Annotated in this window: 56 protein-coding genes (1 of these 56 running past the window's edge); 26 read left to right on the forward strand and 30 right to left on the reverse strand. The window is 38.4% G+C overall.

Annotation, left to right across the window (positions count from 1 at the left end; genetic code table 11):
• The first annotated feature begins 393 nt into the window (after positions 1 to 393).
• The gene (locus tag IMO47_RS15040; RefSeq protein ID WP_196075499.1) at positions 394 to 705 is read left to right on the forward strand and encodes an ankyrin repeat domain-containing protein; all 312 of its coding nucleotides are present in this window, start codon (positions 394 to 396) and stop codon (positions 703 to 705) included.
• Between the two features lie 249 nt (positions 706 to 954).
• On the opposite strand, the gene IMO47_RS15045 is transcribed toward IMO47_RS15040, so the two are convergent.
• Genes IMO47_RS15045 through tssH form a run of 6 tightly spaced genes read right to left on the reverse strand, consistent with a single transcriptional unit; the run spans position 955 to position 8,513 of the window.
• Positions 955 to 1,938 carry a M15 family metallopeptidase gene (locus tag IMO47_RS15045; RefSeq protein WP_196075498.1) on the reverse strand — a complete coding sequence of 328 codons (984 nt, stop codon included), beginning with the start codon at positions 1,936 to 1,938 and terminating at the stop codon, positions 955 to 957.
• Positions 1,935 to 2,510, reverse strand: coding sequence for a hypothetical protein (locus tag IMO47_RS15050; RefSeq protein WP_196075497.1), 576 nt, complete (start codon positions 2,508 to 2,510; stop codon positions 1,935 to 1,937). Before IMO47_RS15050 ends, IMO47_RS15045 begins: the two co-directional genes overlap by 4 nt.
• A gap of 10 nt (positions 2,511 to 2,520) precedes the next feature.
• Positions 2,521 to 3,324 carry a type IVB secretion system protein IcmH/DotU gene (gene icmH / locus IMO47_RS15055; RefSeq protein WP_196075496.1) on the reverse strand — a complete coding sequence of 268 codons (804 nt, stop codon included), beginning with the start codon at positions 3,322 to 3,324 and terminating at the stop codon, positions 2,521 to 2,523.
• A gap of 12 nt (positions 3,325 to 3,336) precedes the next feature.
• The gene (tssK, locus tag IMO47_RS15060; RefSeq protein WP_196075495.1) at positions 3,337 to 4,701 is read right to left on the reverse strand and encodes a type VI secretion system baseplate subunit TssK; all 1,365 of its coding nucleotides are present in this window, start codon (positions 4,699 to 4,701) and stop codon (positions 3,337 to 3,339) included.
• 6 nt (positions 4,702 to 4,707) lie between these two features.
• A complete protein-coding gene (tssA, locus tag IMO47_RS15065; protein ID WP_196075494.1) occupies positions 4,708 to 5,817 on the reverse strand; it encodes a type VI secretion system protein TssA in 1,110 nt (369 codons plus the stop codon).
• Positions 5,818 to 5,834: 17 nt separating this feature from the next.
• On the reverse strand, positions 5,835 to 8,513 hold the full coding sequence (tssH, locus tag IMO47_RS15070; protein ID WP_196075493.1) for a type VI secretion system ATPase TssH: 2,679 nt from the start codon (positions 8,511 to 8,513) through the stop codon (positions 5,835 to 5,837).
• A gap of 364 nt (positions 8,514 to 8,877) precedes the next feature.
• Here tssH and IMO47_RS15075 point away from each other — a divergent pair, with 364 nt between their 5' ends.
• From IMO47_RS15075 to IMO47_RS15145, 15 genes are all read left to right on the forward strand, one after another.
• The gene (locus tag IMO47_RS15075) at positions 8,878 to 9,528 is read left to right on the forward strand and encodes a hypothetical protein (protein WP_196074651.1); all 651 of its coding nucleotides are present in this window, start codon (positions 8,878 to 8,880) and stop codon (positions 9,526 to 9,528) included.
• A 30-nt stretch (positions 9,529 to 9,558) separates the two neighbouring features.
• Positions 9,559 to 10,068: a type VI secretion system contractile sheath small subunit gene (gene tssB / locus IMO47_RS15080; RefSeq protein WP_196074652.1), complete on the forward strand. Its 510-nt coding sequence runs from the start codon at positions 9,559 to 9,561 to the stop codon at positions 10,066 to 10,068.
• A complete protein-coding gene (tssC, locus tag IMO47_RS15085; protein WP_196074653.1) occupies positions 10,061 to 11,542 on the forward strand; it encodes a type VI secretion system contractile sheath large subunit in 1,482 nt (493 codons plus the stop codon). The genes tssB and tssC overlap by 8 nt, the downstream gene beginning before the upstream one ends.
• A 47-nt stretch (positions 11,543 to 11,589) precedes the next feature.
• Positions 11,590 to 12,093 carry a type VI secretion system tube protein Hcp gene (locus tag IMO47_RS15090; RefSeq protein ID WP_004723558.1) on the forward strand — a complete coding sequence of 168 codons (504 nt, stop codon included), beginning with the start codon at positions 11,590 to 11,592 and terminating at the stop codon, positions 12,091 to 12,093.
• Positions 12,094 to 12,158: 65 nt separating this feature from the next.
• Positions 12,159 to 12,632: a type VI secretion system baseplate subunit TssE gene (tssE, locus tag IMO47_RS15095; RefSeq protein ID WP_196074654.1), complete on the forward strand. Its 474-nt coding sequence runs from the start codon at positions 12,159 to 12,161 to the stop codon at positions 12,630 to 12,632.
• A gap of 15 nt (positions 12,633 to 12,647) precedes the next feature.
• Positions 12,648 to 14,456, forward strand: a complete 1,809-nt coding sequence (gene tssF, locus IMO47_RS15100) for a type VI secretion system baseplate subunit TssF (protein WP_196074655.1) — start codon at positions 12,648 to 12,650, stop codon at positions 14,454 to 14,456.
• Positions 14,420 to 15,412 (forward strand): type VI secretion system baseplate subunit TssG, encoded by a 993-nt coding sequence (gene tssG, locus IMO47_RS15105; RefSeq protein ID WP_196074656.1) that lies wholly within the window; start codon positions 14,420 to 14,422, stop codon positions 15,410 to 15,412. The genes tssF and tssG overlap by 37 nt, the downstream gene beginning before the upstream one ends.
• Complete coding sequence (locus IMO47_RS15110) at positions 15,413 to 16,798, forward strand: hypothetical protein (RefSeq protein ID WP_196074657.1); 1,386 nt, start codon at positions 15,413 to 15,415, stop codon at positions 16,796 to 16,798.
• Between the two features lie 37 nt (positions 16,799 to 16,835).
• Positions 16,836 to 20,717, forward strand: coding sequence for a type VI secretion system membrane subunit TssM (gene tssM / locus IMO47_RS15115; protein ID WP_242052685.1), 3,882 nt, complete (start codon positions 16,836 to 16,838; stop codon positions 20,715 to 20,717).
• Between the two features lie 34 nt (positions 20,718 to 20,751).
• The gene (gene tagF / locus IMO47_RS15120; protein WP_196074665.1) at positions 20,752 to 21,711 is read left to right on the forward strand and encodes a type VI secretion system-associated protein TagF; all 960 of its coding nucleotides are present in this window, start codon (positions 20,752 to 20,754) and stop codon (positions 21,709 to 21,711) included.
• Positions 21,704 to 22,480: an OmpA family protein gene (locus tag IMO47_RS15125; RefSeq protein ID WP_196074659.1), complete on the forward strand. Its 777-nt coding sequence runs from the start codon at positions 21,704 to 21,706 to the stop codon at positions 22,478 to 22,480. Before tagF ends, IMO47_RS15125 begins: the two co-directional genes overlap by 8 nt.
• A gap of 39 nt (positions 22,481 to 22,519) precedes the next feature.
• The gene (locus IMO47_RS15130) at positions 22,520 to 22,786 is read left to right on the forward strand and encodes a PAAR domain-containing protein (RefSeq protein ID WP_196074660.1); all 267 of its coding nucleotides are present in this window, start codon (positions 22,520 to 22,522) and stop codon (positions 22,784 to 22,786) included.
• 304 nt (positions 22,787 to 23,090) lie between these two features.
• Positions 23,091 to 23,627 (forward strand): PAAR domain-containing protein, encoded by a 537-nt coding sequence (locus tag IMO47_RS15135; RefSeq protein ID WP_196074661.1) that lies wholly within the window; start codon positions 23,091 to 23,093, stop codon positions 23,625 to 23,627.
• Positions 23,620 to 24,348 carry a hypothetical protein gene (locus tag IMO47_RS15140; protein ID WP_227552346.1) on the forward strand — a complete coding sequence of 243 codons (729 nt, stop codon included), beginning with the start codon at positions 23,620 to 23,622 and terminating at the stop codon, positions 24,346 to 24,348. The genes IMO47_RS15135 and IMO47_RS15140 overlap by 8 nt, the downstream gene beginning before the upstream one ends.
• A gap of 2 nt (positions 24,349 to 24,350) precedes the next feature.
• Positions 24,351 to 24,815 (forward strand): NF045616 family extracytoplasmic (lipo)protein, encoded by a 465-nt coding sequence (locus tag IMO47_RS15145; RefSeq protein WP_196074662.1) that lies wholly within the window; start codon positions 24,351 to 24,353, stop codon positions 24,813 to 24,815.
• A gap of 279 nt (positions 24,816 to 25,094) precedes the next feature.
• On the opposite strand, the gene IMO47_RS15150 is transcribed toward IMO47_RS15145, so the two are convergent.
• Complete coding sequence (locus IMO47_RS15150; protein ID WP_196074663.1) at positions 25,095 to 25,637, reverse strand: NAD(P)H-dependent oxidoreductase; 543 nt, start codon at positions 25,635 to 25,637, stop codon at positions 25,095 to 25,097.
• Positions 25,638 to 25,813: 176 nt separating this feature from the next.
• Between IMO47_RS15150 and IMO47_RS15155 the strand changes: the two genes are divergently transcribed.
• Complete coding sequence (locus IMO47_RS15155; protein WP_196074664.1) at positions 25,814 to 26,380, forward strand: 5'-nucleosidase; 567 nt, start codon at positions 25,814 to 25,816, stop codon at positions 26,378 to 26,380.
• Between the two features lie 103 nt (positions 26,381 to 26,483).
• Here IMO47_RS15155 and IMO47_RS15160 read toward each other — a convergent pair whose 3' ends face one another.
• The 14 genes from IMO47_RS15160 to ubiG form a co-directional block, all read right to left on the reverse strand.
• Positions 26,484 to 27,098 carry a TetR/AcrR family transcriptional regulator gene (locus IMO47_RS15160; RefSeq protein ID WP_004832227.1) on the reverse strand — a complete coding sequence of 205 codons (615 nt, stop codon included), beginning with the start codon at positions 27,096 to 27,098 and terminating at the stop codon, positions 26,484 to 26,486.
• A 502-nt stretch (positions 27,099 to 27,600) separates the two neighbouring features.
• A complete protein-coding gene (locus IMO47_RS15165; RefSeq protein ID WP_196076217.1) occupies positions 27,601 to 28,398 on the reverse strand; it encodes an ATP-binding cassette domain-containing protein in 798 nt (265 codons plus the stop codon).
• A 9-nt stretch (positions 28,399 to 28,407) separates the two neighbouring features.
• A complete protein-coding gene (ssuC, locus tag IMO47_RS15170; protein ID WP_196076218.1) occupies positions 28,408 to 29,229 on the reverse strand; it encodes an aliphatic sulfonate ABC transporter permease SsuC in 822 nt (273 codons plus the stop codon).
• Positions 29,226 to 30,395 carry an FMNH2-dependent alkanesulfonate monooxygenase gene (gene ssuD, locus IMO47_RS15175; protein WP_196076219.1) on the reverse strand — a complete coding sequence of 390 codons (1,170 nt, stop codon included), beginning with the start codon at positions 30,393 to 30,395 and terminating at the stop codon, positions 29,226 to 29,228. The genes ssuC and ssuD overlap by 4 nt, the downstream gene beginning before the upstream one ends.
• 28 nt (positions 30,396 to 30,423) lie before the next feature.
• On the reverse strand, positions 30,424 to 31,356 hold the full coding sequence (locus tag IMO47_RS15180) for a sulfonate ABC transporter substrate-binding protein (RefSeq protein WP_227552347.1): 933 nt from the start codon (positions 31,354 to 31,356) through the stop codon (positions 30,424 to 30,426).
• 93 nt (positions 31,357 to 31,449) lie between these two features.
• Positions 31,450 to 32,409, reverse strand: a complete 960-nt coding sequence (locus IMO47_RS15185) for a sulfonate ABC transporter substrate-binding protein (RefSeq protein ID WP_196076221.1) — start codon at positions 32,407 to 32,409, stop codon at positions 31,450 to 31,452.
• Between the two features lie 329 nt (positions 32,410 to 32,738).
• Positions 32,739 to 34,094, reverse strand: coding sequence for an amino-acid N-acetyltransferase (gene argA, locus IMO47_RS15190; RefSeq protein ID WP_196076222.1), 1,356 nt, complete (start codon positions 34,092 to 34,094; stop codon positions 32,739 to 32,741).
• 374 nt (positions 34,095 to 34,468) lie between these two features.
• The gene (locus IMO47_RS15195) at positions 34,469 to 34,831 is read right to left on the reverse strand and encodes an RcnB family protein (RefSeq protein ID WP_196076223.1); all 363 of its coding nucleotides are present in this window, start codon (positions 34,829 to 34,831) and stop codon (positions 34,469 to 34,471) included.
• Between the two features lie 366 nt (positions 34,832 to 35,197).
• On the reverse strand, positions 35,198 to 35,494 hold the full coding sequence (locus IMO47_RS15200) for an RcnB family protein (protein ID WP_196076224.1): 297 nt from the start codon (positions 35,492 to 35,494) through the stop codon (positions 35,198 to 35,200).
• A 218-nt stretch (positions 35,495 to 35,712) separates the two neighbouring features.
• Positions 35,713 to 36,108 (reverse strand): RcnB family protein, encoded by a 396-nt coding sequence (locus IMO47_RS15205; protein ID WP_196076225.1) that lies wholly within the window; start codon positions 36,106 to 36,108, stop codon positions 35,713 to 35,715.
• Between the two features lie 280 nt (positions 36,109 to 36,388).
• Complete coding sequence (locus tag IMO47_RS15210; RefSeq protein ID WP_196076226.1) at positions 36,389 to 36,544, reverse strand: hypothetical protein; 156 nt, start codon at positions 36,542 to 36,544, stop codon at positions 36,389 to 36,391.
• A 202-nt stretch (positions 36,545 to 36,746) separates the two neighbouring features.
• Positions 36,747 to 37,493: a YciK family oxidoreductase gene (locus IMO47_RS15215; protein ID WP_196076227.1), complete on the reverse strand. Its 747-nt coding sequence runs from the start codon at positions 37,491 to 37,493 to the stop codon at positions 36,747 to 36,749.
• 127 nt (positions 37,494 to 37,620) lie between these two features.
• Positions 37,621 to 38,292: an HAD-IA family hydrolase gene (locus IMO47_RS15220; protein ID WP_196076228.1), complete on the reverse strand. Its 672-nt coding sequence runs from the start codon at positions 38,290 to 38,292 to the stop codon at positions 37,621 to 37,623.
• Complete coding sequence (ubiG, locus tag IMO47_RS15225) at positions 38,292 to 39,005, reverse strand: bifunctional 2-polyprenyl-6-hydroxyphenol methylase/3-demethylubiquinol 3-O-methyltransferase UbiG (protein WP_196076229.1); 714 nt, start codon at positions 39,003 to 39,005, stop codon at positions 38,292 to 38,294. Before ubiG ends, IMO47_RS15220 begins: the two co-directional genes overlap by 1 nt.
• Before the next feature lie 183 nt (positions 39,006 to 39,188).
• On the opposite strand from ubiG, the gene IMO47_RS15230 reads away from it, so the two are divergent.
• Positions 39,189 to 39,806: a thiol:disulfide interchange protein DsbA/DsbL gene (locus IMO47_RS15230; protein WP_196076230.1), complete on the forward strand. Its 618-nt coding sequence runs from the start codon at positions 39,189 to 39,191 to the stop codon at positions 39,804 to 39,806.
• Positions 39,807 to 39,873: 67 nt separating this feature from the next.
• Here the strand turns inward: IMO47_RS15230 and IMO47_RS15235 are convergent, their stop codons facing one another.
• The 3 genes from IMO47_RS15235 to IMO47_RS15245 form a co-directional block, all read right to left on the reverse strand.
• On the reverse strand, positions 39,874 to 41,085 hold the full coding sequence (locus IMO47_RS15235; protein WP_196076231.1) for an MFS transporter: 1,212 nt from the start codon (positions 41,083 to 41,085) through the stop codon (positions 39,874 to 39,876).
• A gap of 256 nt (positions 41,086 to 41,341) precedes the next feature.
• A complete protein-coding gene (locus IMO47_RS15240; RefSeq protein WP_196076234.1) occupies positions 41,342 to 41,923 on the reverse strand; it encodes a TetR/AcrR family transcriptional regulator in 582 nt (193 codons plus the stop codon).
• A 91-nt stretch (positions 41,924 to 42,014) separates the two neighbouring features.
• A complete protein-coding gene (locus IMO47_RS15245; RefSeq protein ID WP_196076232.1) occupies positions 42,015 to 42,659 on the reverse strand; it encodes a TetR family transcriptional regulator in 645 nt (214 codons plus the stop codon).
• 174 nt (positions 42,660 to 42,833) lie between these two features.
• Between IMO47_RS15245 and IMO47_RS15250 the strand changes: the two genes are divergently transcribed.
• Both IMO47_RS15250 and IMO47_RS15255 read left to right on the forward strand, forming a co-directional pair.
• A complete protein-coding gene (locus IMO47_RS15250; RefSeq protein WP_196076233.1) occupies positions 42,834 to 43,859 on the forward strand; it encodes an iron-sulfur cluster-binding domain-containing protein in 1,026 nt (341 codons plus the stop codon).
• Between the two features lie 125 nt (positions 43,860 to 43,984).
• Positions 43,985 to 45,118 (forward strand): acyl-CoA desaturase, encoded by a 1,134-nt coding sequence (locus IMO47_RS15255; protein WP_196076235.1) that lies wholly within the window; start codon positions 43,985 to 43,987, stop codon positions 45,116 to 45,118.
• 266 nt (positions 45,119 to 45,384) lie between these two features.
• Here the strand turns inward: IMO47_RS15255 and IMO47_RS15260 are convergent, their stop codons facing one another.
• From IMO47_RS15260 to IMO47_RS15270, 3 genes are all read right to left on the reverse strand, one after another.
• On the reverse strand, positions 45,385 to 46,080 hold the full coding sequence (locus IMO47_RS15260) for a hypothetical protein (protein WP_196077771.1): 696 nt from the start codon (positions 46,078 to 46,080) through the stop codon (positions 45,385 to 45,387).
• Positions 46,080 to 46,520, reverse strand: a complete 441-nt coding sequence (locus tag IMO47_RS15265) for a hypothetical protein (protein WP_196077772.1) — start codon at positions 46,518 to 46,520, stop codon at positions 46,080 to 46,082. The genes IMO47_RS15260 and IMO47_RS15265 overlap by 1 nt, the downstream gene beginning before the upstream one ends.
• Positions 46,521 to 47,099: 579 nt before the next feature.
• Positions 47,100 to 47,867, reverse strand: a complete 768-nt coding sequence (locus tag IMO47_RS15270) for a helix-turn-helix transcriptional regulator (RefSeq protein WP_196076743.1) — start codon at positions 47,865 to 47,867, stop codon at positions 47,100 to 47,102.
• A 103-nt stretch (positions 47,868 to 47,970) separates the two neighbouring features.
• Here IMO47_RS15270 and IMO47_RS15275 point away from each other — a divergent pair, with 103 nt between their 5' ends.
• The 5 genes from IMO47_RS15275 to IMO47_RS15295 all read left to right on the forward strand — a co-directional run bounded on the left by IMO47_RS15275 (position 47,971) and on the right by IMO47_RS15295 (position 52,913).
• Positions 47,971 to 49,107, forward strand: a complete 1,137-nt coding sequence (locus tag IMO47_RS15275) for a Bcr/CflA family efflux MFS transporter (protein WP_196076742.1) — start codon at positions 47,971 to 47,973, stop codon at positions 49,105 to 49,107.
• A 183-nt stretch (positions 49,108 to 49,290) separates the two neighbouring features.
• Positions 49,291 to 50,007 (forward strand): ribonuclease PH, encoded by a 717-nt coding sequence (gene rph, locus IMO47_RS15280; RefSeq protein WP_196076741.1) that lies wholly within the window; start codon positions 49,291 to 49,293, stop codon positions 50,005 to 50,007.
• Positions 50,008 to 50,066: 59 nt separating this feature from the next.
• Positions 50,067 to 50,306: a hypothetical protein gene (locus tag IMO47_RS15285; protein ID WP_196076740.1), complete on the forward strand. Its 240-nt coding sequence runs from the start codon at positions 50,067 to 50,069 to the stop codon at positions 50,304 to 50,306.
• 21 nt (positions 50,307 to 50,327) lie between these two features.
• Positions 50,328 to 52,508, forward strand: a complete 2,181-nt coding sequence (locus IMO47_RS15290) for a phospholipase C, phosphocholine-specific (protein ID WP_196076739.1) — start codon at positions 50,328 to 50,330, stop codon at positions 52,506 to 52,508.
• A 240-nt stretch (positions 52,509 to 52,748) separates the two neighbouring features.
• Positions 52,749 to 52,913 carry a hypothetical protein gene (locus IMO47_RS15295; RefSeq protein WP_196076738.1) on the forward strand — a complete coding sequence of 55 codons (165 nt, stop codon included), beginning with the start codon at positions 52,749 to 52,751 and terminating at the stop codon, positions 52,911 to 52,913.
• Positions 52,914 to 52,921: 8 nt separating this feature from the next.
• On the opposite strand, the gene IMO47_RS15300 is transcribed toward IMO47_RS15295, so the two are convergent.
• The 3 genes from IMO47_RS15300 to nadC form a co-directional block, all read right to left on the reverse strand.
• Positions 52,922 to 54,796: an alkaline phosphatase family protein gene (locus IMO47_RS15300; protein WP_196076737.1), complete on the reverse strand. Its 1,875-nt coding sequence runs from the start codon at positions 54,794 to 54,796 to the stop codon at positions 52,922 to 52,924.
• Positions 54,797 to 54,968: 172 nt separating this feature from the next.
• A complete protein-coding gene (locus tag IMO47_RS15305) occupies positions 54,969 to 56,132 on the reverse strand; it encodes a tetratricopeptide repeat protein (RefSeq protein ID WP_196076736.1) in 1,164 nt (387 codons plus the stop codon).
• A 147-nt stretch (positions 56,133 to 56,279) separates the two neighbouring features.
• Complete coding sequence (nadC, locus tag IMO47_RS15310; protein ID WP_196076735.1) at positions 56,280 to 57,125, reverse strand: carboxylating nicotinate-nucleotide diphosphorylase; 846 nt, start codon at positions 57,123 to 57,125, stop codon at positions 56,280 to 56,282.
• A gap of 153 nt (positions 57,126 to 57,278) precedes the next feature.
• Between nadC and ampD the strand changes: the two genes are divergently transcribed.
• Positions 57,279 to 57,671, forward strand: partial view of a 1,6-anhydro-N-acetylmuramyl-L-alanine amidase AmpD gene (ampD, locus tag IMO47_RS15315; RefSeq protein ID WP_196076734.1) — the 5' portion only. 189 nt of this gene lie beyond the right edge of the window; only the first 393 of its 582 coding nucleotides appear in the window; its start codon is at positions 57,279 to 57,281; the stop codon falls past the right edge of the window.

Raw genomic sequence — 57,671 nt, forward strand, 5'->3', positions numbered from 1 at the left:
GTGATAAAATGTATCTATCATATTTATCAGCTTTCTCTTAAAATGATTGAGAATGACACCAGATATGATAAATCAGTAGAGATCGTATTGAACATATTCAGGCAGAGTCTGAAAACAAAATTACATTAAATCAATGGTTAGAATATATAGAGAATGATCCTGACATGGAACGTAATGAGCATGTTCAGTTTATTACTCCTGAAAATACGGTTTTAAGTATTAAAACTGAAAGATTAACTGCCTGGAAAGGCTGTTTTAGGTATCCTGAGGGGATAAATTTTAATTTAAATAGCTATAAAGGGTAGAAATTTTGGTGATTCTCTAACATTCTTTGAATTCAATATTGTTTTTTAAAGTTTTGAGTTAGATAACTCATTCAACTAGGACTTTTTAATGAAACTTAACTCATTTTCTCCGATTCCAAACAATGATGAAGAACTTCATCTTCCTGAACTGATTTATGCTGCTTCTTTGGGAGAGATTGAGCTTGTCGAGCAGCTTTTGTCACAGGGCATTGATCCCAATCAAACAGATGAAGAAGGCTATAGTGCATTACACGCTGCTGCTGAAAATGATCATTTAGAAATTGTGAAATTGTTAGTCAATCAGGGGGCTGATGCCCACTATAAGTCAAAATATACAGCCTTGGAACTGGCGGAAATGGCAAATAATAAAGAAATAGTCGAATATCTAAAGAAATTATAAATTTAAAAATAATGATATAGCGATAAAAAGAAAACCCCATCATCCTGATGGGGTTTTCTTCGTATTGGTTGCTTAGATCTGACTCCTGTCTAATCTCACGTTCCTGATGCTCAGACAATTTATTATTGTTGTTTTGTCTGGGAAACTTCCTGTTCCCTATGACTATAGAATATAAAATAAAGTGCTGATGGTATAGATGACAATAGCGGTGATTGTTGTAAGCATTTTCCTACAAAAATTGCTTTACTACTAATTCACCTCAATATTATTGGCCATAAGCCCTTTACCTTGTGCTTCTGCAATTAAGCGTTCAGCCGATTCACGGTTTTTACGAAGCCCCGGCATACGGAATTCAGTATGCCCATAGTCATGAATCCTTGTCCAGCGACCGCCCCACGTTAACCCAACAGATTCAGCGACAACACCATACAATTGATATCCTTTCCAAGCCCACGGATCACGTTCTGAAATTACAACCTTACCATCTCGTTTAAAGGCAACATCGGCAGCTAAACCAAATTGATGGTAACTCTGATAAGCTTTGGCCAAAGTGGTTGCTGTATTCCCAGATAGGCGCGTTTGACGTTCAGGACTCCGATAACCTTCTAAAAGAACCATTTCATAACCATGACGCTCTTTCATGATTTTAAAGACCATCAGTAGACGTTGCTTATAACTTGGGTGCATTTTGTCCCATTTACGGTCGACCATTGCCGTATCAAAACTACTTCTTTGGTCTCCGACCCCTTCATTGTCAATTGCTGATGGATTCACACTCGGAAATTGATGATTGGGAAGTGGATTTTCTCTTTCTAGGATTTGAGCTTGTACAATTGCCGCATCAATTAAACTTTCATCAACGGCAGGGGGAGGGCTGAGAACCTCTCCATTAAGCAATGCATAGATTTGTGGATCTGTTTGTCTTAAGTATTCTGCTTCTACTTTTGTAGGATCAATTGGTCGAGTGAATGCAAACACTAAAATACTGGACAGCAGAAAAAAACCCGCAATCAAAATCCACCATTGCTGTAAATGCCAATGGGTCTGAGTTTGATTTGCAGAAGCTGCTTGATTCATTTGCTCTGCAAAATGTTTTGCGGAAGCTAATTTTTTCTTTCCTTGGGGAAGTAATGCTCTTAAATAGTCTAAAGTTTTATTTCTAAGCTCATAAGACATTAAAAAAGTGAGGCCAAGGACCAAAAAGATAAAACAAATAACGACAAACAAAATCATGGTTTGTTTTCAGTCTCTTTTCGTTCAATGGTCATTTTAACCGTTGCTTCAGGCGAAATCTCTGGTGCTTCTTCCTTTTTCGCTGGATGTTCTTTTTCAGCTGCTTTTGGCTCTACTTTTGGTTTGACTGCAGGTACTACAGGTTTTGCAGGTACGGCGGGTGGTTTAGATGCGATTGCAGAGGCAGGCTTGGCTTCTGGTTTCAGCATTTGTTCAAAAGGGGAGCTGCCCTTAGGGCTAGGTTGAGGTGCTGGTTTATTTTCATGTTTAAAAATCTGGTTAAAGTCTTTGTCATTAATATGTTGTTTATAAACACCCGCACTTTCATCATGTGGATTGGTTGCTGCTTCTTCTGTATGGGTTTGTATATCTGCTTCTTGAGCGGTAGCAGCAGCTTCAGTTGTGTCTGTGACAGTTTCAGACTGATTAAGATTGATAAAAATAAAGAAAAAGATCGCCGAAACAATGATCCCTGTTAATAAGCCAAGCAAAAAAACTGATGATTTCCCCAAAGTTTTTTTAACCGGCTTACTTTGTAATATACGAATAGAGGTTTGCTTTTCTTGTGTCATAATTTTACCGTCAAGGCAATAGAATCGTGATATGCGCTTGTTCTGTTGGCGCTGCAATTACATTGTTAAATTTGGCAAGTGACGCATTTTCATTTTTATTCAACATAATTTTTAGTCCTGCAAATGCAAGTACTGCAAACAACAACAGGAAAATTAAAATCCAAACAAACGGTAATTCTCGATGAATAATATTTTTAATTTGATCTGGTAAAGCAGCAAAAGGTGAAAAAGCAGCTTTTTTACCTTTTAAATAATCAATTTCATCACCTACTCGTGCAACCAGATGATTTAAACTTTCAATAGATTCAATGCGATATTTACCTTGAAAACCCAGCAGTAAGCAATAATGATAAACTTCGAGTGATGCTAATCTTTCTTTACCACGTGCACGAATCTGTTCTAAAAATTCAAAAAAGCGATAACCTGCCAATTGTGAACCGAAAAGGGTTAATTGTAATGGACTAATCAACCAGTGGTTTTGTAGATTAAAGAATGAGGGATCTTGTTGCGTGACAATGGTTTCATCAAGCAATGCACAATAAGCATATTTTGCATCTTGAATATCTTCTCCAGAAAATTGGAGCTTTTTTGCTTGATGTTCAAAACGATTGAGCAGATCTAATATTTTCTCTTTAAAACGATCTGCATTCTCAGGAACATACTGATTTCTGATTAAAAATACAATATAAAAACCATCATGCAGAAGATCAACCAAATTGGTTGCCTGTGTATTTTTTGAAGGTTGAGGTACAGCACCTGCACCAATTTGTCCATCATCGAACAGTGAAGGGGCGATATTATTATTCTGACTCATTGGATCATCCTCTTAACCGTTCATCACTGCGATGAGTTCAATACTGATATCTTGGAAACCTGCTGGTACATAAATACAGATGGTTTCTGAATCAAGCATGCGCTGGTACATTTCATGGTGCGGCTCAATTTCAAAATAGCTCACGCCTGAACGTACTGGAATCGCTGTTGGGATTTGTACCAAATGATGGATTGGAATTGCTGGAAGTGCTGCAACGACACGTTGCTCTACATCCACTGTATTACCAACTTTGAAACGTAAAGGTACGATTTGAATCAATTCATGAGTTTGCATCATGCTGCTTGAAACTGCAATATAAAGCCTTGATTCTTTAGTGATTTTATCTGTTTCTAAGCTGCCTACCCAATACGATGGACGAATTTCTTTCAACGCAATACTGATATAACGGCTTGAAATAATCGTATCTAATAATTCGCGTAAGATTTTATCCAGCTGGCTAAAGCTATCTTGCAAGTTATGGTGTTGATATTGTGGCAAATGCTCAACTTCATATGCTGTAGAGAACGTGAGTAATGAACCAGTTAAACGGAGCAGTTCAAAGAATAATTTCTCAGGATGAATTTGAGGATTTTGTAGAAGATGGTTTAATGTTGCATGAGCTGTATTGAGCGCATTCACTAACCAAAAAGACACAATATCACCCGATCTAAATTCGATCAGTTTTTGTTCATTTTCCCGATTATTGGTTTGAATCATTTTGATTTTTGCACGAACGACATTTAAGGTTCGTTTTAAATTCGCCAATAAAGTTTCATTTGACTGGATGTGCAGAATTGGCGGAATATATTTGGAATCAATTTCAAAATTGCCTGAACTATGACGTTTGATCTTGCCAATTGCCAAATATAAGAAGCCATCTAAATCCTGATTTGGATCTGCTTGAATATCAAAAAGTTTGAATTCAGTACGACGTCTTAAGAAAGTAATTTCAGCAGGCGTTGCATCTGTAAAAAGATCATGTGTTTCATTCAAATAAGAATGGTATCGTGCAGGTTGTTTGTCCTGATCATCGGAAATGTTTTTCTTATTCGGTTGTAGAATCGGCAATGCTAAATAAATCAGCATTTCACCACGCAAGTTCAATTCATCTAATAAAATCGGTTGTGGTAAAAGATCTTTGGCTGGTGCTTGATAGATTTCACCATCTTGCCAAATCATATCAATATGCTCTAGAGCCAGAACATGAGTACCCAATTGAGTTTCATCAAAGCGAAGATTTTTGATGCCATAAGGATAGGGAACTGTAGAACGAATTGTATGATTTAAACGTTGTTCTTGATATGTATCTTGGAGTTGGAAATGCTGTGGTCTTAAAAATAAACCTTCACCCCAAAGAACTTTTTCGGCTTTAAACATATTTGATTACCACTCAGAAGATTCATTATTTTGGTTGACGCCCAATAATTCTTGAATAGAATCAAGGGGATTGTCATTTTTAATGACTTGAGTTAACCATTCATGTAAAGGCATTTGACTCCATTTAATGGTTTTTTGCAGCATATAACTGACTGGGCTATGAGGCTCATTGGTTTGAAAATAATCAGCAATATCTTGTAAAACACGCATTGCCTGTTCACGATTTTGTAAATGGCTCTGAGGCTGTGGCTGGAAGGTTTGTGCTTGAGCCACGGGCGCTACGTAGGATTCTGTAACGCTTGCTGCAGCTGTCTGAGCTTGGTGATCTGTATTTTCCATAGGCGCTGTATTGGTGCTAGTACCAAATGATTCTGCTTTATAGATTTTTTTTAGATTCATTTGAATATTTTCAAGTTGTGAATCTACATGAGCAAAACTTGGTGCTTCCAACTCCATTAGTGAATCAAGCACTTGTTTAATGACATTCCAATGCTGCAAAATTTCCTGAAATTGCTGATAATTTTGATATTGGAAGGTACGGGAAGTATTGAATAAAGCCTGATTGAATTGGTCTAACTCTAATGATGCTTCAACACTGTCAGAATCTTCGGCTTGCTTACGACGCACATTTTGTAAATGCAAGAATTTTTCGTATTGGGCAAGGGAGTAAAAGGGTTGAATGTTGATTAGAGGCACATTTTTGATCAAGCCAGGCAACTGTGTGGTAAAGCCTTGGAGTAATCCTAGACGTTGGTCTAGATCATCATCTTCAATTTCAGGATGAAGCTTTAACCAGAATTGTTCTAAGATTCGATGGCTTAATTCTAAGCCTTTAATTAAGCCCTCAAAACCATATAGATTTGTCCAAGCCTCGGTCAGCCAAGTCAGTAAACGGATATCCTTAGTTTTATCTGTTAATAATTGAACAGATTTTTCAGCAACGAATGACCAATCCGCTTGCTTAGGTTCAGAGATCCAATCCCCTTGATCTAAGAGCGGATCATCATGTATTCGTGCTTTTTTTATTTCATGAAACTCATTGGAAAAAGATAGATCTTCTCCACATGGATGATCCTCTGAAATAGGTTTTAGTAAGGTATCTAAATTAATATCCATTCTCTATACTCGTGAGTTTAAGCTTCCACAACCTTTGGCTTCTTACTCGATTTCTTCTTTGCAGATTTGGCTTGTGGATCTAAAAGGTAAATAATTTCATCATCTTTGGTGTCGATATGAATCAATTTAGGAATTTTTTGTTCTGCTAGCGCAACCAGCATTTCAGTCGCTAATGCAGGTAAGACGGAAGCATTTAAAATATTGTCAACATTACGCGCACCACTATCCACCTCTGTGCAGCGACTGAGAATTAACTCGATCAAATCATCGCTATAGGTCACTTTGGTTTCATATTGTTTTTCAAGTCTTGCTGTGATTTTACCGATTTTATGTTCAATGATTCGGACTAGGAGATCATCATGCAATGGGAAATAAGGCACGATTCGCATACGACCCAAGAATGCCGGTTTAAATTGCTTATATAAACTTGGCTTAAGCTGTTCTGTCAGTTCTTCTGCGCTTGGCCATTCTTCAACAGGTTGATTTAAACAAGCCTGCATAATTGCATTTGAACCTGTATTCGAGGTCAACAAGATCGTCGTATTTTTAAAATCGATGACCCGACCTTCACCATCCTCAAGTGTTCCTTTGTCGAAAACTTGATAGAACAATTCTTGAACATCGCTATGGGCTTTTTCAATCTCGTCCAGTAAAACAACGCTGTAAGGATTACGTCTAACCGCTTCGGTTAATACACCACCCTGACCATAGCCCACATAACCTGGAGGAGCACCTTTGAGTGAGGAAACAGTATGTGCTTCTTGGTATTCAGACATATTGATGGTGATTAAGTGCGATTCCCCACCATAAAGTTCATTGGCAAGAGCTAAAGCTGTTTCAGTTTTACCTACACCACTTGGTCCGACCAGCATGAAGACACCTTGTGGTTTATTCGGGTCTTCTAAACGTGCTTTGGATGTTTTAATCCCTTGAACCAGTTGATGTAATGCATAATCTTGTCCCATTACACGTTGTTCAAGTTTTTCTTCCAGGCTGAGAATTTGTTTAATTTCATCATTGACCATTTTCCCAACAGGAATACCTGTCCAATCTGAAATAATTTCATTGATGATTTGTGCATTGACACGCTCAAAAACCAGAGGTTCTTGACCTTGTAGTTCAGCTAACTGATTGCGAAGTTTTAGGATTTCATCTTTATGGCTCGCCAGATCCGCATCTGTATTACTTTCTAATGCCTTGATTTGATGAATCAATGCCAATTCCGCTTGCCATTGCTGTTCAGTTTTTTGAATTTCTTGATCAAGTGTGTCTAAAGCGTGTTTAAGTTGCGTTAAGCGTTCTTCATGGATTGACTGATGTTTATGCTCATTTTCAATGATATTGAATTCTAAGCTTAAATTATGTTGTTGAGCTTTAAGTTGATCCAATTTTACAGGTTGGGCATTTTGCGTGAGTGCAACACGGGCTGCGGCCGTATCCAATACGCTAATGGCTTTATCTGGAAGTTGGCGTCCACTGATATAGCGATGCGATGAATGTACGGCAGTCACGATCGCTTCATCATCAATACGCAAGTTAAAGTGATTTGCCATTACTGGAATCATGGCGCGTAGCATATCAATGGCGACTTCTTCTGTCGGCTCTTCAACTTTCACCACTTGGAAACGACGGCTTAAAGCTGCATCTTTTTCGAAATATTGTTTGTATTCTGCCCAGGTTGTGGCAGCAATGGTTCTTAATTCACCACGTGCCAAAGCTGGTTTTAATAAGTTTGCTGCATCATTTTGCCCCGCTTGACCACCTGCACCAATCATGGTGTGGGCTTCATCTATAAACAAAATAATAGGGTGTGCAGATTGCTGTACTTCTTGAATCACTTGTTTTAGACGATTTTCAAACTCACCTTTGACGCTTGCACCTGCTTGTAACAAGCCCATATCTAAAGAATGCACTTGAACATTTTTGAGTGCGTCCGGAACTTGGTTTTGTGAAATCTTAAGTGCCAAGCCTTCGACTACAGCAGTTTTACCTACACCAGGCTCACCCGTTAAAATCGGATTATTTTGACGACGACGCATCAGAATATCCAGCATCAAACGAATTTCGTACTCACGTCCAATGACAGGGTCAATTCCACCTTTTTGAGCTTTTTCAGTAAGGTTGATAGTGAACTGATCAAGAGCAGGGGTTTTTTTAAGAGAGGCTGAATGATCACCTGAAACAGCTTCTGATTTGGCTTCTTTTTCCGTGGTATTTACAGGAACATTTTCGTTACTGTTCACGCAAATTTCCAAGAATTTATGCTTCATCGTATCAATCGGAAAAAGATCAAATAAGCTAGAAGCTCGAACTGCAATTTGATACAGGTCTGATGCAGTAAGTAACGCAATGAGTAAGTGTCCGCTGCGGATCACTGAATCCTGTTCAGCTGAAGCGAGCAACCATGCTTGTTCTAAAAGTCGAACAATTGATTTTGAAAAGATTGGGGTTCGGGTATTGCCTTTCGGAAGTTGAGAAATGCATTCTAATAAATCACTTAACAATGCATCTTTTGAAATTTTGCATTTGTTGAGTAATATTTCAAGATCATTGCCATGCTGTTCAAGTAGTTTGACAAAAAAGTGTTCAATTTCAATTTCAAAATTTTGATGATTTACACATAGATTGGCGGATTGTTCTAAAGCTGTACGTGAAGAAGCAGATAACTTTTTAATCAAAACTTTTAAATCGGTCATTTTTGTCTCTCTCAAAAACTTTACTTTGGCTCAAAGTCAGTTTTTAATTTTCTAGCCAATCAAGTTGGCATTTAAATTAGTATATTAAAATCAAATGTTTAATATTTTTTTAAAAATCTCAAGAAATATTTTACAGAAAAAAAAACTTTTGTGAAGATAAGATATTATTGATATTATCCAAACACTTTAAAAAACTTTTTTTATCAATCGTTTGAAATGTCGATACGAAATTTCACTTGACTAAAAGCGTTTTTTTTAGTTTTATTTCTAAGATTTTAAACGAAGTTGCTTTAATTATATATATTTATAAAACATCAAAAGTAAATCTATTGAATAACTGAATCAAGTGAATTGAGGTTAGATTTTGAAGAATTATATCCCGTACATTTTAGTTCTTGGAGCATCATTTGCGAGCACCTTTGTTAGCGCAAACGATGAGATCAAACTAAAAAGATCATGTATCAAAGACTATCCAATGGTTGAAGGCGAGACAAATCCTGAGCTGCTTGGGATTTATGCGCAATTGTGTGATAAGAAGAATAAAGACTATAAAAACAAACTGTTGGTCTCGGCTGCGGAAAAATTCCAACAGCTTGGCAAAAATGAAAAAGCACTTCAGATCGTCAGTTATTTAGACACATTGAATATTCAAAGCAATGAGTTGACTGATGTTAAGTTCCTCGCAAGTCTTGGTTTAGCTTCAGATGCGCTAAACAAGATGCGTACCAGTGAAATGCGCTACTTAACAGAAGCCAAAACTTATCCAGTTGCGAAAAACTTTACTGATGCTGTCCGACAAGCAATGCCAGCTGCTGTTCTGGTTGAAAAAAATCAGGAAAGTGCTCCAGTTGTAGAGCGTGCACGTCCTCAGAAAGTGAGCCGTCCTCAGAAAGTGAACCGTACTTCGCCGACACGTTCTGCCCCGTCTTCATCTAAACCTGCAGCATCTAAACCTGCTGCTACTCCAGCAAAACCGAAGCCGACACCAGCAGCTAGACCGAATTTCCCAACATAATTTATTTGCTCAAATTAATGGATAAAAAAAATGTCAAAACGTGAAAGTGTACAGAAAAAATTACAGCGAATCAGACCACCACGTGTTCAGCTGACTTATGATGTTGAAGTGGGCGATGGTAAGGAAATTAAAGAATTACCATTTGTTGTTGGCGTGCTCGGCGATTTCTCTGCAGCTTCTGAATTAGAAAGAACCAAGTTAAAGGACAAGAAATTTATCAATGTTGATTTAGAAAACATTGATGAAGTGATGGAATCATTGTCTCCACGTGCAGCTTACCAAGTTGAAAATACTTTGACTGAAGAAGGTGGGCGTATGTCGGTTGATTTAACATTTAAGTCGATGGAAGATTTCCGCCCTGAACAGGTTGTGCAGCAAGTTGAACCACTGAAGAAGTTGGTTGAAGCGCGTGAGCGTTTAACAGACTTGAGAAATAAAATTTCTAATAGTGAGCGTTTGGAAGACTTGCTTGATGAGGTTTTACAGAATACGGATCAGATCCGTAAATTAAGTGCTGAGGCGGGTCCAGAAAATGAGTAATTTACAAAGCAATACTGTACAGGATACAGCTGTAGAAGAAGTAAGTTTACTTGATTCTATTGTGGAGCGTAGCCGAATTGCACGTAATGAAGAAGAGCATGATCGTGCGAAAAGCTTAATTAGTGAGTTGGCAAAAGAAGTCATGGCAGGAACAATTACTGTTTCTGAAAACATGTCCCTGTCTATAGATAAGCGTATTGCGGAAATTGATGCACTTATTTCGACTCAACTCAGCAAAATCATGCACAACGAGCAGTTTCAAAAAATTGAATCGACTTGGCGTGGTTTGTACTATTTTTGCCAAGAGTCACCATCTAATCCATTGATCAAAATTCGTATGTTAAACACAACGAAAAAAGAGTTGATCAAAGACTTCCAAGGTGCAACTGATTTCGATCAAAGTACATTGTTCAAAAAAGTGTATGAAGAAGAATATGGTTCATTTGGTGGTGCGCCTTATGCCACCTTGATTGGTGATTTCGAATTCGATCGTACACCATCAGATATGTACCTGTTAGAACAGATTTCTCATGTTGCAGCGGCAGCGCATGCACCATTTATTTCGGCTGCGAGTAGTAACATGCTTGGGCTTGAGTCATTTACTGATATTGATCGTCCGCGCGACGTTTCAAAAGTGTTTGAAACAGCTGAATATGTACAGTGGCGTTCATTCCGTGAAAGTGATGATGCGCGTTATGTTGCATTGACCATGCCACGTGTTTTAGGACGCTTACCTTATGATCCTAAAGAGGGATGGGCAACTGAAGGCTTTAACTTTGTTGAAGAAGTTTCAGGTCAAAATCACGACGAATATTTATGGATGAATGCTGCTTATGCTTTTGGTACGCGTTTGACCAATGCCTTTGACCTGCATGGTTGGTGTGCCGCTATCCGTGGTGTAGAAGGTGGTGGTATGGTAGAAGGTTTACCTGTACATACCTTTAAAACCAATGACGGTGAAGTGGTGTTTAAGTGCCCAACAGAAATTGCCATCACTGATCGTCGTGAAAAAGAATTGAGTGATTTGGGCTTTATCCCACTGGTGCATTGCAAGAATACAGACTATGCCGCATTCTTTGGCGCACAGTCTACGCAGAAGCCGAAAAAATATGACAGCGATACTGCGAATGCAAACTCATCACTTTCTAGCCAGATCCAGTACATCATGGCAGTTTCTCGAATTGCACATTATTTAAAAGCAATGATGCGGGATAAAGTCGGAAGTTTTGCATCGGCTGGAAATGTAGAAGCATTTTTAAATGAATGGCTATCACAATATGTATTGCTTGATGATGGCGCGTCTCAAGAAGCAAAAGCACAGTATCCACTGCGTGAAGCTTCTGTAAAAGTTGTAGAGAATCCTGCAGAGCCAGGGCACTACAAGTCTGTGGTCTTTTTAAGACCGCATTTCCAGCTAGATGAGTTGTCAGTTTCTCTGCGACTTGTCACTGAGTTACCTCAGTCCTCGAATTAAAATAGAGCGTGGCTAAATAATAACTTTAAAAAATAAGGGTAAATCCAATGAAAGACATATACGTTCAATTTCAAGGCAAGTACAAAGTTGATGGTGAGTCACGTGATTCTGAGCACAAGAACTGGCTAGAAGTTAATTCTTGGTCTCACAACATCCGTCAACCGAAATCTGCTACTTCTTCAAGCGTTGGTGGTCACACTGCTGAACGTGTAGAACATTCAGACATGCTTTTCGTTAAAGATTTGGATGCGACTAGTCCGAAACTTTGGGAAGCTTGTTCTGCTGGTTATACTTTTGACGAAGTTCAAATTGATTTTTACCGCGCAAACGGTGACAAACGTATCAAGTACCTCCAAATCAAACTTAAGCATGTTCTTGTTTCAAGCGTAACACCGACTGTAAATGAAGAAGGTGTTCCAACTGAAGCATTTGGTTTGAAATATGCTGCAGTTGAGTGGACTTATAATCAACAAGATATTAACGGTTCTGCTAAAGGTGCCGTTACTAAGAAATGGTCTCTTTCTAACAATACAGCATCTTACGCTGCTTAATTGTTGTTTGAGACGGGTAGGGGCTGAAAAGTCCCTACCTGTTTCATATCATTAGAATATCAGTTATGAACTTAGATCAACTTTATCCCTATGGATTTCGATCTACACTATTTGATCGCTTGATTGTTGAAGATGATTATGTAAAAGGGCTTTCCATACATGAGCTAAGAGAGTCTGTTGCTCATGATTTAGAAGATTTGTTAAATACCCGAATCGCTAAACTAGATTTGGATATTGATGATTATGCTTTAGCCAAAAAATCGATTGTACAGTTTGGGATTATTGATTTTGTTGGACTTTCAACTGCCAACCCCACAGATCGAGATGTTATTTGCCAGTCCATTGAGCAGTCGATCGCTGCGCATGAGCCACGATTAAAACAGATTAAAGTAGAAATGCAGCTAGATGATCAGAATGTTGGTTCTTTATGCTTAAGCATTCAAGCCTATTTAAATATTCATCCGCTTTATGAACCTGTAATTTTTGATGCCTTACTCAAGCCAACAACACAGCAATATGTAATCTCTGCCAGATCTTAAAAATGTAGGTATGTCGTGATAGAAGAACTTTTACCGTATTATGAAAAGCAACTACAAGAATTTGGTCAGCAGTCACGTGCATTTGCAGATAAATATCCTAAAATTGCGCAAAGATTATCTTTAAACCAAGAACAAATTGATGATCCACATATTGAGCGCCTGATCCAGGCTTTTTCTTTAATTGCGGCACGTATTGATAAAAAATTAGCTGATAGCTATGACATATTTACCCGCTCATTATTTGAAGTCATGTTTCCGCAGTATCTGCGACATTTTCCTGCCTGCTCCGTAGTGAGCTTTGAAGATTTAAATAAACAAAAACAATTAACGGATGTTCATGTTATTCCCAAAGGAACAACTTTAAAATCAAGAAGTTTTAAGGGGGTCCAATGTGAATTTAATACCAGTACAGCAGTAAAGTTACTGCCAATTCAACTGGAAAGTTTAAGTTTTCAAACGACACCAAGTGCGCATATTCATTTAAACCAGAATGCAACGTTGAGTTTAAAATTTGATTTATTCAACCCGTGTAAAAATTGGTTGAAAAATGAAAAACTGCCCATTTATTTAGATGCTATCTCCAATTTTCCGCTCCAAGTCTTGGACCATATTTTTCACCAGGATACCAGCTTTAGTCTGCGCATCAATCATAAAGTGACAGCGATTAAAAATCCTTTTGAAGTGATGGGATTTCATGAAGATGAAAGTTTATTGCCGATAGATCAGCATACCCATCATGCCTATCGTTTGTTGATAGAATACTTTTGTTTTCCAGAAAAATTTAGTTATCTGAATTTAAATTTAGATTTTTTAAAATTATTAAAAGATGAAAATTTAACTTTTGAAATTCAGATTCATTTGAAGCTGAATTTAAATGATCAAGCCATTATTCGAAATTATTCAGAATTAAATGTAGCGAACTTTAAATTATTTACCAGTCCAGTGGTAAATTTATTTGAAAAACAGGCTGAACCCCAGAAAATCAATCACAAAAACTTAGAGTATCCACTGATCACAGATGCTCATCACCCTGAATTTTATCAAGTGTATTCAATACTTGAAATGAATTTGATTCGTGAAAAAAGTAATCAAGATCAAGTGGTTTACCCAATTTTACCTTTCTTCGCAATGAGTCATTATCACGGTGAAGATATTCAGTTTTTTTATGCTTTGAATCCGACTGTTTTACAGAATCAATATGTTGAAACAGGATATTCAATTATTTCGAAACAGCTCGAGCCACAGAGTATCAAGTCTGATTTTGTCAGTTGCAGATTACTTTGTTCAAACCGTGAATTGCCGTATGAAGCTTTAGGTCAATCGAATAATGTTTTGAATTTGAATGACAGTACGGTTGCTCGTCGTGCCTTGATATTAAAAAGACCTACAGAGCCTTATCAATTTGAAATGAATAAAAACGAACAATGGCGGATTATTTCACATCTTTCTTTGAATACGCTTGCGTTAATGAAAGGGGATACAGTCAGTCATATCAAAGAGTTACTTGAACTTTATAATTTACCAAAATCGAAAGAAAATCATTTGATTATTGATGCGATCAAACAAATTGAATTTGAGATTACCCATAAACTTGTTGAAGCAAAACCTTTCCCGATGTTTGTGCGAGGGGTGAAGGTGCTGATGGATGTGGATGTTCAAGTTTTCCGTGGACATAGTCTCTATATTTTCAGTGAGTTGATTAGTCACATTTTTAATTTAAAAGTACAGATGAACAGCTTTGTTGATGTTTTTGTGAGAGATTTAAATACAAAACAGGAGTTATACCAATGCGTACAGAACGTTGGTGGCAAGAAGCTTCTGTAGTTGATGAGCTTTTCAAAACTCCTACAGCTTTTGAATTTGTTCAGTCAACCCGATTATTTAGACATGCACCCAGCATCACAACTTTAAAAAGCTGGTCAGATGATTTTCTTTTTGAAAGTTCACTGAATCTAAATTTCCCCAAGCATGAGATCGAGTCTTTAGAACAAGTTGAAGACAGGATTCACATGACCAATTTGGTGGTCGGTTTAACCGGTATGCAGGGTGCGATGCCTTATACCTATACCAATAAAGTCAAGCAGGCACCTCGTAAACAGCGTGTTGAAGTACAGAAGTTCTTAGGATTATTTAATCACAAACTGACAGCCCAATTTGTGGATGCAAGTCTGAGTTATAATCTGCCGGTACGTTATGAAATTGAAAAAGAAAATAATTACTTAGAAATATTACATGCATTAAATGGCTATATTCGAACCCAGCATCAGCAAAGTGATTTAGATGATTATTTTGCTGAGTTTTCGGGATTGATGCAGGGACAAAACAATACCGCACATGCATTGAAAACGATGTTGACCTGTGTTTTTCATCATCCTGTTGAAGTCAAAGAATATATTACTGAGAAGTTTAAACTAGGGGACGAGCAGAAAACCAAGTTAGGAGGAAAGCAACCCTTTCTTTTGGGAGTAAATACTTTTTGTGGGGAAACCATTCGACAAATTGATGGAAAAATAGAAATACAAATTGGTCCATTAACGCATGCCCAATATTTAGAGTTTTTACCGAAGAAAAAGTTAAGTCAAAAATTAAAAAAAATACTTCAGAGTTGGTGTAGTCCAACCTTACTGGTTGATTTGCGGTTGGTGCTTGCCAAAGAAGAAGTTCAGCCCTTACAGTTGAGTTCAACAGCACAAGTCGGTTTGGCACAAGGTGCTTTTGTGATGCCGAAGACGCAAAGTGACAATGATGAAACCTGTTATGCGCTGATTGGAGCTTCATAAATGATCAAAATAATTTTAGCAACATTGATCAGTGTCATTCTACTGGTCTCAGCGATCGTGGTATTTTATTGGCGCGACATTAAATATGATCCAAGCGGACAGGATTTTGTTATTTTCTTTGGATTGATTCCTGCTGCGATCACATTGTTGCTTCTAACCCCGATGTTGCTGAAAAAATTCTATCAAAGTCGCCAAGACAAGAAAGAGCAACAAAAACTTGAAGAAGAACAACGTACTGAACAGCAAAATAGTGTTGAAACGCATGATGCAGAAATTGAGTGGGTAAATTTAAAGGTCTATTCGACAACCAGTTTAAGTGCAATGGGGGAAAACGAAGTTCATATTGAGCAACTTCAAGATCCTATCAGCCCAGAACTAGACCAAGGACTCATCAATAGCTATGGTTTGCCCATCTTGTCATTGCGTATTCAATCACTTGAAGAACCAGAACAAGATTCATCAAGTTTATCGAGTCGTCAGAGACGGATCACCGCCTTAATTCAGCAGCAGCTTGAACAAAATATCGACATGCTTCACCAAATCGCGGAGCACTTAAAGAATTCAGCACTGTTCTATGATGCTAAACTTGCACATGAATATCGTATGCATCCTGCGTGGATTAACCCGCATCAAGAATATGAAGATGAATCTGTAGAACAACAGATTGCAGAAGCTGTCCCCCAATTAAATCGCCTCAATATTCATCTTATTTTACCTGAAAACTTATTTCACACATGGGATGAAAACTCAGGCGTAGAATTGATGGATCAATATTTTACACAGCTTGGCATCATTGATCAGCAGTTTCATACTGAATATCATTACTGGGGTGAAACAACGGCATATCATGATTGGATGAAGTTGTTGAAAAGAACACAGTCATTGGATGCAGAAGTTTCGTTATTTATTGTGGTTGATTCTGAAATTGATCAAGAAACCATTGATGATCGAACATGGATGACGGAAAAATATATTCCTTCTGAATATATCAGTACCTGCTGTATGACCAATGCAAAGGTTGAATTGCAAAATTTACAGCCAACCAAGTATATTCGAATTGCACTAAATTCTGATCAGGCATCTCAACCCTTAAAAGAGTTGAATCTGGCTCAAGCAGAACAATTTGAACAAGAGCAACCTTTTGTTTTGGTTTTAGATGATCCTAAAGAGGTCAAGCTTTTAAAAAGATTAGAACAGAATTTTGCAGAAACACCGATTGAAGCACATCACTATCTTTATTGTAAAAGTAGTTTAGGTCATACCCAGTCTTTAGCCAAAGTTTTTGGTTTTATGTTGAGTCTGCACCTTAAAGATGAGTTGTATGGCTATGTTTATAGTGCTGAACATCAGCAAACCCAAGTAGTTGTTGGGACTGAGTTTGCATAGAGATTACAGACAAATTTAGAAAGAAATCGAGAAAATGATACAAACAATTTTAAGCTATGCATGGCAATACATCACAAATCCAAAGCTTGTGATCGCGCTTTCAATCCTGGTTGCGATAATTTCTTCGTACAGTGTGGTACCGCGTCAGTACTTCTTTATGATGCTCGCTGCGTATATTCTGGGTCTGGTGATTTACGGAATTTACTGGTTGATTCAACGCCGTAAGCATGCAGAGCAAGGTGAAGCTCTGGCTGAAGCAATTGAGCAAGACAACACCGCTGAATACGGAAAACAAAAAGACAAAGAAGAATTAAACCTGATCAACCAGCAGATGAAAGAATCAATCCAACTGATTCGTAAATCTAAATTGGGTGACAAAAGCGGAAATGCTGCGCTTTACGAGTTACCTTGGTATATGGTGATTGGTAATCCTGCTGCGGGAAAAAGTTCTGCAATTTATCATTCGGGCCTAAAATTCCCATTTGAAGAAACCCACCAAAAAGTGGTGTCTTCAGGACTGAGCGGTACTCGAAACTGTGACTGGTTTTTTTCTACAGAAGGGGTTCTGCTCGATACAGCAGGGCGCTATTCTGTATATTCAGAAGACCATTCAGAATGGTTAGGCTTTTTAAGTATTCTAAAAAAGAATCGTTCTAAAGCACCGATCAATGGATTGATTGTGATTGTCAGTGTGGCTGAGCTGGTCAGTCAAAGCCCTGAAAAATCAATTAAATTAGCGAAAAGTTTAAGAGCTCGTATCCAGGACTTGACCGAACGTTTAGAGATCTTTGCACCCGTATATCTGGTTTTTTCTAAAATGGATTTGATTGCAGGGTTTACGGAATTCTTTGAATGCTATGAGGCAGCAGAATTTGATCAAGTCTGGGGTGCGACTTTACCCTATGACCCTGAATCATCACAAAATGCAGCTGAACATTTCGAAAAACATTACAACATTTTATATGATGGCTTAAAAGGGGTAAGTACAACTCATTTAAGTCGCCGTCATGCACAGAATATTTCTCCAAGTGTGATGACTTTCCCGCTTGAATTTAAAACTTTAAAACCGGTATTAAAAACTTTTATCGGGACGTTGTTTGAAGAAAATCCATACCAGTTTAAACCGGTATTCCGTGGCTTCTATTTCACCAGTGCTTTACAGGAGGGTGTAATTGAAAGTCCGATGACAGAACAGATCGTCGATGATTTTCAACTGACCAAGATTCCCAATAGCGAGCATGGTATTCCACAGAATTCAATTTCTCAGAATCATGGTTATTTCTTAAAGGGTTTATTCTCAGAAGTTATTCTGAAAGATAAGAATTTAGTTAAACAGCATATTAATCCCAATACAAAACGTAAGCGCTACTTGGCATTTATTGCATCACTATTAGGTGTTTCGATTATTTTAGGCTTGTGGGTTTGGTCTTATCGCAATAACCAGCAATTGATTGCGGATGTACAAGCCGATCTGAATAAAGTGGTTCAAATGGAACAAACCACAGGTCAAGAACTTTCAACCCAAATTGATGCTTTATTGATTTTGCAACAACGTTTGGAACAGTTGGATGACTTTGACCAGCATCGTCCGTTGAAGTTTTCATTTGGTTTATATCAAGGCAATGAATTAAAGGAAAAATTAAAAGCTGAGTATTTAAAAGGGGTGAGACAGATTGTCTTAGCACCAAGTCAGCAAAACATTGCGCAGTATTTGCAACGTGTTAAAGGTAATGAGCAAACACTCAAACAAAATCATGTCAATGTAGAAATCAAACAAACCTCTTCTACACAGATCGCATCAGAGCCTTCGGATACAAATCCGCAAGATGCTTATAATGCCTTGAAAGCTTATCTCATGATGAGCAATCCACAATATATGGATGCAAGTCATTTAAGCGATCAAGTTACCCGTTTCTGGCGTTCATGGTTAGATGCCAATCGTGGACAAATGCCGCGTGGAGAAATGATTCAAAAAGCTGAAAAAATCTTGAGCTATTCAATGACTTTAGCCAACGATAAAAAATTCCCAGTTTTAGAGTCGGATGCTCAGTTGGTTGATCAAACTCGCCAGGTATTGCTCTCGGTTGTTCGCGGTATGCCGGCACGTGATCGTGTATATAATGAAATTAAAATGCGTGCAGCTGTTCGTTATCCTGCCGTGACTGTGGCGCAAATTGTGGGTGAAACCAATCGTAATGTGATGCTGGGTGGTTATGCTTTACCGGGAATATTTACTCAGAAAGCATGGGATGAATATGTTGATAAAGCCATTGAAGAAGCTGCAAACAAACCAACAGATACCAAAGATTGGGTATTAAATAGCACACAGTCTGATGATTTAACATTCAGTGGTAGTCCAGATCAAATCCGTAAACAGCTGACGCAATTGTATAAGCAAGAATATATTGCTGAATGGAAAAAGTTTATTAACGCAACCCATTATGCAAAAGGTCCCGATTTTGTTCAGCAAGCGAAGATCATGGACGTGTTGGGTGAACCACAAAACTCTCCAATTCGTACCTATATTGATCGTGTAGCGAAAGAAACCAGTTGGGATAATCCTGTGGTTCAAGCAGAACTTGCTGCCCCGCAAACAGGTTTTATTGCTTGGTTTAAGCGTAAAGTACTCGGTCAGGGTAAATCGGATGAAATCCAACGTGCCTCTAATCAGACTCAAGGGCAAATCTCTCAACAGTTCCAAGTGTTCTATCAACTGGTTCGTAAACGTGATGATCTACAAAATAAATCATTGCTCGATGACTATTTACAGAATATGGCTCAAGTGAGAAGCAAGCTGAATGACCTTCGTAGCGCAGGTGATTTTGGTCCAAGTGCTTTGGCTTTAGCAAAACAAACCATTAATGATCAAAGTTCAGTTTTTAATGCAACCCAAAAGGTTGTTGATGAAAAACTTACAGTAGGTTTAGGTGAGCTGGATCAGCAAATGGTTCAAAAGCTTTTGGTCAGCCCATTGACACAATCATTCGATAGCTTGTTGACTCCGGCTCAAGATGAGATTAACAAACTCTGGACATTACAAGCGTATCAACCATTTAATCAAACACTTTCTCAAAAAGTTCCGTTTAATTCATCTGGCACAATTCAAGCAACCAGTAATGAAATTAGTCAGATTTTTGGTGATAACGGAAGCATTTCGAAGTTTGTTAAAGAGACACTAGATCCATTCGTGATTCGTCGTGGTTATACCTTATCTTCAAAAACTTGGAAGAATATGGGTGTAGGCTTGAACCCAGAATTTGTGATGAATTTTGAGCAATATACCACACCGATCAACGGTGCATCAGCGGGTGCTGCAGGTGGCGGCGCCCCAGCTGCGAATCAGTCTAACTTCCAATTCTATCCAATTCCAAATAACAAATTGCTGTCGTATACCATTGATATTGATGGACAGCGTTTAGTCTATGAAAACGGTATTCAACAATGGGTGAACTTTATGTGGCCAAATCCTGGCGCAATTCCGGGAGCCCGAATCACAGCAATTGACTTAGATGGTCAAACTCATACGATCTTTGAGGAACCAGGCGAGTACGGTATCAACAAATTAATTGATAGTGCGCAACGTAAGCCACTCAATGGTAGTTTTGAAATGACATGGACCAGCAAACAAAACAGTGATTTGTTTGTAAAACTTCAGTTCCGTTTGATTAGTGGAAATGCTTCTAACCCAATCGGTTCAAATCGTGGTTATGTGGGGTTAAAGCTGGTGGATCGAGTGACTAGCCCTAAAGCGGCATTGGTAGTTGCAGCACAGCAGGCACCTGCAACAGGATCAAATCCACAAGCGGCATCACCATTTGGAGCAGCAACGCCGTCGGCGGCACAAACAGCGCCTAAACCGCAGACACCAGCAACGCCAAATGCAGCAGCTCAAGCTGCAACAAGTGGGGGAGCTCAATGATCATTGGGAACGATTTAGTGCGAGGGATGAAAGTATGCAAACATTAAAGTCTACACCATTGTATTATGGAAAATGCCCTGCGCGCGGTGACTTTTTAAAAACCAAAGGACAATATGCGTTGATCCAAGTGATTGATCAATGGATTACCGAAGCGCTAGAACTGGCGATGCGAGAAGAAAATTTCAATGAAGCCTATCAATCTTTAGCGCCATTGGATTTCTTTATTGCCAATCCGAAAGAAAAGATGTTTCTTGCCGCCAATATGGTGACCAGTGAAGACAGTTCAGGGCGCCAGTTTCCAATGGTTTTGAGCCAATTGTTGGAAATTGAAAATCCTTTTCAAAACTTATTGTATGCACCGTTTAAATATAAACCTGTACTGATTGATCTTTTTCAAAAGAACCGCATGTTTAGAACCATAACTGATCCTGAGTTATTGGTGAATAAACTGGGTTTGATTGATCGTGAGGTTCAGGTGCTGCCTGAACTGAAAACACAGGATTTCTTTGAACACCATACAATGCATTCATTTGCACAAATGATGAAGATCACGCCTTATGAATTGGCGCAAAGTATGTTGGGTCTAGGTTTATTGCTACAGCCCGTACTGAAACATGGCACCAGTAAATTATCCAAGGTATTAATTTTACCCATCAATAACCAAAGTTATTGCTATGAAATTGCTGCGTTTTGGGTCAATTTAATTGGACGTTTCTTGGAAAAAAACAATACAGAGATTTTGATCGGTATTTTGCACCAAGAATCACCGATTTTACTGTTTGGTTTCCAAGGTGCTGATATTACCGCATTAAGTAATATTTTTACTCAGAATATGCAAAATGATCATTGGGTTTCTTTGGTTCAACCTTTATGGATTGATGCCTATCTTGAACAGAACGCAGGTCTTGCGGCCCTTGAACAATCTCTCTGTCAGCGTCAATTGAGTTTGACACAAGGGATGAAAATTTTTCGGCAAACCTTTATAGATGAATAATGATATGAAGAATCAAAAAGTAAAAATATTGAAAAAATTTGCGATTATTTCAAGCTTATTTTATTCATTTCAGGTATTTGCCGCTCCTATCGTGGTTGAAGGAGCAGTACCCAATGATATGGCCAAACAAGCAATTCTAGCCAAGTTAAAAGCGGTGTATGGCAATGATCAGGTGGTTGATAAAATTCAAATTCGTCCTGTATCTGCACCGAATGGTTGGAGTGACTCAGTGACTCGAGTCATCACCCCAGATTTGAAAAAAATTAGTCAGGGTAAATTGTCCGTGCGGGGTACACAAGTTGAACTGACGGGTAAGATGGGTGTTCAAACAGATATTCAACCCACGACCACATTATTTCAGTCATTGGTTCAACCGCCGTACCGATTTAATGCTCAGATTAGTGTAAATGCAGCGGAGCAATCCGTAATTGATAATGCCTTAAAAAATCGAATCATTGAATTTGAATCTGGTAAAGCAGTTTTAACCCCAGCAGGCACACAAATCTTAGACGAGATGGTGGTTGCATTAAATAAGGTTCAGGGTAAGAATGTTAAAATTGTTGGGCATACAGATAGCCAGGGTGATCCACAAAAGAACCAAGCATTAAGCTTGCAACGTGCTGAAGCTGTAAAACAATATTTAACCACCAAAGGTATTGCACCCACTCGCTTGAGTACGGCGGGATTAGGTTCGACTAAACCTGTAGCAGACAATGCAACGGATGAGGGTCGTAGAAAGAACCGCCGTATTGAGTTTGATGTTTTATAAAATGCTTTCTGAATAACAATACAATAAGAGGTAGGAATTATGGCACTTCCATATATTACATTAGGATCTCCAACCACAGGCGGTGGAAAAATCATTTCTGCCCAAACTTCTTTCCTGATCGATGGAAAGGCAATAGCCTGCGTTGGTGATAAAGCAACTTGTCCTAAGCATAAGTGTGTTGCCACGATTGTTGCCGGTGATAATCATATGCTGGTGATGGGCAAGGCTGCGGCACAGCACAATTCACCTTTATCATGTGGCTGTAAATGCATTGGTGATCAATCATTAACTGTTGGGCAGAATTGATAATTTAATGAATGGTTTAGATGGTTAGGTAATGATGTGGAGGGAATTTTTACAGAACTTACTTTGATAATGCAATTATAGTATTTGTAAATTTATTTACTCTAAAACTATTTTTCAGGTTTAGAGATTTCTTTTTGTCGTAAAGCGAATGATAGAACTTTTTTATGGTCGCTACGTCTCTATGTTCGATTAAATCTGTTGCAAAAAATGCAACAGAATAAGGTCATAGAAAAAAAACGATGTATTGATTTTGATGTTTTTATAATGATTCAACTGAATAACAGAACAATAAAAGGTAAAAATTATGGCAAATCCATATATTAGATTAGGCTCTCCCACGACAGGTGGTGGGAAAATCATTTCGGGTCAGTCCTCTTTCCTGATTGAAGGGAAAGCGATTGCATGTGTTGGTGATAAAGCAAGTTGTCCTAAGCATAAGTGTGTTGCCACGATTGTTGCTGGTGATAATCATATGCTGGTGATGGGCAAGGCAGCTGCACAGCACAATTCTCCATTATCGTGTGGCTGTAAGTGTATTGGCGATCAAAACTTAACCGTTGGTGATAATGGTGGGGGTTTAGGGATATCTTCAAAAATAGAAAGTTCAACAGCAATGACGAATGGATTTGCTCCAACTAATTCAAAACAATATGGTCATCAGTTCCAATTAAAGGATGAGTTAACAGGTGAGCCACTGGCTAATGTTTGTTATGAAATTACTAAAAATGGTGAAGCCATTCATGGGACTACAGATGAAAATGGTTTTACTGAGTTAATAACTGGAAATTCTGCTGAAAAGATTGAAATTCATCTTTTATTTGAGGAGCATACTCATGGGTAGAAATGAATTTGATAGAAAAAATACAATTTTTTCTGATGAATATGATTTAAGCCAGACGAATAAAATATTGTTAGCTAATGCTACATTAAGCCTTATACCTAAAGATAAGCCATCTCCTTTTTCTCAAATTAAAGTTGAGTTTAGACGTAGATTAACAGAAAGAGAAATTATAATGTGTCGAAGTGTTTTTAAAGATTCGATTGATTATACGGATGTTTGGATAATTATGGGTGGTCTGTTACAAAGCATAACTGGTAATGCAATTACACCATTTGGTCACATTACCTTACCAAGAAGTGACTATATTAATTATAAGGATTTTTCAAAAGCACCACCAAATGTAAAGCATTGGTTTATGCATGAAGTTACACATATCTGGCAGCATCAAATGGGCTTTTCAAACCTTAAGGCAGGAAAAAAGCTAGCTTGTAATTTTGGATACTCGAAGACTGTTGACTCACCTGATTCACCTAATGGAGAAGACCTATTAGCTTATAAAACTGATCTCTCTGGACGAAATATTTATAAAAGATTTAGTGAGTTTAATATGGAGCAACAAGGCAGAATTATAGAATTATATTTTGATGGTAAATTTTTAAAATTTAATAATCCTGAAAGAAAGCATCATAAATTAAGTATTAAATTAGAGCGACATGTAATGTTTGCTTTAGAATTTTTCTTGAAAGATCCAAAGGATAAATCCCAGTTGCCAAGGATGTGAAAATGAGAATATACATAGGGCTATTGTTGTTATTTTTTACAATGAACTGTTACGCTACCCCAGAGTCAACTTTGTTTGCTTCAGTAAAGGGTAATAGTATTTGCCTATTTACTAAGGGTAACTATAAAAAAATTACGGATAATCAAATAGTGTTTTACATGGGAGAAATTATTCAAGATCAAGAGTTTAAAAGCTCATTTGCCCAAACATATACAAATATCCATGATATGCCAACTTCCGAAAGTCATTGCATTCTCATGGACTCAGCAAAATTTAAACATAAAGTGCCCTATTATTTATATTTAGAATCTGACAAATCTTATTCTCAACGCATCTGTGTAGATCAGCAAAATAATAAAATTATTCTGACAAAAGTGGAGGATGTCTTTAATTGTGGCTCGAAGGAATATGATTATTCAGGTAGAAGTTGGTGGCAAATCATTTTATCTTGGTTTGGATTAAATTAAAGCTATATCTATTTTTGGATTGTTTTTATCCGTTCGATCACTTTTGATGACAATTGAATTAGATGATAAAAAAAGCCCCATCATCCTGACGGGGCTTTTTCGTATTGGTTCGTTAGGTAAACTCCTGTTCTACCTCACTTCCTGATGCTCAGACCGATTATTGTTGTTTTGTGTCTGGGAAACTTCCTGTTCCCTATGACGATAGAATAGATAAATTCTTTGGATCGACCAAGTCGTAAAATCAAACAAGCGATGTAGGCCAAAACGTACAACAATCACTTAGACATTGGCATATTGAATCAATTTATTGACTACGGATTTTACGGCTTTATTATCAAATTCATTGCCTTCAAATACTTCGGTCTTACCACGTTGACCAATATCGCGAATTTCGATGACTGCATTGGAGTCAATCATGCCAATAAAGGCACACACCTGTTTAATTTGATCAATCGAACGTGAGCCGTTCGTTCCACCATAACTGACAAATGCAGCGGGTTTGCTTTGCCATTCCTTGTATACATAGTCAATTGCATTTTTCAGTACAGGACTGTATCCATGATTATATTCTGGGGTAATAAAAATAAAGGCATCACCTGAAGCGACTTTTTTTGCCCATTCCTGCTGTTTGGTTTGGTCATAAATACCCGAAGCAGGTGAGTTTTTTCCTGCAAAGAAAGGCAGATCCCACTCTTTTAAATCTACGATTTCAACATTTAAGGTACTAAATTCAAGTTGATTAATTGTTTTGAGTAGCCATTCTGCAACTTTGATTGCAACACGACCTTCTCGGATACTGCCCACAATGATTTGAATATTCATTTATTGTCGTCTCTATTTATGTATTTGATCATTATGAACAATCAAACTGTAGAGTATCGTAGTGATTTGTATATGATTTTAAATTGAATGTGAGGGGGAAGAAGGTTTAAAAAGAATTAAATTGATCTGGAATAAAAATTCAATTTTAATAAGTAAAATTTTAATTTTGAACAGTAATGAAAGATAATTTAGCATTAATCATGGCTTTACCCAATGAATCTAAAGGTTTGTTTGAACAAGCAGGGATTGCCATCCATTATAGTGGAATTGGAAAGATCAATGCAGCATTCACGGCTTATGACGTCATTCAAAAGACAGGCTGTAAAACTGTATTGAATCTTGGTAGTGCGGGAAGCTCAACTTTTAATGCCCATGAATTGATTGAAGTAAAAACCTTTGTACAGCGAGATATGGATGTTTCTCCTCTTGGCTTTGAAGTGGGTGTAACGCCGATGGATCAGCATTTTCCTCAAGAAATTCATTTAGACAGTTATTTTCCTGATTTGTTACAAGGCATCTGTGGTACAGGGGATAGTTTTGAAACAGGGCAGCCGAAGGTCAATTGTGATTTAGTTGATATGGAAGGTTATGCATTGGCGAAAGTATGTAAAAAGCTCGGTGTGCGATTGATTTCCGTAAAGTATATTAGCGATGGTGCCAACGATACTGCGCATTTAGATTGGGAAGAAAATTTATTATTAGGCGCGCAGAAATTATTAAAACTTTATCAGTCTCTAGATTAGAAAAACAGCAAATTGAATATCATCAGGATTTCAATTTAAGTTTAGGCGACCATAGGGGGCTATGGTCGTTTGCCAAAATAACCAATATTGTTATATTGGATGATTAATTACGCGGTAATACACCATATAAAGTCATATGGATTGTATGTTCGATTGCACGTTGACACATACTTTTATTACGTAAAGTTTTACCTGTAACCATTTCGATTTGAGTACTGAAATCAGCATAGTTTTGAGTCAATGCCCAAATATTGATAATCAGTAATTCAGCATCAATTTGATCTGAGATTTTACCTTGAGTTTGCCAATTCAAAATGACCTTTGCTTTGCGTTTAAATAACTTTTTAAGCGGACCTTTGAGAATGGATAAAATATGTGGCGCACCTTGAATCACCTCTAAGGCAAAAAGCTTAGACGCTTTGGGCTGAGTTCTTGAGATTTCAATCTTTGTCATAATGTAATGTGACAAAGCTTCAGCTGGTTCCAATTCTGATTCAAGCGATTGTAATGGTGCTAACCATTTCTGCATGACCGTTGTCAGTACTTCAACGTATAAGGCTTCTTTATTTTCATAATAATAGAAAATATTCGACTTATGCATATCTGCTAACTGCGCAATTTCGTCTAGGCTTGCACCGTTGAAACCATAGACAGAAAATACATCAAGTGCAGCACTAAGTAACTGCTGCCGTTTTTGAGCACTCTTTTTTTGTTCCATCGCATCTTTAAATCAAATAAATGATTATTAAATTGTACGGTAAAATGTTTGATTTGTGCACAGAAAGCAAGATTATTTTGGTATATTTCTGATAAATAATTATGAAGTTTTATTATTAAATCAATCGCAATTCACTATTATCTAAATTTGCACTAAACTAGAGCAAAACCAATATAAAAATTATGTCAGTTATGGCTTATTATTTAAATTTTGTGACATTTTTTAGTATAAGACTATTTTTTGAGTAACTTACAAAATAAATGAACCAAGAATGCTGTTATTTAATTTTAATTTAAGAAAGTCATTTTGATTTAAAAGCATCCGATTATATTTGAATGAAGAATCTCTATGGATGATTTTATTTATTTAATAATGAAGTTTTAGTCGATAAAAATGGATGAAACTTCGACATATTGATAAAAGTACAGGATTCAAGCTGGAATAAGGGCAAGAAATTTTATGCCCTTATATTTTATAGATAAATCCTCAGCGTGCTATGTTTTTAAGTCGCCAACACAGCAGCCAGCACTTGCTGTTCAAGTTCAGCAAACACAACTCCTTTTTGACGTGGGCGGGCTAAATCAACTTGAAACTGTTGTGCGATATGACCTTTATCCAAAAGAATAATACGGTCCGCCAATTGCACAGCCTCGCTAACATCATGGGTGACTAAAATGGTGGTAAATCCTTGTTCCAGCCACAGTTTTTCGATCAGGTTTTGCATTTCTAGACGTGTTAATGCATCCAGAGCTCCCAAAGGTTCATCCAGCAGCAATACGCGTGGTGTATGCGACAGCGCACGTGCAAGTGCCGTTCTTTGACGTTGTCCACCTGAAAGCTGTGAAGGCCATAATCCTGACTTTTCCTTTAACCCGACTTTTTCAAGTAGTTGCTCAGCTTTGGGAAATTGATCTTTGGCGAGACCCAATTGCACATTTTTTAAAATGTTTTTCCATGGTAAAAGGCGTGGGTCCTGAAACATCACCCGAATATCATCTGCGATAATACCTTCACGGAAATTCAGCAAAGACTTAAATTTGATTTCACCGTAACTGGGTTGTTCTAAATCGGCGATTAAACGCAATAGAGTACTTTTACCGCAACCACTGCGTCCGACGATTGCAACGAACTCACCCGCTTCAATGTGCAAGTCTAGATCTTCGAGAACTTTAACTTCACCATAGTATTTATGCAGCTGTTCAATCGAAATTTCTGCACCAATTTTTGCCTGGTCTTGTTCAATTGCCTCTGGGCTTGGAAGAAGATCATTGGCGTATTGGCTTATGCTTAAATCGGTCATTTCAAGCTCCTATTTTTGATAACCTGCGTGCCAACGCAATAGATATTTTTCTAAGAATTGTGCGAAGACATCGGCAAGCTTACCCAAAAGGGCATACAGTAAAATACCGACGAGGACGATGTCTGTCTGTAAAAACTCACGGGCATTCATGGTCATATAACCAATTCCAGATTGAGCAGAAATGGTTTCTGCAACAATAAGTAATACCCAAACTAAGCCCAATGAAAAACGTAAACCAACCAGAATAGATGGCATTGCACCAGGTAAAATAATTTCTTTATATAATTGCCATTGGTTTAAACCATAGCTTTTCCCCATCTCAATCAATTGAGGATCAACTGAGCGAATGCCATGATAAGTATTGATATAAATAGGAAAAAATACCCCAACTGCCACCAAAAACAACTTTGCTGATTCATCAATACCGAACCATAAAATCACAAGTGGAATGAGTGCTAAAGCAGGAATATTTCGAATCATTTGCAAGGTCGTATCCAGCAGGTTTGACGCAACTTTTGAAGAGCCGTTGAGCAAGCCTAAAATCAAACCTAAACCGCCCCCTACCAATAGCCCGAGCAAGGCACGACCTGCACTCACTTTGACATGCTGCCAGAGTTCACCGCTGATCAATAATGTCCAAAAAGCCGATACCACTGCTGATGGTGCAGGAAGGACACGACTTTCAAGCCAGCCCGTTTTCGAAGCGATTTGCCAAATGACAATCAATAAAATCGGAACAATCCAAGGCAGCAAACGCTGCCCCAATTGATTTGTTCCACGTGAAACGACATGACTTTCCTTGGTAGGACTTCGCCTGACTATGACACTCATGCGAACTCCTTTAAGGGCTTTTTATTTTCCTCGGGTGTGTAGTTGTTGGCTACAATTTCTCCAAATGGTCCAGTTAAATTTGGTTGGGTGAGTTTTTTACGTGTTTCCAATGGAAGCAAGGGGAATACCAACTCGGCAAAACGAATCGATTCTTCCAAATGTGGGTAGCCAGAAAAGATAAAAGTATTGATCCCCAAGTCAGCATATTCTTGGATACGATCTGCAACCGTTTGTGGGTCACCCACCAATGCTGTACCCGCACCACCACGAACTAAGCCAACGCCCGCCCAAAGGTTTGGAGAAACCTCAAGCTTGCTACGATCACCATTATGTAGTTCTGCCATGCGGCGCTGACCGACAGAATCCATTTGTTTAAATTTCTTTTGAGCAGCAGCGATGGTTGCATCATCCACATATTGAATCAATTCATTGGCTGCTTGCCATGCTTGTTCTGTAGTTTCACGAACAATCACATGTAAGCGAATACCATAATTTAACTGACGTCCTTTGGCTTCTGCCCGTGCTTTAACGACAGCAATTTTTTCTTTCACCGCAGCAGGTGGTTCACCCCAAGTTAAATAGGTATCGACTTGCTCAGCTGCCAATTCGATGGCATCTTCGGAAGAGCCACCAAACCATAGGGGCGGATAGGGTGCTTGAATAGGTGGATAAAGCAGTTTGGCATCATCAACACTCAGGCGTTCGCCATGAAATGTAAAAGATTCCCCTGTGTGTGAGCGCTTTAAAATTTCACGCCAAATCGTGGTGTATTCAGCTGCTGTTTTATAACGCGTGGCATGGTCTTCATATAAACCATCACCTTTTAATTCTTGTTCGTCTCCACCCGTAACGAGGTTGAGTAGAACACGGCCATTGGATAAACGGTCAAACGTAGCTGCCATCCGTGCTGCAAGGGCAGGTGTGGTTACACCCGGACGCAAAGCAACCAAAAATTTTAGATTTTTAGTGGCGTCAATGAGGCTTGCCGCCGTGATCCATGGATCTTCGCATGAACGACCAGTCGGGATGAGTACACCTTCATAACCCAGATTATCGACTGCAACAGCAATTTGTTTCATGTAGGCATGATCGACTTGTCGCGCGCCTTTGCTGGTTCCTAAATAACGACTGTCACCGTGAGTGGGAATAAACCAGAAGATTTTCATATCATGCATCCTTAAAAAAATTCAAATACTATTTAGCCGTCCAAACAGCCTGTTTGATGTCAATGCTGTTTGGAATAATTTTGAGTTCGCTAAAGCGATTTGCGAGCTGTTGTTGGTCTGAAATCACTTTGGCTGAAAGTGGGGCAGCACCTGAAGGGCGAGGACGTCGATCGATAAAGGTCTGACTGACCTGTAGTTTTAACCCCGTGCTTTGACCAATTGATTGTGCGGTGGCAACACGGTTGGCCTGTACCCATTTATCTGCAACATTGATTTGTTGAATAATGCCTTTGACTGCCTGAGGGTATTTTTTAACAAATTCAGGTGATGCCAAGTAAAAAGTATAATTTGGACTTAAACCCTGCCCTGAAGCGAGTACACGGGCTTGATCTTCAATTTGGGCGGAAGCAAAGAATGGGTCCCAAATCGCCCAGGCATCGACAGCTCCTTTTTGAAAAGCGGCACGTGCATCAGCAGGAGTGAGCCAAATGGGTTGGATGTCCGACCATTGCAAGCCAGCTTTACGGACAGCTTGGACCAATAAATAGTGAGCACTTGAACCTTTTTGTAGCGCAATACGCTTACCTTTTAATTCGCTGAGTTTGGTTATCTTGGAACTTTTCGGTACTAGAATGGCGGAGGCGAGCGGTTTGGCAGCTTCGTAGGCAATATAATACAAAGGCTTATTGGCTGCTTGCGCGTAGACGGGTGGCGTATCTCCCGTGACACCTACATCCAGTGAACCAACGGCAAGTGCTTCAAGAATCTGTGGTCCTGCCGGGAATTCATTCCAGGAAATCTTGGCATTGGGAAATTCTTTTTCATAGAGTTTCTGTTGTTTGGCAATCGCAAAGTTAATCGAACTTTTTTGAAAACCAATACGTAACTCTTTTACGGTGGGATCAATTGCCCACACTGAAGTTGACCCAAGCATTGCACTACAGATCAACATTGTTGTCATGGCATGTGTAGGCGCATTGAACCATGATGATGTTTTGTGTTGTACAAAGTGTTGGGTCATTGTGATGTCCTCATTGCATCGCATTATGCGAAATTATTGAGCGAGTACAGCCGCTTGAATATTGATCTTGTTTGGAATAAGTTTTTGTTGATAAAAAGCATCAGCGACATCCTGTTGCTTTTTCACCACATCGTTAGAAATTGAACTTACGCCAAAGCCCATCCGTGAAATGGATGTATTGAGTACATCAAGCGGTAAGCCTGTCGGTTTTTCTAAAAGTTTGGCAGCATCAGTTTGATGTTGAGATACCCATTGTGTGGTGGTATTTAATTCATTCACTACGATTTTTAAAACGTCGGGGTGCTGTTCTGCAAATTTTCGATCAGCCAAGTAGAATTGATGGTTATTCACTAGGTTTTGACCTGTAGCAATGACTTTTGCATTGAGTTGTTTTTCCGCAGCAGCAAAGAACGGATCCCAAATCACCCACGCATCGACAGCACCTTTTTCAAAAGCAGCACGTGCATCAGCAGGCGGTAAGTAGACCACTTGAATGTCATCTAGCTTTAAATGGTTTGCTTCCAAGACTTTAAGTAAAAGGTAATGTACGTTAGAGCCTTTATTCAGGACGACACGTTTGCCCTTGAGGTCTTGCACCGATTGAATCGGCGAGTCTTTAGGGACGATCAGTGCCTCAGCCAAAGGTGCAGCAGGCTGATTGGCAACATAGACCAGATTGGAGTTCGCTGCCTGAGCAAAAATAGGAGGTGCTTCACCTGATTCACCAAAGGACACGCTTCCCACATTTAAGCCTTCTAACAATTGTGGACCAGCAGGAAACTCAACCCATTTGACATTGACCCCTTTTTGTTTAAGCGCTTTATCCAAGTCGCCCCGGGCCTTGATAATTGGCAATACGCCATATTTTTGAAAACCGATATTTAAAGTCGTGGTCTCTTGCGGTTTAGAACATCCAGTCAGCATCATGATGGTGGCAAGACTTGCACTTAGAAAGGAGATTTTTTTCCATGAAGGTTGAAATAAGTGCGCCATGAGTCACGATGCCTGTGTAATGTAAAAAGGATGAGCATCAGCTTAAAAGGCTTTGTATTTTCAAAAAAATAAGTTTTTTATGATTGCTAATGAAAAAAAAAGATAAATTATTAAATGCTAAAGTTATCGTTAAATCAGAAATATAAAATAAATATTCTATAAAAATAAAAAGTTATAAGAATATGAAAAGTATAAATTTATTGCTGTTATTTAGATCAGGAATATAGATTCCATGATCATGCATAAGCAAAATCTCTCAGTCATGGAATCTATTTAGATAAGTTTAGATGTAAATGTGATAATTCATGGAACCCAGTGTGTGTTGAAGATCAGGTCATGCTTTTTTTAAATACCATTGAATTACGTTGATAGTTATATAGAGCTTGGCGTGCTTCGGGTAAGTCGTCAACATTTGCCAATTCAAAACCATGCTCTAAGAACCAGTGTGCCGTTCGTGTAGTGAGAACAAACAGTTGTTGAATACCTTGCTGGCGTGCATGTTCTTCTAGAAAATGTAGAATCTGACTGCCCCGGTTCGATTTACGATAGCCAGGATGGACAGCAACGCAGGCGATTTCAGCGGAACTTACTTCATCGTTTGAAGCAGGAATTGGGTAGAGTGCGGCACAGGCTAAAATCGTACCGTCTCGCTCGATGACAGCAAATTTATCAATTTCAGTTTCAAGTCGTTCACGTGAGCGATAGACCAGAATTCCTTCTTCTTCCAAGGGACGTAATAAGTTGATTAAACCGCCTACATCACCGATATTTGCCATACGCACTTCTTCATAATGCGCATCAGTAATCATGGTGCCATGCCCATCACGGGTAAAGAGTTCTTCTATTAAAGCACCGTCATGCGCATATGAAAGCAGATGTACACGATTGACTCCTTTTAATGATGCCTGTTTGGCATTGTGTAAATGCAAGGCAATTTCAAAATTTGAATCTTGATATTTTTCAATGTGCTTATCAAGCTGATGTGGGGTAATTTCACGTTTTAATTGTCCGTATTCATCCATTAAGCCCTGCTGACTGCCCAAGAAAATCAATTTATCCGCTTGCAGGTGGATGGCAGTTTTTGTTGCCACTTCTTCTGCCAGTAAATTAAAGACTTCCCCAGTGGTTGAATAGCCTGTTGGACCTAATAGCACAATATTCTGATTGTCTAAGTGACGTTGAATCGCCTCGGTATCAATGGTTCGAACTTCACCTGTGAGCTGAAAATCGATGCCATCTCGAATGCCGTACGGTTTCGCAGTCACGAAGTTACCCGATACAACATCAATGCGAGCACCAAACATCGGCGAGTTGGCGAGTCCCATTGACAATAAGGCTTCAATTTGTAGTCGAATTGATCCCACAGCGTTCATGACGCAAGGCAAAGACGCACGCGTTGTAATGCGACGATTGATATGGATGGGGCTCTGGATTTTATTTTGACGTAAATTCGCATTGATTTGAGGGCGTGCGCCGTGGACCAGAATGAGTCGTATACCTAATGAATGTAATAGCGCAATATCATGAATAATATGTTGAAAATTGGCGTGCTCAACAGCTTCACCGCCAAACATCAATACAAAGGTCTTACCACGATGGGCATTGATATAGGGTGCAGAATGACGAAACCAATGCACATATTCTTGCGCTGTGCTTTGTGTTGTTTCTGGGCTGTCAGTTTGCATACCTATCTCAGTATTGTTGATTGCTATGTGATGATTCTAAACAAAAATAACTGATAAATAATAGTCAAAATAAAAAAAGCACCCGAACGTGGGAGGACGAGTGCAAAAGGGTTATACATTTCACGATTGAATCTTGAATATAAGATGAAAGTTCATGGATTAAAAAGGAGTGATGATCATTGCATTTGAAGCTTCAATATCAACACATTTCCTTTCGATCTGTGAATAAACTTAATCCTGAAATATAGAGAAATAATGAAGATATCCATGAAAATATGTAGTTGAAAGCATGATCAAATCAATAGAACTGTCATACGCTGCTCAGAATATTAAAAAACCCAAACACAGTTGGGTTTTGCTTTGTTTCAAAATCATCAACCGATGACACGGATGATGCGATGATTTTTCTGATTGACCAGTACATAGTCTCCATTGATTCTATACCACTGTTGATACTTTCCTGGTTTGGACAAATGGCGGTAGTTTTTATAGTTGACGTGATAACGCGAAGCGCCAAACTGAGAAGGTAAATACTGACCTGAACGCCAATGACGGCTTGGTATGACTGTATTGCCATAATGTTTGTTATCGTTCCAGTGGTGTTCATTTCGATGCTCCCAACGCTGCTGTTCATAACGGTGATGTTGATCTCGGTGATCTACATGAGGTGCCGCCATAGTCGATGTCGTTATCATTGCCGCCATCGAAAGTGTGATTGTGGTTAAAGTGCTTTTCATTTGATTCACCTGAATTTAAATTTTGTCCTTTGATGCTTTCAAATTACGTAAAAATTAGAGATAAATGGTGAGGATGATTTAGTTGAATTGTGAAATGTATGAAGATTTGATGAAGACGGACAACATACTCATTTTCTCAGTGCTTAGAAATCTCAAAGGCGTATCCCTGCTGCGGAAATCAACTAAATGAGAAGCTTGATAGGCAAAATGATCGATTGCTCAACGAGCTTGAAAATAAACCGAACAATCTGAAGTTAATTTTAATAAAAAAACCCTCCTTGGGAAAAGGAGGGTGAGGAAGGCGTTGAGTTTTAATGGATGGGTAAAGCAAACAGAATAGGGACTGTGCTTTTGATCATTTTAATATTAACGGACGACTCGAATAATATGGTGGGTACGTTCGTTAACAAGCACATAACGTCCATCAACTTTATACCAACGCTCAAATTTGGCTGGTTTGTGGAGGTTTTTATAAACACGATAATCATTCACATAGTAATGATTGTCATGGTAGCGTTCAGGTAAAACCACACCTTCTCGCCATTCAAATTTTTCATGACTAGCCATAGGGCGATGATCACGGCCATGATCCCAATCTGCCATTGCTGAGGTTGCGACTAAAGCACTGAGAGAGAGCGTGATTGCGCTGATAACTTTTTTCATTTGAATTGACCTTATAAAACGGATGATCTATCCGATGATTGAAAATTACTCCTGAATTTAAGATAAAAAATGAAGAAATATCATTGAATTGTGAATTTACATACCAGTTCTATACATTATTCTCATCGCTTGTAAAAGCTGAGATGGAGCAAAAAAAAAGCTCAAACGAAAAAGGTGTTTGAGCTTATGAAATTGAAACATTGATCACGAATACCTGGCTACATGCCACGAATACTCACAATATTGTTATTGTCAGAATCAACTAAGATATAGTCATTATTAATTTTGTACCATTGTTGATTACGTGAAGGTTTTGGTAGGTTCTCATCCCTATAATCAACTTTATAGCTGTTTCCTCTGTAATGTTGTGGCATTACATAACCCATTTGCCATTTATGTTGCTGTAAACGCTTTACACCACGTTCTTCTCGCTCCCGACGTTGCTCTTGAATATTATCATCGTCATTCCCACGAAAATTACGTCCACGCTCACCGCGATCACGTTTACCTTGATCATACCCATGATCATTGTCAAAATGAGGACCTGCAATGGTAATTTGAGTCGTCAGCAGTGTTGATAGAGAGATTGCGATGATCGCTAAAATCTTTTTCATAATCATCCTCGCTTATCCAGTGTGTTTATTTTGACCTCACTACTGTACTGCTAAATTGCAGAGAAACTGTGAAGAAAATTCAGTTTTTCATTAAAAAATACAGACATAATCAAAACATATTTCTGAAAAAGTGAAAAGGGTTATCGCAATGCTTTGAATCACAAACCCTGATGTGCTTTTCTTTAGTGCACATTTTATGATTAAAAAAATGTAAATATTTATAAATATTGTTTTAAGCTGAGCACCAGAGTAGCAATATTCCAGCTTTGATTAAGCCGCTTTAGTACCATTGCTCATTTATATCCTTGAGACAATTGACCACCTTGATGATATTTTCTGCTTGATGGGCATCATCAAGTGCTTGAATAAAATGATGGGGCAGTTGTAATTGTTCGATTGAACGGATGATCTCTACTTTATATTTTAAATCAGTCATGGCTCATTCCTCAAAAGGTCTTGTTTCCTTGAAGAGAACTATAAAAGATCTTATTGGATTTGAAAAACTGGATAAAATTATATTTTTTATTGGATAAAACGATTTAAAAGAATTTTGAAATCTCAGATTTTGATGATATGTATAAAAATTCGCTGAAAAAATTTCCCCCCACCGACCATGATCAAAGTAAGGGGAAAATCAATTAATCCTGTGCGTCGATACTTTCACCATTTAATGAAAGACTGTCATCACCCATCAAGTAAAGATATGCTGGCATAATGGATTCCGGTGATGGTAACACTTTTGGATCTTCATCAGGATAGGCTTTGGCACGCATTGCCGTACGCGTACCACCAGGATTGATGCAGTTATAGCGAATATTTGGATAAGTATTTTCTTTGGCAAAAATTTTACTTACCGCTTCAATCGCTATTTTTGAGACCGAGTATGCACCCCAGTGCGCACGTGCTTCCCGCCCAACACCTGAGCTTGCAAAGACCACTGAAGCATGTTCAGATTTTTGTAATAACGGCAGAAGCTCTTGGGTCAGAACAAAAGGAGCCCGTAAATTCACTGCCATCACATCATCCCAGACTTCTTCGGGATAGTTTGCCAGTTCCACGCGTTCACCTAAGATACCCGCATTATGTAAAATGCCGTCTAAACGTCCAAATTGCTGTTCAAGGGTATCCACCAAAAGTTCGTAATCTCGAGCAGAAGCAGTAGAAAGTTGTAAAGGTAAAATCGCGGGCTGCGGTGCACCTAATGATTCAATTTCATCATAAATGACTTCAAGTTTATTGAGCGTACGACCATGCAAAACGACGGTTGCGCCGTGTAGGGCATAGCTGAGTGCTGCTGCACGCCCAATACCGTCTCCCGCGCCCGTAATCAGGATAATTTTATCCTTCAATAAATCTGGACGAGGTTGATATTCTGAATATTTCATGGGAGACCTCCTGTAGTTTTTATGATGTGATTTGAATTTCAATATAAAAACATTGAAACACCATATTCAAGATGTTTCAGTGTCTTTTTATTAACTTATTAGACCAGTTAAATAATCTTCTATGCTTCTAAATTTTGACCAACTTCTTGATAACCTGATGTAATTCATCAACATTATCCACAATACAATCTGCTTGCCAAGCATTGAGATCATCTTTGTACTGTAATGGTAAATAACCATAAGCAGCAAGGATGGTATACATCTGCGCATTTCGTCCAGCATCAATATCCCGAGGATGATCGCCTACATAAATGCATTGTTCTGGAACAATATCAATCTGTTTTGCAGCTAAATACATCGGTTCAGGGTCCGGTTTGGTCTGAGTCACATCTTCGGGGCAAACCAGCACGGCGCAACGATCTGTTAGGTTAAGTGCTTGAAGTAGCGATTCACTTAGCCAGCGAGGCTTATTGGTTACAATACCCCAAGGAATCCCATGATTTTCCAACTCTGCTAAAAGTGGATACATGCCTGCAAAGAGATCAGTATCTACAGCAATGTCTGCACCGTATAAGTCTAAAAAATGTTGGCGATGAGCGAGAAAAACCGGATCATCAACTTCAAGTTCCGGATAAACCAGTTTGACCATCGCACGTGCACCTTCAGAGACCTGGGTCCGGATTAAATCTGCATCGACGACAGCACGTCCTTCATTTCTGCACATGTCTTGGATGATACGTATAAAATCTGCGGCAGTATCGATCAAGGTGCCATCTAAATCAAAAAGAACAGCTTGCATCAGACACCTTCATTCACGGTATATACCATGTAGTTCACATCAACATTTGGTGCGAGCCAATAATGTTTGGTGAGAGGGTTGTAATGTAAACCTGTCATATCTTTGAGTATTAAACCAGATTGACGAATGTCATGTGCTAACTCTGAGGGTTTAATGAATTTATGATAGTCATGGGTGCCTTTTTTCAACAGACGTAAGACATATTCTGCGCCAATAATCGCAAATAGATAGGATTTGGGATTACGGTTGATGGTGGAGAAAAAGACATGACCGTTAGGTTTTACCAATTTTTGACATGCTTGAATAATCGAAGCAGGATCAGGCACATGCTCCAGCATTTCCATACAGGTGACAATATCGTATTGTCCTGCTTGCTCTTCAGCCAATTGCTCTACAGGGATTTGTCGATATTCAATATTCTGTACATTTTCTTGTTCGGCATGCAAGCGCGCTACATTCAAAGGGGCAGCACCCATGTCAATACCCAAAACATCTGCACCACGGCGAGCCATACTTTCAGCCAGAATGCCACCACCACAACCCACATCGAGGATCTTCTTACCCGTAAGACCATTGGCATGTTCATCAATCCAATTTAAACGTAATGGATTGATTTGATGTAAGGGTCTGAACTCAGAGTGTTGATCCCACCATAAAGCAGCTAACGCTTCAAATTTAGCAATTTCCTGTGGATCAACATTAAGTTGCGACATGTTCGTCACCTCTAAGTAAATTGTTTTAATCAAAAATTAATTTCAGTTATGCTAGTGTAACCATAAATCCAAAAAAAGCGATGAATCGTGTAAAAAACTTCACAGAAGGAAAACGATTTTCTCATATTTGTTTTATAGTGAATGCATATGCTATGCAAGACGACTTAGAGGACAATAAAGTCAATGAAAAAATTTATTTTAGGTGGCATGACCGCAATGGTGATGGCATTTTCTGCAAACACCATGGCTGCTGATTTTGTTGCAGGTAAAGATTATACCGTTGTTCAAAATCCTGGAAAAGTTGCAGTACCAGGTAAAATTGAAGTACGTGAGTTTTTTTGGTACGGATGTCCACATTGCTTCAAATTAGAACCACATATGCAAACATGGTTAAAGAAGATTCCTAAGGATGTTAACTTTATTCGTACACCAGCAGCCATGAATCCATTATGGGAACAGGGTGCGCGTGCGTACTATGTGAGTGAAGCATTGGGTGTTCGCAAACGTACGCATTTACCTTTGTTCCATACTAACTTTTCAGGCAACCAACAAGTACTTCAAAAAGATGCATTTGCTAAATTTTTTACGCAATACGGTGTACCTGAAGCAAAATTCAATAGCATGTATAGTTCATTTGCGATCACGGCAAAAATTGCTGAATCAAATCAATTGGCACAGCAATATCAACTTTCTGGCGTACCCGCAGTTGTCGTGAATGGTAAATACGTAGTTCAAGGTGAAGATGCCAAAGTCACACAGGTTGTTGACTATCTTGTAAATAAAGAACGTACAGCAAAATAAGCCTGCTTCATTCAGGAACCCGCAAATATTTGCGGGTTTTTTTACATGAAAAGAGGGTACAGGATATTTAAGTCAGCTTTCGTTGACCGCTTTTGAAAGCATGTTGATGACTCAAGCCCACGATCAGCAGCGCGACAATAATCATAGCCAGCATGTAATGTGGAAACGTGGATGCTCCTGAGTGATTCAGGATCATTCCACCCATCCATCCACCGGCTGCAACTGCTAAATTAAAAACAGTGACCAACATGGATTGTGCAACATCTGCATCTTCCCGGGCTGCATCGGCAAGTGCTGTCTGTAAGAGGGTAGGTGCTCCACCAAAAGTCACTCCCCAAATTGCGATACAGGCCAGAATGATCAGATCGTTATGGATAACAGTGAGTAAGATGCAACTCAAAGCAAAAAAAATCAGACTGATTAGGGTGAGTATTCTTAAATGGCGATCTACCCACAAACCCACCAACCAAATGCCAAGAATGGATGACAGACCAAACAACATCAGCACAAGATCAAGAGGTTGGTTTAATTCCGCCTGAGTTAAATAAGGTGCAATATAGGTATAGAGAATATTATGGGACAAGATCCAAAACAGTAAGACAGTCAGGATAGGTAAAATCCCTGCGCTCGAAGCGACCTGCATAATAGACTTGCTGTATTGTTGAGGCTGACTTTGAAAGTCTGGAATCATGACGCGTATCCAGATGATGAGGACCAGTGCGAGTACAGACATCGCCCAAAAGATTTGATTCCAGCCAAACAAATGACCAAACCATGTGGCTAAGGGCACACCCAGAGAAAGTGCTAAAGGTTGACCGACACTGGCTATCGCCAAAGCTTTGCCTTGTAAATGAAAAGGAACCAAACGCCGTGCATAACCCGCCAATAGCCCCCAAATGACGCCTGCTGACATACCTGCAAAAAAGCGTGCCATCAAGATAAAATAATAATGTGTTGAAATTGCAGTGAGACTGTTAAAGATCAGTAAGCCGATAATTGCATATAAAAATAAAGGGCGCCTGTTCCAGTCACGTGTCATGGTGATGATGGGGATTGCTGCCATAACAGAACCTAAGGCATAAAGTGTAATGAATTGACCGGCTTGAGCTTCTGTAATATTTAGCCCTTGGCTGATTTGAGGAAGTAATCCTGCGGGTAGGGTCTCCGTCATGACGGCAAGAAAGCCTGCCAGTGTAAAAGCAAGCAGTTGAAATACCGGTAATTTTTCAACAGTATTGTGGGGTGTTGATTGCTTTTGATATTTTTGATGATCAGACATGCAGGATTTCCTGAGCTGTAAAAAGGGGGGAGATCTGTCCACACAATTGAGCTTCGAATGGACTTGCTGTGACTGGTCCCGCATGACCGGTTGAAGTCAATAAATTTAATCTATTCATATATTTGGATATAAATATTTTCATCATATTCAATTCTCGCTGCTTCAAGATAAGCATGTTGTCGTGTATTTTGGAATGATTGTTCCAAAATAAACAAAATAAAAAGCCAAAACCTTGAAAGCATTTTGACCTTTAAAATTAGAGAGACAGCATTGTTATATCAATGACATACTGTAAAATTTTTTGCCTTTCAGCTAAATCACTGCCTTTACCCAGTATTCTCATTCCTTGAATAGTGTTGACCAAAAAATAAGCCAAGGCTTCAGGATTTTTATCAGATGAAATTTCACCGCTAAGTTGTCCATAAACAATTAACTGCATTAAAGCTTGCTGTAGACGTTGAAAATTATGTCTTACATGCTGAGCAACATGTTGGTCATGTGCCGCAAGTTCCAAGGCAGCATTGGCAACCATACAGCCTTTCTGCTGTGGATCTTTTAATTCATCATCAAGAATTGAAAGCAATAATTGACGTATGCGTTCTTGAACAGAATCATCACCAGTCAATCTTTGAATGTTTGCAGTCGTGATGGCCTGATAGCGTTTTAGCGCTTCCTGATAGAGTGTGTGTTTATTTTCAAAGGTATTATACAAGCTGCTACGTGACAGCCCAGTGCCATCTACCAGATCTTGTACAGAAGTTGCGGCGTATCCTTTTTGCCAAAAGACCTGCATGGCTGCATCTGCAATTTCATCAGGTTCAAATTCTTTGTTACGCATAGATTGTTTGTATTGGAATGAGTGTTCCATTAAATTTTACATTAACTTGAATCACTGTCAACAATCCTTTAGAAATTTAAGTAGGGGAGGTTTAAGATGCTTTGACTTCCCAATTTTCAATCCCTTTGAAAATGAGATGAATTTGAGTCACAGCTTGCTTTTTTAAGACCATTTTCTGTAATTCAAGTTCGAGACCTGAATATTGACGGGAGAGGTTAATCCAAGACATTGCCCAAGTAAAAGATAGATTAATCAGAATATTGGTGATCACTTTTAAGTCACTCTCATCTCGAAAATTCTCAATGACTTCAAATTTTTTTAAATCACTGGCGAGATCATCATTTAAAAAGTCGATTTCTCTTGAAATGGCGCGACGAACAATTTCTGAACCGCCCCAACGTTCTGCAATCATAAAAATCCACTGTTGAGGACTACTGTCTACAGCTTCAAAGAATAATTCCATACTGGTTTTGGTCTTGGCTTCAGGATGAGCGAGACCTTTGCCCAATTGATGTAACACATTTTTGAGATATAGCGACACTTGATCGACCAGCTCTTTACCCAACTCATCCATATCTTGAAAATGGCGGTAAAACGCAGTGGGCACTAAACCAACCTCACGTGCAACTTCTCTTAAGCTGATACTCGAAAATGAACGACCTGATGTGCTTAAGGTTAAAGCAGCATCAAGTAAAGCCTGACGGCTTTGTTGTTTACGTTCATCGCGTATCGACATTTGGACATCCATAGTTTTTGGTTGTGATGAGTCTATCAAAAAAAATAATAAATTAAACGACGAATGTCAGTGTACAGGTGTTGACTGAATTAAAAAAATGATTATAGTGTACATATGTTCACTAAAAGAACGTTTGTTCACTCAATAAATAGCAAGCACAAAGAGGAACGTCACATGAGTAGCTATATGCAGTATCAGCCAGAATGGGTTCGTGAGGATTTTGTCGATTTTATCGCAGAAAAAATCAATCCTGTTTGGGCTTGGAAAAAGGTCAAAGCCACTGTTGTTAAAACACGTGCATTGAGCGCTGACTTCTACCAAATTCAATTAAGACCAAATCGTAATTTTAAACATCAGCAATTTAAAGCAGGGCAAAGTATTCTGGTTACCATTGAAATTGCAGGTGTACGTCAACAACGCAGTTATTCTGTAGTGAAATTTTTGAATAATGGCGACATTATTATTGCTGTTAAACAACAAGGTAAAGTTTCCACTGTATTAAGTCAGTTGGCTTTTGGGAGTGTGGTTGAACTTTCTCAAACTCAAGGTGATTTTGTTTTAGACCAAGATCATACCCCATTGCTATTGATTGCTTCTGGCAGTGGAATCACAGCAATTTACTCGCTGTTGCTTGCGGCATTGGCGATGGATGCAAACCGTCGTGTAGATTTGATTTATTTTAGCCGTGATGAAGCCTTTCATGCAGATTTGGAAAAACTTTTTCAGCAATATCCAAAGTTTAACTATCATTACATCAACACCGTTCAGCAGAAACAGCATTTAACAACTGTTTTACTGGAAAGTTTAGTTCCGGATTTTCAACAACGACAAACTTATGCCTGCGGTGCGAATGCCATGATGCAAAGCATCAATCAAATTTATCAGGATTTGAATATTACAGCGCGCTTAAAACAGGAATATTTCCAGATTGCAGTAGACGAAAGCCTAGAAGCACAACCAATCGTTTTTTTACGCTCACAACAAGAGTTTGAAGCGCGTTCTAACCTTCTTGAGAGTGCTGAACATGCCGGATTGAAACCAACACATGGTTGCCGTATGGGGATTTGCAATACCTGTACGTGTACTAAAGTGAGTGGTTCAACCAAGAATATACTCACGGGTGAAATTGACCACGATAGCAATACTCAAATTAAATTGTGTATCAGCCAGGCAATCAGTCCTGTGGTGATTAACCTGTAAATTAAAGTAATCATTTCAATAAATTTAAGCAACTTCTTGCTCTGTTGAAGCTAGACGTAGGAAGTTGTACCCAAAATTCAGCCAAGGCTTCTAAAAATGAAGCGCTGAGGAGTAAAACAATGAATATGTCAGTCAATTTTCCAAACAGTAAATCGAAACATTTAAACCCTGAACAAACAGCAGAGTTTGGTCGTCGGGTGGATGAAATCCGCCGTGAAGTGATGGACAGCCTGGGTGAACAAGATGCCAAGTACATTTATAAAATCCGAAATTTTGTGCGTTATAGTGAAATTGCATCCCGTGGAATGTTGATGTTTGGCGGTTGGATACCACCAGTTTGGGTCATTGGCACTGGCTTGTTGGGTATTTCCAAAATTGTTGAGAATATGGAGCTTGGACATAATGTCATGCACGGACAATTCGACTGGTTAAATGATCCAAGTTTGAATGGAGCAAACTATGACTGGGATACCATGGCAACAGGAGATGATTGGAAATATACCCATAATTATGTGCATCATACCTATACCAATATTGTCGGGAAAGACCATGATGTTGGCTACGGATTGCTTCGAGTCAGTGAGTCACAAAAGTGGGAACCGCGCTTTTTATTCAATATCCCATTGGCGATTCAATTGATGGTGTTTTTTGAATGGTATGTCGGTGTTCAGAATCTGCATTTAGAAGATGCTTTGGTCTACAAAACCAAAACTTGGAAACAAGTTTGGGCTGATGCTACAAAATTTCGTAAGAAAGCGCGCCGTCAGATTTTAAAGGATTATGTATTTTTTCCATTGATCGCAGGACCAAATGCACTGCCAGTTTTGGCAGGGAATGCAATAGCCAATGTGATTCGTAGTCTATGGTCTTCAGCCGTGATTTTTAATGGTCATTTCACTGAGGATGCTGAAACTTTTGAAGCAGATAATGTTGAAAATGAAACACGGGCGGAATGGTACTTGCGCCAAATTCGTGGTTCGAGCAATTTTACCGGAACGGATTGGTTGCATATTTTAAGTGGTAATCTAAGTCATCAGATTGAACATCACTTATTTCCAGATATGCCTGCCAACCGTTATGCAGAAGTAGCACCTAAGATCAAAGCCTTATGTGAAGAATATGGCATCAATTATAATGAAGCCAATTTCTTTAAGCAGTTTGGTAGTGTGTGGATGCGTCTAGCCAAGTGCTCTTTACCCAATAATTGGACGACAGCGATTACACAGTCCGTGCAAAGAGTAAAAGGTATTTTTGCTTAAATGATATTTTACAGGTAGTTTTATTTAAAAAGTTATAAGCTCGAAAGAACCTTGTTGAGATTGGCAAGGTTCTTTTGTTTTTAAATCGCTTTAAACTTCAAAAATAGAAATAAAATAATAAAATTGAAAAATAATAAAGAGATTATTAATTTTTCAATGTAAAAAGTAAAACTAGATTTCAGTAAGATAATTAGCTAGATTAATAATATAATTTTTGTCTAAATTTTGAGTCGATATAGCATATCTGTATTCATTTTTAATAAACCTTATGCTGTATATTTTCGCATGATCAAACGTTTCCAAAGTTGCTGGTATTTTATTAAATTATAATTTAAAGTTTCTTCTATAATTAGTAGTTTCATTCCATCTTTAGATAATTTAGTTTGGTTGATTTCAATTCTCTCTCCATTAGGTGCTTCATATAAACGATATAGAGAATCAAACCCTTCATTTTTAGTATATCCTCCAGAATAATAAGAACCTGTTAATTCTAAAGAGAGATCATTTAATGGTAAATCCTTTGGTGAAAAACTAACCTTTTCTTTAATATTATTGTACCCATATTTCTTTTGAAAATTTCTATATTTTTCTATATTTGAGAATTCATGAGTTATTTTTCCTCCACTTAAGCTTCCAAATTTATATAAGTTATTTATTTTATTTAATAAATCTATTTTTTTATCTTCTGTTATTGGTGCATTTTTTAAGCTTACAATTGTTAAAAAATTTGAATTTGTAAAAATATTTTGATCTTGATTTATTTTAGATATCATTTCTTTATTCGTTATTTCAGTTTCTTTTTGTCCAATGTTAGACTCTGGTAAAGTTAAATTATTTTTTTCCTTTATATGTTTATCTTGGTTAGATGAGTTTTCCCCTATAAAAAAGATATACTTTATTCCTATCAAAAAAGAGACCATCCCAATGATGAGTATACCAAGAAGTAGTTTTATATTTCTCATTACCAAGGCCACCCTTGAGTAGCATTGCAGTCAGTTGCTAAAGTTTCTCGATATCCAATATTTCCACCAAGAGAGAATTCATAAGTATGTTTTCCTTTAACAGACCAGTTTCTATTTGGTTTAAAAAAACTATCAACATATCCAGCATAGGCTCTGTAACCATATTCCATATCTGGGTTTGGAAAATCAGTAACAGTTGAGGATGCTTTTGATCTTGTTGCTCCATTTGCAGCTGTTTGCAGAGTTTCTACAATCATGGCTTTTGGAAAACCTAAAGTCCAACTAAATGATTCATTATGATATCCAACCCCTTCTGGAGTAATAGCCTTACAATTTGCTCTGCTCGCCATAATTGGAATTCCATCATCAGCATAAACAAAGGAGTGAGTTCCTGAAAATATCAAACAACAATAAATTATTTTAAATAATGATTTACTCATAATATTCCTATTTTTTAAAATAATGAATCGTGAATGTAAGTATTAATAATATTTTTGTCAATTGATTTGGTATTTCTTAATTTGTAACTATAAATTACCCATAGGGAAACCATGAAACATCCATTGAATAACCAATAGAAGTGTGAGAATAAGTATAATAATTATAAATATTGCTAAATATTTTATATTTTCCTCTATTTGCAATTTAAGTATTTTGTTAGAATAATAAATTAAAATAATTCAATTCTAATTAAACTTTTTTAATTGTAATTAATTCAAGAAAAAATGTTAATTGCTTTTTATTTTTCAATGCTGTCTTAATTTTAATAATGATTAAAATCATGAACTTGTATTTCAATAATTTGTTTTAAATTTATTTAATTCTGATGTTTAGTAAGGTGGTGAGCTATTGAAAATTACTGAAATTTACTTTTTGTAATATATGTTCTTTGTTTAATTTTCACAAAATATCTGAAGTATTTTAAATTTGAGAATACACATGAGGGTTATTTAAAATATTTTCTATAATTAAGACACGATAAGTACTAGGTAATCTGTATAAAAGCTAAACTTAAATTATTATTGACCTTTTTTAATCAACATCCTTGGTGATTTCCCCGACATTCTTTTAAAAAAGGAAATAAAGGCACTCTCACAGGAAAAACCCAGGTGATGGCTGATCACGGCTATTTTTTCATTTTTAGATAATAAATCTATCGCTTTCAGAAAACGCCATTGTTGCCGCCATTGCTGATAATTCAACCCCGTTTCTCTTAAAAAAATTCTGCCAATGGTCTTTTCACTGAGTCCAACCAAATCGGCGAATATGTTTAAATTGGGAAGCAATTCAGTACCTAAAAATTTTCTTAATCGATGATCTGTGGGGAATTGTAAAATGACCGATACCGATGCTGCAGCTTCAATTTCATTCAGTCCTACATTGAATAAATCTAAATAAGGTCGCTTGGACCAATCTGAATCAAAATCAGCAAAAGCAATTCTTTCCAAAACTTCTTTTAATAAGCAACTGACTTGCAATACTTTGACTTCTTTAGGAAGCGCTGTGTATTGATCGGTATTGATATATACCGAGCGATAGCCAGTCACTTGACTCATTTCAGCGCGATGCACTGTATCCGGCGGAATCCAGGCGATATGTGCTGGAGGCAGGATGCATAACCGACCAGACAAAGTAATTCTTATACTGCCACTGTTGGTAAAGAGCAGTTGTCCCATTTTGTGGGAATGTTCTCCTGAATCATGTCGAGCAATTTCAGAAGCAATACCAATAACATTTAATCCGAGTTGATCGGGATTAAAATCAGCATCTGCCGCTAACCATGCCATTGTTTGTCCGATTTTATAAATAATATGTCTTTTATGATTATATCTCTCAAAATTTGATTTTGTTATTTTTCTTGATGGTTTAATTAAGCGCATTGAAAAGAAAATGTTAAAGAAATCTATATTTTGTCTACTGGCTGTTTTGATGATGTTTCCTCAAGTCGTTGAAACGATTTACAGCCCCGCATTGCCTCATATTGCATATGGATTTCATATAAGTGCTGAAAAGGCGAGTCAAACGATCTCTTTATATTTTATTGCTTTTGCTTTGGGCATCGTTTTTTGGGGACAGATGTGTGACATTCTGGGAAGACGAAATTCGATATTGGGAGGTTTGTTGATTTATGCAATAGGCTCAATCGCTGCAATTTTCTGTAGCACTTTTGATGATTTAATCATCGCCAGAATTCTTTCTGCATTTGGTGCTGCTGTGGGTTCAATCGGAACACAAACCATAATCCGAGATATTTTCAAAGCTAAAGAACTGGTCAAGATTTTTTCTGTCATTGGCATCTTGCTCGCGCTCAGTCCAGTGCTGGGTATGGTGCTAGGGGCATTCATAACAACAGGGTGGGGATATCAAGGTGTATTTCTGGGTTTAGCACTATTTTCGATCATACTGATGTGTTGGTGTGTAGTTGATTTACCTGAAACCCTTGTTAAAAAGCGCAAAAAAGTTCCTATTTGTCATAATTTTATCGTCATGCTGAAAGATGGTGATATTTGGAAAACCGCATTCTTGGTCGCACTTTTTAATATAAATCTTTTTGCTTACTACCAACTCTCTCCTTTCTATTTTCAAAGATTACAAGCCTCATCATTGTTGTTTGGGTTGAGTGGTCTTTGTCTAACATTTGGCTCAGTTTTAGGTGCATTGCTGAATAAATCTCTGCTGAATAAAGATATAAATCCGCGTATTTTTGTTTCAATTGCTGCGTTGATTGCAATTTTGGGAAGTGTTTTGATTTGCATTTCTTTAGCCATAAAGAGTTGGTTATTTATTTTTCCAGCACTGTTGATCATGGTTGCATATGGACTTGCTATTCCCAATCTTCTCGCGACTGCACTTAAACACTATCCCGAATGTTTAGGGACAGCAGGCGCACTGTTGGGCTTGATGTATTATTTATTATTGGGTGGAGGATTAATTTTGACTGGTTGGGTGCAAAATTTGTCAGCAGTATTGTTAATTTGTAGTGTGGCTGCTTTATGTATTAATTTATTTTGGCATCGTGAAGTATGAAAGCTTTCACGTTCATCACATTATTTTTAAGATGATACCCTGAGTATCCAACAGGCTTGGATCAATCCGTCAATAAGCGTCATATATTCAGCAATTCCAAAAACCACCATCTTGTAACAAAACCAACACTAGAGTATCTGTTATACTTAGCCGCAATATTTTTGAATCCAATAAGGACACACTATGCGTATCGACCAACGTGCATTAGATCAATTACGTGAAGTTAAAATTACTCGTAACTACACACGTTATGCGGAAGGTTCTGTATTGGTTGAATTTGGTCATACAAAAGTGCTGTGTACTGCAAGTATTGACAATTCAGTACCTCGTTTCTTAAAAGGACAAGGACAAGGTTGGGTCACTGCGGAGTACGGCATGTTGCCACGATCTACCCATACCCGCAGTGACCGTGAAGCTGCTCGTGGCAAGCAATCAGGGCGTACGCAAGAAATTCAACGTTTGATTGGTCGTAGCTTACGTGCAATGGTTGACTTGAAAAAGTTGGGTGAGAATACGATTACGATCGACTGTGATGTGATTCAAGCGGATGGTGGGACACGTACTGCTTCAATTACTGGTGCTGCAGTTGCACTGATTGATGCCATGAATGTGTTGTTAGAGAAGAAAAAAATCAAACAAGATCCCTTAAAAGGTCTGGTTGCAGCAATTTCAGTCGGAATCTACCAAGATGAAGTACTGCTTGATCTTTGCTATGAAGAAGATTCGAACTGCCAAACTGACTTGAATGTGGTGATGACACAGGCAGGTGAATTTATCGAAATTCAAGGTACGGCAGAAGACAAGCCCTTTACCCGCGCTCAATCCAATGCGATGTTAGAAATGGCTGAAAAGGGGATTCAAGCGTTGGTTAAAAAACAGCAAGAAGCCTTGGGTTGGTAATTGCACCATCATTCAAAATTACTATAAATCTAACGCATCTTCTGATGCGTTTTTTTTATATGAAAAATTTTGTTGTGTATTCTGCTCGTCATGAAATTGCCATTAAAGCTTCACCCTATTGTCATTGGGATCGTATTGACTATGGCTACCTTTATTTCATGGACAGGACAATGCGAAATTTACTCTTGATTGCAATTATGAGTCTGAGTGTAGTGCTCAGTGCTTGTAATGATGATAACAACGAAACATCAACGACGAATCCGCCAGCACCCACCTGTAAAGTACATTGCGCACCATAATAAAAATATAAGGATACTCACATGAAACGTCGCGATTTTTTAATCAACTCAACAAAAACAATATTTGGTACAGCTGCATTAGCCAGCTTTCCAGCCAGCATTCAAAAAGCCTTAGCGATTGATGCCAAAGTTGAAACAGGCACAATTAAAGATGTAAAGCATGTCATTATTTTGACTCAAGAAAACCGTTCATTTGATAATTATTTTGGAACCTTCAAAGGTGTTCGAGGCTTTGGCGATCGTTTTACGATTCCACTATCAGACAACCGCAAAGTGTGGGAACAATATGACAAAGATAAAAATAAAATTTTCCCTTACCATTTAGACAGTACTCGTGGCAATGCGCAACGTGTCAGTGGTACACCCCACTCATGGACCGATGGTCAGTTTGCTTGGAACCACGGAAGAATGGGGAACTGGGTACAATATAAACAACCTCAGTCGATGGGATATTACAAACAGAAAGAAGTTGAGTTTCAGTTTGCACTTGCCAATGCCTTTACCTTATGTGATGCATATCATTGTGCCATGCATACAGGTACGAACTCTAACCGAATGTTCTTGTGGACTGGTTCGAATGGTCCTAAAGCTGCAGGTGTGGCAAGTGTGGTGAATGATTTGGACAGTATCGGTCCATCAACCACGGGCTATGATTGGACGACATATCCTGAGCGTTTGCAACAAGCAGGTGTAACCTGGAAAGTTTATCAAAATATGCCTGATAACTTTACCGATAATCCATTGGCAGGATTTAAGCAATATCGTCGTGCCAATGAGTTGTCGGGTAAACCTGTCAATAATGATACTGTATGCCCGGCTTACGATCCTGCAGTTGATGCAACACAGCCTTTGTATAAAGGGATTGCCAATACCATGCCTGATGGAGGATTTCTGGGTTCCTTTAAAGAAGATATTGCCAAAGGTCAATTGCCACAAGTGAGTTGGATGGTCGCTCCTGCAACCTACAGCGAACATCCCGGACCATCAAGTCCTGTCCAAGGTGCTTGGTATATTCAAGAAGTCCTGAATGCTTTGACAGAAAATCCCGCAATTTGGAGCCAAACCGTTTTATTGGTGAATTTTGATGAAAATGATGGTTTCTTTGACCATGTGCCTTCACCAAGTGCACCATCTAAAGACAGTTCTGGTCAAATGCAGGGTAAAACCACATTAACCGATGAACAAATTTCTTATGAATATGCAACGCATCCTAAAGCCTCTACAGGGCAACCGAACTTTACTGACCCCAAAGTCAGTAATGGTGTGGGAGTATATGGTCCAGGGATTCGCGTGCCGATGTATGTGATATCGCCTTGGAGTCGTGGAGGCTGGGTAAATTCACAGGTGTTTGATCATTCTTCAGTGATTCGCTTCTTGGAACAACGTTTTGGAGTGCAGGAACCGAATATTAGTCCATATCGACGAGCAGTGTGCGGCGATTTACTGACAGCATTTGACTTTAAAAATCCGAATACACTTGCGATGGAAGAATTGATGGGTAAGAAAAGCAAAAGTGAGGCGGATGCGATTCGTAATGCACAAGCCTTATTGCCACAGGTTTCCCGTCCTTTGAGTCAGGTTTATCCGATTCAAGAGTTAGGAACACGTCTCTCACGTGCCTTGCCTTATATTTTACATAGCAGTGCTAAAGTCGATTTGGCTGCAAAAACCGTCAAACTGATGTTCTCCAATACAGGCACACATGCAGCAGTATTCCACGTTTACGACAAGTTGAATCTTGAAGCGATCCCTCGCCGTTATATGGTCGAAGCAGGAAAGCAGTTGGATGACCTGTGGAACACCAGTAATGGAAAATATGATTTATGGGTATTGGGACCCAACGGTTTCCATCGTGGTTTTGCTGGAGATCTGACTAAATCTGTACAGGCAGAGTCGTTGGCAGAAGTACGGGTGTGTGTTGAAGAGTGTAATCCAAAGATCTATTTAAAAGTTCGTCATGATGCAAGCAAATCTGCAAAACTGATTGTAAAAGCCAATGCCTATTTGCCAAATAAGACATGGAATATTGAAACAGCATCTACGGAGAAAGAATTGAACTGGAACATGTCTGATTTTGGTGGTTGGTATGATTTTACCGTCATGGTCGAAGGCGACAGTTCCTTTAAACGCCGTTTCGCTGGACGTATTGAAACGGGTAAAGACTCGTTCTCTGACCCATATATGGAATTTATTGAGTCTTAATCTTTTCAGTATTTGACTGTTCAGCTTGAAAATAAGGTGCGCTTTGCACCTTATTTTTTGAGTTGATCAAAGACCACATCATTTGCGAAAAATTACATGTTTAAGCTTCCAATCATCTATTTACGTCAATAGATACATAAATCAGCACAATGTCCTGTGTTTTATCTACAGAGTGTTCAAGGATTTTCAAAGAAGTCTTTTTAGAATGGTTGAAATTTTATTGAGCTGTCGGGGCATTTTATGAAAATTCTGATTTTTTTATTTGCAGTGATTACATTTATGCTGATGGCTGGAGATCCTCGCCGTGAGGATTTTGAAAGCAAAGAGTTTGAAGTCAAAAACAATGATCAACAACAGCAGATTGAACAAAAAGTTGATCAGAAAGATTCAGCACAATCTTCCTGAACCGACCATCAGCTTTCGGCTTTCGATTTTAAAATCTGGTAAGTAAAGTTCTTGCCATTCAAGACATCCATATTCATGTCTTTATACTGCTGTAAAATCTCAGCCTGATTGAATTCACAAGATTTTTGTGTCTGTATTCCAGTTTGATGAACAGTGCGATAACAAGAACTGACATTGTTCACAAAGCGATAATAGGGTGAAAGAGGAACATGTGCTGCTTCAAGTACTTTAGGTGCAAGGAAGTGTGCAGCAACAAAAGGTCCTTTAAATTGCTTTCGGTCAATTGGAAAGTTCGCCCATACAGCAAGTGGGGTTTCAAAGAAACGCACATCTTTCTTTTCAGCTTTTTCTTGCTCGGATTTGAAAAAGCCATATTCATCATACACTTTCTGTAAGTTGGGTAAGTGATCACCAAAGAATACAACAATCGTAGGACGCTCAAGTTGTTTAACATTTTCAATCAGCATTTTCAATTTATCGTCAGCACGCTGCATTCCTGTTAAATAGGTATTCAGTGCACGTTTACTGTTATCGCTGATGCCATCTTTGGTGATTTTAAAATGGTCTTTGCCAAAACGATCATCACTATACATCGGATGGTTTTCAACACTGATGGCATAGATAAATTGCGGTTTATCGGTATTCTCCAGTTGATTTTCAATACTGCTATAAATCAAATCATCTGTTGCCCAACCTGCAGCATTGATATATTTGGCACGGTCAGCCATGTTGATCATATTTTCAATCGAAGTAAAACGGTTGAAACCGAGATTTTGATAAACAGCGCTACGGTTATAAAAATATTTACCATTGTTATGCATAGCTGTTGTTTCATAACCCAAGCTATTTAAATACATCGGCAACGAGTAGGTCGGTCGTTTGAGTTTCGATACATAAGCCAATTCATTGTGGTTCAAATAGGTATTTAAACTGGTTAAAACCTCAAATTCAACATTGGCAGTCCCGCCCCCAAAGCTAGGGGAAAGTACAGTAGAGACCTGATTTTTATTGATTGTTGGGGTGATATTGCGAGGAATGCTCTTGTCTAATTTTGTGGCATCCCAATGCGACTCACTCATGACAAAAATAATATTGGGCAGTTGTTGCTGAGGCTGTTCCTCGGATTCTAGAGTCGGTACTGCATTTTGATGATCTTTATTCGGCATTGCTGAATAGAGCGCGGCAATCCTTTCTTCAGGAATCACCTGTGTTTGGAAAATTTTATTGTTTAACCCATCCACACTCTTTGAAAAGAAGAATGTTGGAAAGCCCAAATATCGAATGGTTAAGTGATCACCAATCCAATCACCACGTGTGTTGGGTAAGTACTGTGCATACTGACAAATCGATTTTTTTTCAGCATTGGTACAGGATTCACTGAAATTATTTTTAAAATTCGCAGTGATAAAAAATCCAAGAATCGCAAAGGAGAGAATGCTATTGGTCAAAAGTAAGGGTTTGCTGCCTAACTTCTCTTTGCGATATAAAAAAACAAACAATGCAATAAACACCGCAATCGCAGCAAAAACAGCAATTTTTAATAACATCGGTGAGGCAATAAAAGTTTCTTTTACCAATAAAAAATCGCTAGGGACTAGGCTGGCTGAAAGATACTGCTCTTTTTTAATATTGATAAAACTGAGTAAAAAAATAATAAACTGGCTCAGTAAAATCGTTGCAAAGGTTTTTCTTAAAACCAAATAGAATAGACTGATAAAAGCATAATTCAATAGGATAGAAAAAGCATATTTATACAGGCGTGACTTAAGATAGATGTCACCTAATTGAAAGAAACGCGTGATATCTTCTTGGTACAAGAAAAAAGCAAATACTGATAAAAAAGCGACAAGCAAAAACAAAACTTGTTGTTTCAACGTCTTCATCGGCCTAATTTTAGCGAAGTTTTGGAGAGCCAAAAATTATAGGCTGATTCCGCCGATTTTTCTATGCAAACACCGCCTATTTTGTAAGCAAATTAGACCCGATGGATAAAAATAGAGGCGATAAAATCGATAAAAAAGCCCAAAGAGGTTACTCATTCTTTGGGCTTAAGCTTTAACGACTTACCCGTTGTATTGCCTGATTGTAAGTCTCACTTGGCTTATATTGATTTGCCAATTGATAATGGTATTTGGCCTGTTCAAAATCTTGATTATTTTCATAGATTTTACCCATATTATAATGTGAATATGCTTTGGTATTGTCATTGGTTGCCAAAGCAATTGCTTTTTGATTTGCCCATAATGCTTCAGAAGCGCGATTTAACTTTTGATAAGCAACAGCAAGATTACTATAGGTTTGTCCGACATTTGGATTATAATCAATCGATTGCTGATAAAGCATGGCTGCTTGTTCAATCTGATTGTTTTTATAGGCTTTATCTGCATTTAAGTTAAGTGTTTTAGCTCGCTTCTGTGCATCCGCAGAAACAGGTACAATATTGACCTGTGTCGTTTGATTCTGATAATTTGAGACACTTGAACCGACTTGACTGGCATTTACTGTGGTTCCAGAAATGCGGTTGATATCTTGGATTTCACCTTCTGGACTAATTCGGAATACAGTCCATAGATTGCCTGTTTGACCTGTCGGGATATAATAGGAACGAATCAGCGACTCACCAGCATAGACCATAACTTTGGCTTGGCTATTGGATAAATTGTTTGTGCTGGGTCGATCACGATCTGAAAAATCATGCACTGAATAAACGTAATATTGACCTTCGAGACGCTGATCAATGGTGACGGTTTCTGGACCATAGGAGTCAGTATCATCGACATCTAGATTTGCTGATAAGCCTTGTTTACTGTCCCAGTAAACATGCTGATTTTTATAACTTAAGTGTGAATCAAGATCTAAAGGGTTTTTCCCCCAATTCAATACAATCCGCATACTGTTTAAATTTTTAAGCACAGGGCTGAGTGCGTAGGTCATACCATCACATGGGCATTTTGCCACAAGTGTTGAATAACCTGATTTTTTGATAATCAATAAATTATCAGCACTGTCAGCAGCATTGCTATTGACTGCACTTCGACCATCGGCATTGGTAGAGCTCGAGGCAGAGTGTTCACCATTCTTTTGTAAAATCACTTCGGCATTGGCAATATTTTGATCTTTGACGGTTGCACTTAACACATGAACATTGACGGTGTCTGCATGGCTGAAAATCGGAATCGCTAAAGCGAGGAGTGATGAAGATAGAATATGTTTTTTCATTGTTTATCTCTTATCTTTACAGATGATTAATGATTATTTGAAATATTATGAGAATAAAAGTAGCTGATTATTTATTCACTGATCGTTATATTTTGTAATAAAAAAGCAGTACCGTGGTACTGCTTGATCAAGGCATATTCCGAGTGTTTAACCATTAAAACGCATTGATAAATCAATAGCTTTAACATCTTTAGTTAAGACACCCATTGAAATATAGTCCACGCCCGTTTGCGCCACTTCAGTTAAAGTCTCTAAGGTGATATTGCCTGAAGCCTCTAATTTACAACGTCCTGCAACATGCTTAACTGCATCGATCATTTGCTGTTGGCTAAAGTTATCTAACATCACAATGTCAGCTTTAGCTTCAAGGGCTTGATTCAGTTCATCCCATGTTTCAACTTCAACTTCAACGGGCTTGTTGGGTGCAATTTGACGTGCTTTTGCGATCGCCTGTGCAATTCCACCTGCTGCCATGATGTGGTTTTCTTTAATTAAGAATGCATCGAATAAGCCCAAACGATGATTTTGTCCACCCCCTACACCCACCGCATATTTTTGTGCAATGCGTAAACCGGGTAGGGTTTTGCGTGTATCCAAAAGTTTGGTTGGCGTACCTTCCAGATATTTTACATATTCTGCAGTTTTGGTTGCGACAGCAGATAGCGTTTGCACAAAGTTTAATGCTGGACGTTCTACAGTCAGTAAGCTACGTGCAGAACCTGCCAATTGATAGATCGTTTCATTGGCTTTGACGACATCACCATCATTTTTCAACCACATAATTTGTACTGTTGGGTCGTATGCCTTAATCAAGGCATTCACCCACGGTTGTCCAGCAAGAACCATGTCTTCACGAGAAATAATGGTAGCAGTTGCTTGTTCATCTTCTGGCGTGAGGAGGGCGGTGATATCCGCATCGCCAATATCTTCTCGGAGTGCTTGTTGAATATTAATTTGAATCGATTGTTCAAGCAAAGCTTCAGGTATGCTCATGGATATCCCTATGGTTGTTGCCCTTAAAAACTGAGCGATATATTAGCATTGTCATTGCAAGTTTGAAGAAGTTTTTATTTTATATGGATAAGAGTACACTAAAATATTGAAATTCGCTTTGTTGAAAATAAACAAGCCCGGTAGGAATAAGATATGCAATCGGCATCAAAGTTTCAGGTTGTAAATGGTCAATTGACTGGCGCAAGACAGGTCCCATCTCCTAATTATAATCAACGTCCTGAAAATACTGAGATTCAGCTGATTGTTGTTCATAATATCAGTTTACCCCCCTCACAGTTTGGTGGAGGCTATATTGAACAGTTTTTTCAAAATCAACTCGATTGGTCACTACATCCTTATTTTCAAACCATCCAAGGCATGCAAGTTTCTGCACATCTATTGATTTTACGAACAGGTGAGATCATCCAGTTTGTTAATTTTAATGACCGTGCTTGGCATGCAGGACGTTCATCATATTTGGGAAAAGTGGAGTGCAATGATTACTCCATTGGCATTGAATTGGAAGGAAGTGACGATCTCGACTTT

This window comes from Acinetobacter sp. Res13-Abat-PEC15-P4-01, assembly GCF_015676285.1.
GTDB classification, from domain to species: domain Bacteria; phylum Pseudomonadota; class Gammaproteobacteria; order Pseudomonadales; family Moraxellaceae; genus Acinetobacter; species Acinetobacter nematophilus.

What these genes read in the sequence shown, in the direction of transcription:
- IMO47_RS15040 (WP_196075499.1), top strand. Translation starts at nt 394, where the DNA reads ATGAAACTTAACTCATTTTCTCCGATTCCAAACAATGATGAAGAACTT.
- IMO47_RS15045 (WP_196075498.1), bottom strand. Translation starts at nt 1,938, where the DNA reads ATGATTTTGTTTGTCGTTATTTGTTTTATCTTTTTGGTCCTTGGCCTC.
- IMO47_RS15050 (WP_196075497.1), bottom strand. Translation starts at nt 2,510, where the DNA reads ATGACACAAGAAAAGCAAACCTCTATTCGTATATTACAAAGTAAGCCG.
- icmH (WP_196075496.1), bottom strand. Translation starts at nt 3,324, where the DNA reads ATGAGTCAGAATAATAATATCGCCCCTTCACTGTTCGATGATGGACAA.
- tssK (WP_196075495.1), bottom strand. Translation starts at nt 4,701, where the DNA reads ATGTTTAAAGCCGAAAAAGTTCTTTGGGGTGAAGGTTTATTTTTAAGA.
- tssA (WP_196075494.1), bottom strand. Translation starts at nt 5,817, where the DNA reads ATGGATATTAATTTAGATACCTTACTAAAACCTATTTCAGAGGATCAT.
- tssH (WP_196075493.1), bottom strand. Translation starts at nt 8,513, where the DNA reads ATGACCGATTTAAAAGTTTTGATTAAAAAGTTATCTGCTTCTTCACGT.
- tssB (WP_196074652.1), top strand. Translation starts at nt 9,559, where the DNA reads ATGTCAAAACGTGAAAGTGTACAGAAAAAATTACAGCGAATCAGACCA.
- tssC (WP_196074653.1), top strand. Translation starts at nt 10,061, where the DNA reads ATGAGTAATTTACAAAGCAATACTGTACAGGATACAGCTGTAGAAGAA.
- IMO47_RS15090 (WP_004723558.1), top strand. Translation starts at nt 11,590, where the DNA reads ATGAAAGACATATACGTTCAATTTCAAGGCAAGTACAAAGTTGATGGT.
- tssE (WP_196074654.1), top strand. Translation starts at nt 12,159, where the DNA reads ATGAACTTAGATCAACTTTATCCCTATGGATTTCGATCTACACTATTT.
- tssG (WP_196074656.1), top strand. Translation starts at nt 14,420, where the DNA reads ATGCGTACAGAACGTTGGTGGCAAGAAGCTTCTGTAGTTGATGAGCTT.
- IMO47_RS15110 (WP_196074657.1), top strand. Translation starts at nt 15,413, where the DNA reads ATGATCAAAATAATTTTAGCAACATTGATCAGTGTCATTCTACTGGTC.
- tagF (WP_196074665.1), top strand. Translation starts at nt 20,752, where the DNA reads ATGCAAACATTAAAGTCTACACCATTGTATTATGGAAAATGCCCTGCG.
- IMO47_RS15125 (WP_196074659.1), top strand. Translation starts at nt 21,704, where the DNA reads ATGAATAATGATATGAAGAATCAAAAAGTAAAAATATTGAAAAAATTT.
- IMO47_RS15130 (WP_196074660.1), top strand. Translation starts at nt 22,520, where the DNA reads ATGGCACTTCCATATATTACATTAGGATCTCCAACCACAGGCGGTGGA.
- IMO47_RS15135 (WP_196074661.1), top strand. Translation starts at nt 23,091, where the DNA reads ATGGCAAATCCATATATTAGATTAGGCTCTCCCACGACAGGTGGTGGG.
- IMO47_RS15140 (WP_227552346.1), top strand. Translation starts at nt 23,620, where the DNA reads ATGGGTAGAAATGAATTTGATAGAAAAAATACAATTTTTTCTGATGAA.
- IMO47_RS15145 (WP_196074662.1), top strand. Translation starts at nt 24,351, where the DNA reads ATGAGAATATACATAGGGCTATTGTTGTTATTTTTTACAATGAACTGT.
- IMO47_RS15150 (WP_196074663.1), bottom strand. Translation starts at nt 25,637, where the DNA reads ATGAATATTCAAATCATTGTGGGCAGTATCCGAGAAGGTCGTGTTGCA.
- IMO47_RS15155 (WP_196074664.1), top strand. Translation starts at nt 25,814, where the DNA reads ATGAAAGATAATTTAGCATTAATCATGGCTTTACCCAATGAATCTAAA.
- IMO47_RS15160 (WP_004832227.1), bottom strand. Translation starts at nt 27,098, where the DNA reads ATGGAACAAAAAAAGAGTGCTCAAAAACGGCAGCAGTTACTTAGTGCT.
- IMO47_RS15165 (WP_196076217.1), bottom strand. Translation starts at nt 28,398, where the DNA reads ATGACCGATTTAAGCATAAGCCAATACGCCAATGATCTTCTTCCAAGC.
- ssuC (WP_196076218.1), bottom strand. Translation starts at nt 29,229, where the DNA reads ATGAGTGTCATAGTCAGGCGAAGTCCTACCAAGGAAAGTCATGTCGTT.
- ssuD (WP_196076219.1), bottom strand. Translation starts at nt 30,395, where the DNA reads ATGAAAATCTTCTGGTTTATTCCCACTCACGGTGACAGTCGTTATTTA.
- IMO47_RS15180 (WP_227552347.1), bottom strand. Translation starts at nt 31,356, where the DNA reads ATGACAACAATGTTGATCTGTAGTGCAATGCTTGGGTCAACTTCAGTG.
- IMO47_RS15185 (WP_196076221.1), bottom strand. Translation starts at nt 32,409, where the DNA reads ATGGCGCACTTATTTCAACCTTCATGGAAAAAAATCTCCTTTCTAAGT.
- argA (WP_196076222.1), bottom strand. Translation starts at nt 34,094, where the DNA reads ATGCAAACTGACAGCCCAGAAACAACACAAAGCACAGCGCAAGAATAT.
- IMO47_RS15195 (WP_196076223.1), bottom strand. Translation starts at nt 34,831, where the DNA reads ATGAAAAGCACTTTAACCACAATCACACTTTCGATGGCGGCAATGATA.
- IMO47_RS15200 (WP_196076224.1), bottom strand. Translation starts at nt 35,494, where the DNA reads ATGAAAAAAGTTATCAGCGCAATCACGCTCTCTCTCAGTGCTTTAGTC.
- IMO47_RS15205 (WP_196076225.1), bottom strand. Translation starts at nt 36,108, where the DNA reads ATGAAAAAGATTTTAGCGATCATCGCAATCTCTCTATCAACACTGCTG.
- IMO47_RS15210 (WP_196076226.1), bottom strand. Translation starts at nt 36,544, where the DNA reads ATGACTGATTTAAAATATAAAGTAGAGATCATCCGTTCAATCGAACAA.
- IMO47_RS15215 (WP_196076227.1), bottom strand. Translation starts at nt 37,493, where the DNA reads ATGAAATATTCAGAATATCAACCTCGTCCAGATTTATTGAAGGATAAA.
- IMO47_RS15220 (WP_196076228.1), bottom strand. Translation starts at nt 38,292, where the DNA reads ATGCAAGCTGTTCTTTTTGATTTAGATGGCACCTTGATCGATACTGCC.
- ubiG (WP_196076229.1), bottom strand. Translation starts at nt 39,005, where the DNA reads ATGTCGCAACTTAATGTTGATCCACAGGAAATTGCTAAATTTGAAGCG.
- IMO47_RS15230 (WP_196076230.1), top strand. Translation starts at nt 39,189, where the DNA reads ATGAAAAAATTTATTTTAGGTGGCATGACCGCAATGGTGATGGCATTT.
- IMO47_RS15235 (WP_196076231.1), bottom strand. Translation starts at nt 41,085, where the DNA reads ATGTCTGATCATCAAAAATATCAAAAGCAATCAACACCCCACAATACT.
- IMO47_RS15240 (WP_196076234.1), bottom strand. Translation starts at nt 41,923, where the DNA reads ATGCGTAACAAAGAATTTGAACCTGATGAAATTGCAGATGCAGCCATG.
- IMO47_RS15245 (WP_196076232.1), bottom strand. Translation starts at nt 42,659, where the DNA reads ATGTCGATACGCGATGAACGTAAACAACAAAGCCGTCAGGCTTTACTT.
- IMO47_RS15250 (WP_196076233.1), top strand. Translation starts at nt 42,834, where the DNA reads ATGAGTAGCTATATGCAGTATCAGCCAGAATGGGTTCGTGAGGATTTT.
- IMO47_RS15255 (WP_196076235.1), top strand. Translation starts at nt 43,985, where the DNA reads ATGTCAGTCAATTTTCCAAACAGTAAATCGAAACATTTAAACCCTGAA.
- IMO47_RS15260 (WP_196077771.1), bottom strand. Translation starts at nt 46,080, where the DNA reads ATGAGAAATATAAAACTACTTCTTGGTATACTCATCATTGGGATGGTC.
- IMO47_RS15265 (WP_196077772.1), bottom strand. Translation starts at nt 46,520, where the DNA reads ATGAGTAAATCATTATTTAAAATAATTTATTGTTGTTTGATATTTTCA.
- IMO47_RS15270 (WP_196076743.1), bottom strand. Translation starts at nt 47,867, where the DNA reads ATGGCATGGTTAGCGGCAGATGCTGATTTTAATCCCGATCAACTCGGA.
- IMO47_RS15275 (WP_196076742.1), top strand. Translation starts at nt 47,971, where the DNA reads ATGTTAAAGAAATCTATATTTTGTCTACTGGCTGTTTTGATGATGTTT.
- rph (WP_196076741.1), top strand. Translation starts at nt 49,291, where the DNA reads ATGCGTATCGACCAACGTGCATTAGATCAATTACGTGAAGTTAAAATT.
- IMO47_RS15285 (WP_196076740.1), top strand. Translation starts at nt 50,067, where the DNA reads ATGAAAAATTTTGTTGTGTATTCTGCTCGTCATGAAATTGCCATTAAA.
- IMO47_RS15290 (WP_196076739.1), top strand. Translation starts at nt 50,328, where the DNA reads ATGAAACGTCGCGATTTTTTAATCAACTCAACAAAAACAATATTTGGT.
- IMO47_RS15295 (WP_196076738.1), top strand. Translation starts at nt 52,749, where the DNA reads ATGAAAATTCTGATTTTTTTATTTGCAGTGATTACATTTATGCTGATG.
- IMO47_RS15300 (WP_196076737.1), bottom strand. Translation starts at nt 54,796, where the DNA reads ATGAAGACGTTGAAACAACAAGTTTTGTTTTTGCTTGTCGCTTTTTTA.
- IMO47_RS15305 (WP_196076736.1), bottom strand. Translation starts at nt 56,132, where the DNA reads ATGAAAAAACATATTCTATCTTCATCACTCCTCGCTTTAGCGATTCCG.
- nadC (WP_196076735.1), bottom strand. Translation starts at nt 57,125, where the DNA reads ATGAGCATACCTGAAGCTTTGCTTGAACAATCGATTCAAATTAATATT.